Origin of the sequence: Bacillus sp. CBEL-1 (assembly GCF_004348885.1) — a bacterium.
Lineage (GTDB): Bacteria > Bacillota > Bacilli > Bacillales > Bacillaceae_H > Priestia > Priestia aryabhattai_A.
On record NZ_SBIM01000010.1, the window covers coordinates 1 to 57671 of the forward strand.

Consider the following 57671-nt stretch of genomic DNA (forward strand, 5'->3'; position numbering starts at 1 on the left):
GCTATATTACGTATTATAACCATGCCCGTATTCAAACAAAATTAAACAACCAGTCTCCTGTACAATACAGAAAACTGGTTGTTTAAAAGGTGTTTTGATTCCTGTCTCAAAAACAGGGGTCAGTCCCATTATCTGAAGGTTTTTTCTTGTACACTAGTAATAGCAGTAAATAAAAGGAGTGTGAAGAAAAGGTGAATCTAGCATTATTTATCATTATTGCCGCTCTAGTATTCTATATTCTTGCGTTAAATTCTAAGATTCGTATGCTCGAAAATCAAATTAAATCAATACCACTCACAAAAGGCCAACAAGAAGCACTTACAGCAAAAACCTCAGCTATGATCGAACAAGGAAAAACAAATGTAGAAATTATAAAAGCTATCAGGCAAGATTCAGGTTGGGGTTTGCTTCAAGCAAAACAGTATGTTGATACATTCAAAAGATGACCAAAGTCGAGTTATTTGGTCATCTTTTTTGCGTTTTGATAACGTTTTTCGTCAAATACAGACAGACAACCTTAATTAATGGTACAATGGCGATAAAACAGTGAATTTAACATCATTATGTCAACGGCAATAAAGATGATGATTATTTAAACAATCACTTACCTTTTTTGAACAATCGAATGAGAGAAAGTAGGCTGAACATATGATTGATTTTGATACAGGATCTCCACTAGTGAAAATTAAAGTAGTTGGTGTGGGAGGCGGTGGAAATAATACCGTTAACCGCATGATTGAACACGGTGTACAGGGCGTTGAGTTTATGGCTGTAAACACAGACGCTCAGGCTCTTAATCTATCAAAAGCAGAAAAGCGCATGCAAATTGGCGCTGCCCTAACGCGCGGACTCGGTGCTGGTGCAAATCCTGAAGTTGGACGCGCTGCTGCGGAAGAGAGCAAAGAAGAAATCCAAGATGCTCTTCAAGGTGCCGACATGGTGTTTGTAACAGCAGGCATGGGCGGCGGAACAGGAACAGGTGCAGCACCTGTTGTTGCGGAAATGGCTCGTGAGCTCGGTGCGCTAACAATCGGTGTCGTAACAAAACCGTTCCGTTTTGAAGGAACAAAACGGACGCGTCAAGCAACAGGCGGCGTTGACGAAATGATGAACGCGGTTGATACGCTGATCGTCATTCCAAACGATCGCTTATTAGAAATTGGTGATAAGCGTACGACAATGCTTGATGCCTTCCGCGAAGCTGATAACGTACTTCGTCAAGGTATTCAAGGCATTTCGGACTTAATTTCTATCCCAGGCTTTATTAACCTTGATTTCGCTGACGTAAAGACCATTATGTCTGACCAAGGTTATGCGCTGATGGGAATTGGGATTGCAAGCGGTCCTGATCGTGCTGCTGAAGCGGCAAAGAAAGCAATTTCTAGTCCACTGTTAGACCGTTCAATTGACGGAGCACAAGGAATTCTCATGAATATTACAAGCGGCTCTAACCTCAGCTTATTTGAAGTTCAGGAAGCTGCTGATATCGTGACGTCTGCTTCTGATCAAGAATTAAACATGATCTTCGGTTCCGTTATCAACGAAGACCTTCAAGATAAAGTAATGGTAACCGTTATCGCAACTGGTTTTTCAGAAAGCTAATTAAAAACACTTGGATGATACGTCCAAGTGTTTTTTCATCTTATCTATGCTATACGTTTGGCGTTAAATACTTCATTTTCAAGTAGTCAGCCGCTTTGTCTTCGCACACAGGTTTGCTAAAGATATAGCCTTGAATAAAAGAACATCCCCGATTCTTTAAGAACGAAAGCTGCGCATGCGTTTCCACACCTTCAGCTACAACTTTCATGTTCAGCCCTTGTGCGAGGTAGAGCAGACTTTTTGTAATCATTTGATGTTTCTCATTTTCAACAACAGATTGGATAAATGTCTTATCTATTTTTAGTACGTCGAACTCCAGCTTCTGCAAGTGAGATAGCGAGCTAAACCCTGTTCCAAAATCATCTAAAGCAAACGTTACGCCCTGCTTTCTTAAGGTTGTCATCATTTCTTTCACCTGATCTTCATGATGAATGATAGAGTTTTCCGTAATTTCTAGTTCGATAAGCGAGGGATCGATGTCATAGCGTTTTAAGAGCTCTGTGATAAATTCAATAAAGTGCGGTTTCAAAAGGCGCTTCGACGATACGTTAACCGACACTGGCACAACCGTCAGCCCCAACTGCTTCCATTCTTTCAGCTGTTGACATACTTTCTCTAGTACCCAATCACCAATCTTGACAATAAGGTCAGACTCCTCAGCGACTGGAATAAACTCTCCAGGTGATACAAATCCCCGCTCTGGGTGTTTCCAGCGAATCAGTGCCTCAAAACTATCAATCTCTCTCGTTTGCGCGTTAATCTTTGGCTGATATTGAAGAAACAGCTCATTGCGTTCAAACGAACTGCGCAGCTCTTTTTCTAAATGAAAGCTTGTATACATTTGACTATCCATACAAGGTGAATAGAGCTGCCATTCATTTTTCCCTAACTCTTTTGCTCGATGCAAGGCAAGGCTGGCATTTTTCAAAAGAGTTTTCGCATCTTCTCCATCACGTGGATAAATTGCAATCCCCATACTTGTTGTCGTATGCAAGTCAAGTTCATCCATTTTAACTTCCTTTTCTACCTGTTCAAAAAGCTGTTTGGCAATTGGTATACAATCTTCCAAGCAGTTTGCTGATTCAAAAAACAGTGCAAATTCATCTCCACCGATTCGCGCAAGAGACCCTTTCCCCTGTGTTTTTTGTTGAAGCCGAAGCGCTATCTTTTGCAGCATGCGGTCACCTATATCATGACCTAGGTTATCGTTTAAATGCTTAAAGCGATCAAGATCAAGATAAAAAACAGCAATAGAAGCCTCGTTGTTTTTAGCATGCGTAATTACTTCAGTTAATGTTTGTTCAAACTTACGGCGATTCGGTAAATTGGTTAAGTAATCATAGTGTGCTAGATATTCAATTTCGTCTATATAATGCTTTTTCTCCGTAACATCTTCTATAATTCCATCTAATCGAATGACGTTTCCCTTTTCATCGACATCAGGAACTATCTGATCTTTTAACCATTTAACATTTCCTTTTTTCGTAATAATACGGTAGTAATGACAGATAGGGTCACCCTTCATCAACTTTAATTGTGCTAACTCTACTTTTTCTAAATCATCAGGATGTACACGCTCTTTCCAAAACGATCGATTTTCAATAATCTTTTCTATTGATTCTTCATAGATATCGGCAATGCCATCAGAGCAAAACGTCACTTTGCTTTCACGCACATCTGCTGACCATATCCCAACTTCTAAATTAGCTTGCCTCACAGAAAACCTCTGTTTAACCTGCTTAAACTGTTTTTTTATATGATGTATTTCAGTTACATCATATAAAACACCAAGAAGCTGCACAACTTGATTTTGCTCATTCATGACGGGGTCTGCTTTTTCAAATACGATACGTAAATCACCATTTGGTTGTATTAAACGATATTTAATACTATAGCTATCACCCCTGTTAATAGCTTGTTTGACAGTTTGATTCATATATTCTTGATCATCCGGATGAACAAACTCCAGCACTTTATCATATGAAGGAAGAAAACCGCTATGTTCTTTAACTCCAAAAATTGAATGCATTTGTCTCGACCAGCAGAATCGATTTTCTAGCACATCATAATACCAGCTTCCGATATTCGCTAGCTTTTGTTCCATATCCAGCTGGTTTTGAAGCGTTATTAAATGCCACTGCTCTTCCGCCTGTTTTTTACAGATTGCATACACCGCTTGTAATTGTTCATGGATAAAGACTGGAATATAACTCACCATCATCCTCATATTCTTGCCACACTTTGTTTTTAACATTGCTGTAAATTGGACAACTTCACCGTTCAGTGCATATGCAAAATACTTTTCATGATCTAATCCGTACTTTGCAAGTTGAAAAAAAGAGATTCGTCCTTGCACTTCAGTACATACAAAAGCTGAAGCTTGTTCGTTATAAAAAAGTAAATCCCCTTTTTTATCCAACAAAAAAATAGCATATGAGCTAGCTTCTATGAGTGCTGTATTAAAAGTATGAACGTTCATCGCGCCTTGTCTACTAGAGGATACGATGTGATTTAAAAATGAATCATGCATCTAGTTCTCTTTTCTCCTCGCTCTATCAGTCTTATTTTTAATTGTAAAGGTTCAGTTTCATTTTGCAAGACTATCCTTACAAAACTGTCATTATTTTCTTAAGAATAGTATGTTCATTGAGAGCTAGAGAAAAGGGACCACTTAACATGTTTTTTGTTTATAGATAAAAATCGATGTAAGCCACGATAAGAGGTAGAGAAGTAACGCAGGTAAAAGAACAAACAGATAAAGGTCTGAAACATTAAAAGACATGATTGTGCGTGCAACGTTAATTACTTGTTCCTGTAGATTATGAACAAAGGTATTAGCAATAATCATATAGATAACAAACAGCCCAATAAAAGCTATTCCTAAATATTTGCTGTGAAAGATATACGAAACTGGAAAGGCAATGGAAACAAAGATCAAAACGACGCTGATACTAAACACTAATTGCCCCCACTGCATCCCTTCACCGTGAATAATCCGGTTTGAAATAGCAATGACCAAAAGTGTAATAATTGCAAACAGGAACGCACCAAGGTATTTAGCTGATACAATCTCTTTACGTGTGTACGGAAGTGAGTTTAGCAAAAGCCGCACAGCGGATTTCTCATCCTCTGAAAAAGCATTCATGATGAGTGCAATGCTAAAGATAATACCTACCCAAGTAGTCGACGTATCAATTAGTAAATAGATGAATAATATCGGTAGTAAAATAATAAATACATTTCTTTGTAATAAAAAGTCTTTACGAATAAGCTGTAGCATGTTCACGCTCCCCCTTTTTTGTATAGAACATAATGTCCTCAAGCGTCGGCTTTTCAATGAGCACTTCTGCACCGAAGATATCGTGTACGCGGTCCTTTTTGTTAGTGAGCGCTTCAAACCCATGATTAGACGTTTGAATGGCTAGAAATTCTTTTTTCGTGTCACGATCTAATAAATCAGCTGTCCCTTTTACGAGGGCGTATTCTTCAAAGATTTGATGGTGCTCTTTTGTAAACATATGCTGTCCGTTATGGATAAAGGTAATGTAGTCTGCGATTTTATCTAAATCTGTGGTGATATGCGTGGAGAAGAAGATTGTTTTCTCATGATTGAGCATGAGCTCTTGTAGAATCTCTAACAGCTCTCTTCGAAAAATGGGATCTAAGCCAGATGTTGGCTCATCCATCACAATTAAATCTGCATGATGAGACAATGCCATCGTTAAAGAAGCCTTCATCAGCATCCCTTTTGAAAATGTTTTGATTTTTTTACGTAAAGGCAATTCAAAGCGTTCCGCGTACTGTGTAAACAACGTATCATCCCAGTTTCTGTACATGGGCTTAATAATACGATGAAGTTCACGTAACGTAATGTTTTCGTAGTACATATTTTCATCGCATACAAATCCAATCCGTTGTTTGATCTCTTTCTCATGCTTGATGTAGTTCAAGCCAAATACAGAAATGCTCCCTCTATCAGGCTGTAATAAATTCATAATCATTTTAATAATCGTCGACTTTCCTACTCCGTTTCCACCAATTAATCCTGTCACAAAACCTTTGTTTACTGACAGAGATACATCCTTTAGCTGAAATCCGTTAAAGGACTTGGTTACATTATTCAATTCAATCACGCTATTCATTACCTTTCCTCCTCATATAAAATAATTAAAAGCTCTTGAAGTTCCTGCAGCTCAATTCCAATCCCCTTGCTGTTTTGAATGGCAGCTGCTAATTGTTCTTCGATAACTCTTCGCTTTCGCTCCCGAATCATCTCATGATTTTGTTCCGAAACAAATGAGCCTTTTCCCACAATTGAAAAGATAAACCCACCCTTTTCAAGTTCTTCATAAGCACGCTTGGTTGTAATGACGCTAACACCTAAATCCTTAGCAAGCTGACGCATCGATGGTAACGAGGTTCCCGGTTTTAATTCATCCGCTAAGATTTGCTTTTGAATCTGATGGTAAATTTGTTCATATATAGGCTCTTTTGACTGATTTGAAATTACAATATGCATATTCATACCTCTTTTAAATAATGTATATATACTTTATATACATTATATACACATTGTGTTCCTCATTTCAATATTTTCCATAGAAAAAAGCGGTAAGTTTTTCACTTACCGCTTCTGAATCTCTTATTTATGAATCCAAACCGCGCCAGCTGAATTATCTTTCGCTTCGCCAATTACATCGATTTTTAAACCGTGTTTTGGAAGGATGCGGCCTGCATCTTTAATACGCTCATCAATATAAGAGCGACCATCGTTAAAGCTTGTTACGCCTTTTGCTTCTTTAGAAGAGATTGTTCCATTTGTTGCATGTGTATATGTCCATGGAAGCGTTGAATCGAATGAGAACGCAGCGTCTGCAATTTGATAACGCGTTGTGTTTGCCGTTGTGCTAATTCCGTTTCCATTAAAGTATAGAACCTTTTTAGGATGTGAATCCACAACCCCTAAGAAACCTTCACCAGGGTGCTGTCCAACCCAGTTATCTAAGTAGCTATCATCAGCATACCACAATAGCATTCCAGTATTGTACTTCGCTCCGCGCGCAAATTGCAGCGCTTTGTCATTTCCAGCATAGTTTCTCCACTCAACGTAGTAGTAATTATCCTTGTACATTAAACCATCTGTTTGCTCGAATCCGTCTAGTGTAAACGTTGTTTGTCCTTCTGCATCATCTGTAAATATTACTTTACCATCTACAACAAGTGATGCGTTATCAAGGCCAAAACCTTCTAGCGCTAGTCCACCATCCGTTACGTATTCAAACTGAAGCTTGATTTTCTTACCTTTAAATTGACTTAAATCATAGCTTACATCTACCCATTTACCATTTGTTGTTTCAGCCGAATGATCAGCGTTATTTGCTTTATCACCAATTGTATCTAAAAGAACCTTAGATCCATCTGGCAAAATAGCATTTACATATAAGTAATCATATTCTGCTTCCACTTCATAGTTTGCTTTAAAATCAAATGACGCTTTTGTTGCATTTGTTAAATCTAACTCTTTTGTTGTCATTGCTGTGCGCAGGTCGTCACCTTTTTGACTGTAATAAAACTTCTTACCGAAATCAGTTTTCATCCCTTGCACGGCTTTTTGAGGAAGATTAATCTTCACAATACCTGGGTTTTTAGATTTCGTTACGCTTTGATCAATGATGCTTACAGCGCCAGTCTTGTTAATATCTTTTAAATCCATTTCTTTAATGTTTGCCCAGTTTCCTCCCATTACCTTTTGGAAGAACTCTTTGTTTTGCGGAGAGAAACTCGTTGGCTCTGTTCCAGCAATTTCTCCAGCCCAGCTTCCACCACTCATGATAGACCATACTCCAACCGGCTCACCTTGACCAGAGTATTGCGTATCGTACTCATCTGGAAGACCTAAGTCATGACCATACTCATGAGCGAAAACACCAACCGCTCCGTCTTCCGGCTGGATTGTGTAATCATAAGCAGAAATGTCAGTACCAGGTACTTTATAAGGCTGACCTAGCGTCCAACGGTGTGACCAAATTGCATCATTTCCTAACTTACCGCCACCTGCTTCTTGCCCTGTACCAGCGTGGATAATCATTAAGTGATCAACTAAACCATCCGGCTCGTTTAGGTTGCCGTCACCATCTAAATCATATTGATCAAATTGATCAAATTCCTTTAGATTAATGCCGCTTTTAACTGCTTCTTGAAGCGCTTCTTTTACAAGGTCACGAGGCCCTTTTGGTCCAAGGTTATCATGGCCACCTCTTGGATTATCAGCACCATATTCAGCAGCATTTCCTTTAACTGTTAACCACTCTGATACCGTTCCGTCCATTGTATAGCTTCCGCCAGATTGCTCTTCGTAATATTGCTTGAATGTTTGAACTTTGTTACCGTTAAACAACTTGAATTCTTTATCACCAAACATTAATTTTTCATAATGGTTCCGGTTAAAGTCATCAGCGTACATATAACCAGGCTCTTGAACCACGTTATTATGCTTAAAGTCCGCAAATTCAACTAACAGGACAAGCACTTTGTCTGTACGAACTTTACCGTTATATTTTGCATCTTTAGCAGGTTGAACTTTTACTCCGTCACCTTTTCCTTTTGTGACAGCGTTCATGTTCACGTTCTTTGCTTCTTTTACTTTTTCCACATTTTTCGCACGTGCTTGCTTTGCTTTAAGATCAATTTTATTTGGTTTTTGACCTTTCACACTCTCTTTGTGACTGTCTTTATTCTCTATGTATGCTTGGACAGCCTTCTTCACTTCTTGATTTGATGCTTTTTTCGAAATGATGCCTTGCTGCTGCAGCGCCTTCCCTAATCGTTCTTCTGGAACGATATTCATATCAAGCGGTGGACTTTCAAGCTGATCAGCTGTTTTCGCTGATGCACTTGTGGCGTTAAACAGCGGAAGTCCTCCACCGATTGCAACGGTCGTTGCTAGCAACGATGTTCCTAGTACTTTTTTCCATGTAACCAAAGATAATACCCCCCTCAAAATTATCACACTATTAGCAAAATTTATTTTAATCTGAAGTTTCTTGTCGGTCAATAGTTTTTGCTTTTGTAATAAAGCATTACACACCGCTAAAATCCTACATATTCCTCTATTTAGGTCGTCTTACAACTCGACATTATAGGCTAAAAAGAGGATAAAAAATGTAAAAAAACTATTAATATATAACTATAAGAATATTAAACAGACCTATTGAACTATAAGTTGTTTTGTTATGGGTATATATTATTATTTTAAAAAATTTCGTATTCCGGAGATTTTCATATAAAAGAGACTGAGACATAGCTAAATGATTTCCTCTCAAAGACGAAGCCTGACGCTTCTACAATCGCCAGGCTGTAAGAGCAATTTAATTCGTTCCATTACGCTACAAACACTCGCTTTTCAAACCAACAAAAAAACATCCGAGCTATCGCAAGTTAATTAACTTGCGATAGCTCGGATAAATGACTGAAATACTGATGTCCCAGCCTTTTTGTGTTTTATTGATAGTAGGCTGGTTTGTTTGGTATTGTTTCAGGCTGAGGAGTTGGATTTTTTTTGAGCTCAGGGTTTGTCGGAGTAGCCACTTCTTCACCAGCCTGCTTTACTTTATCACCGATTTCTTGCAGGTCTTCTTGTACAGCTTGCGCAGACTCTACTAGTTGAGAAGACTCTTCTTTAATAGACTGTACGGAACCATTTAGTTCATTGTTCACTTTCTCATATAAGCTCTTAAGATCTGACGTTACTTCTTTAATAACACCTGAAGCTACTTTAATGCGATGCTGCCATTCACCTTTTACCTCAGACGGGTTCTCTCGTAAACGCGTGACAAAATCTGTTGTCGAACTTTTAGCGCACTGTGCGCCGGATATAACCTTTGTTCGGGTACGCTTATCCACCAGTGCTACCACACCTCCAACCGCTGCTCCTACCGCAATACCTGTTAGAAGCTTGTTTCCCTTTTGAGAAGGATCTTGCCCTTGAATCGCCTGTGTTTCCTGAGTCGTTACCTGCTTCATCTTATCCACTCTCCCTTTTCAATCAAAGTAGTTGTTAGTGTAGATATTCCCCTTTTCTTTCCTCATAAACTGTGAAAAAACGCCCAACTTTTGTTAGGCGCTTTTCACTACTCTTTTTCCGGCCAAATTTTGGCTCCAGGCTCAAGTAACCACTCATGTTCCTTTTCCATAATGCGCGCATTCCACGGATTACCGTCAAGGTGACGAATCATCCAACAAAAGTACATTGCATACCCTGGAGCGGTCGCTTGAGGATGGTCTAGTTCTCCCGGGATGGTGATAAAGCTATTATGAACAACGCGATGAGCATCTTCACCAACCATTGCACAGCCAAACCCTTGAGGCTTATTAAAGCGATAGTAATAAACTTCCGGCTGGTCATGATGATGGGGAGGATAGCTCGACCACCTACCTGGATAAGAAATCACTTCACCAATAACCATATTTGAATACGGCGCGTTATTGTAATCAAATATGGTACGAATTACTCGCTGAGCTGTTCCGTCCCATACACCTTCTCCCGCTACTTCACTTTGACAATCTGAAGGTATATAAAGCTTAGAAGAAAACATACGATCATTGTCTGTTTTTTGAACAAGGAATTCACTTTTTCTAAGCGACGTAATTTTCACTTCATTATCGCATGCAACGTGAAGGCACCATGGATCTTCTTCAAACACGCTTTCACGCTCTATCTCTTGGACATTACCATCCCACTCAATGCGGATTTTCCCTTCTAATAAAAGTACTGCTGTTTCTTTCTTCGAATCTCGCAATACTTGCTCCGTACCTTCTCTTAAACTATAGATTCCGATATCAAGCATCATATTCTCATGCTTGCTTGCCATATTCGTTAATTCATTGTAGCCTTCTTTTAACTGTCCAAGCTTTTCAAACATTTCTTCCAGCTCCTTACGTTACCTACTTTATAGTCCACTTTTTTCTTTAATAAATTGACGTGCTTTTAACGCATATTCAAACGGATTAGCAATAGCGGGATCCTGTTCGGCTTCAACTACAAACCATCCCGCGTAATCAGACTTAGCAAGCTCTGCAAAGATTGGATCAAAGTTGATGCTCCCGTCTCCTGGTACAGTAAATGCTCCCTGACGAACCGCTTGTAAAAAACTCCATTTCTTCGCTTTCACAGCTTCGACTACGTCGCGTCGCACATCTTTTAAATGAACGTGCTTAATACGTGGCAGATACTTTTTTAAAACATACAGAGGATCTTCACCTGAAAACACTAGATGTCCCGTATCAAACAGCAAGTGGACCAAGTCAGAATCAGTTATCTCCATTAGTCGATCAATCTCAGATGTCGTTTGAATGCCGGTTCCCATATGATGGTGATACACGATATGCATGCCCTTTTCGTTGGCAAGCATCCCTAAGTGATTTAGGCCCAGGGCAAGTCGCTCCCACTCTTCTTCAGTAAACTGGGGCTTTTCATCAAAAAGCGGAGTATGCATAAGTCCTTGAATGCTACGTCCTTGCTCTGACACAACAATTACGCTTGCACCCATTGCGTGTAGAAAGTTACGATGATCAATAAAAGCACTCACCGTTTCCTCCAATGGCTTTGTCGTCAAATATGTGCTGAACCAAGCGCTTGCAATCTCTAATCTACGATGAGACAGCGCTTTTTTTAAAACCTTCACATCACGTGGGTACTTATTGCCCACTTCACTTCCTTTAAAGCCAGCAAGCGCCATTTCACTAATACACTGTTCAAACGTATTTTCTCCACCAAGTTCCGGCATATCATCATTCGTCCACGCAATTGGCGCAATACCAAGCTTAATTACACCTTGTTTAAACATAGCCCTTCTCCCCTTCAAGCTCTTATTCAGTTGTACCTAATACAATCTTGCTTTTGTTAAATGTGTTCTTTTCTCTTCAAACGCTTCTTGTACGCTTTTATTATCCGAAACTTCTGCCACTCCAACATGCCACCATGAGTCGTATCCATTTGTCATGGTCTTTGGCAGTACCTTAATATCAATAAGCGTAGACACTTCTTGTTTCTTCGCGTCTTCAAGAGCAAATCTAAGCTCTTCTAACGTGCGCGCTTCGTACGTTTTCACTCCGTATCCCGCTGCGCTTTGTGCAAAATTAATGCGGAGAATGTTACCATCTAGCTTATTCGACTGTTCGTTTCGGTAGCGAAACTCTGTACCAAAGCTTCCCATTCCATTGCTCATCTGCAAATTGTTGATGCAGCCAAACCCTGAATTATCAAACAATAAAACGTTTATTTTCTTTTTCTCCTGTAAGCTGGTCACCAGCTCTGAATGAAGCATTTGATAACTTCCATCTCCAACCATTGCATAAACTTCTCTATCTGGCTCAGCTAGCTTAGCTCCAAGTGCTCCTGCAATTTCGTAACCCATGCATGAATATCCGTATTCCATGTGATACGTATTGGGCGTGCGCGATGTCCACATCCGCTGAAGATCCCCCGGCAAGCTGCCTGCTGCGCCTACGATAATTGCATCTTCATCAAGTAGATGGTTTACTTGACCAATAACGCTTGTTTGCGTTAATGACGTTCTGAGCGCTTCTTTATACTCAGAAAGCACCTCATCAAGCTGTCCGCTTACTTCTGGAACAAATGCTTCCTCTTGGTAACGCACGTGATGTAAACGTTCAAGCTCTGCTTGCCACTTTTGCTTAGCCTCAACGATTTCCGTTCCGTAACCTGAGTGATATCCATGCTGGATTAATTCAGCTGTTAGCTCTCGAAGGGCTTCTTTCGCATCAGCCACTATCTTTACGGCATCCAACTTATTGGCATGAAATTCAGAGATATTCAAGGTTAAAAACTCGACGTCTGGATGCTGAAACAATTCTTTTGAACCCGTTGTAAAATCCGTAAACCTCGTTCCAATTCCAATGACTAGATCTGCTTCACGAGCAATTGAGTTCGCAGCGAGATTACCGGTTACACCTATCCCACCTAGGTTATAAAAGAAATCACTCTCAATAGCACTTTTACCAGCTTGTGTTTCACCAAAAGGAATATGGAATGCTTCTGAAAAAGCTTTTAATTCAGCTGTTGCTTCCGAATAACGAACTCCCCCACCGCAAATAATAATAGGCTTTTTCTTGCTTACAATAAGCTGAACGGCATCTCTCACACACTCTCTCGTAGGCAAACGCCTTTCCATTCTGTGCACGCGTTTTTTAAAGAAATAGCTAGGAAAATCAAAGGCTTCTCCTTGTACATCTTGCGGCAGCGAAATTGTCACGGCTCCTGTATCAGCTGGATTGGTCAATACGCGTATAGCGTTGATCATTGCCGTCATGAGCTGCTCCGGTCGATTAACGCGATCCCAATATTTACTCACTGCTCGAAAAGCATCATTTGTTGAAAGGGATAAGTCATGAGTTTGTTCGATTTGTTGAAGAACAGGATCAGGCTGACGAGTAGCAAACACATCACCTGGAAGCAATAAAATAGGAATGTTATTAGCAGTAGCAGTAGCAGCTGTTGTTACCATGTTGGCAGAACCAGGCCCTACTGAAGAAGTGCACGCCATGATTTGCTTTCTGTGCTTTTGTTTGGCAAATGCCATCGCTGCATTTGCCATACCTTGCTCGTTTCTTCCTTGATAGACTTCCAGTTCTCCCGCATGTTGTTCAAGAGCTTGCCCAATTCCTACCACGTTACCATGACCAAAAATCGTAAAGATTCCTTTGATAAACTTTGTTTCCTTTCCATCCACTTCGACGTACTGCTGGTTTAAGAACTTTACAAGAGCTTGTGCCGTTGTCATTCTTTCCGTCGTCATTTCTTTTTCCCCTTTCATAACAAAGGGAAGTCTTCAGAACAAGCTGTTCCTAATACTCCCCTCTTATTTTTTGTTTACAACTTACCAGCGTGCTGTTACCATTTTCTTTCTTGTATAGAACTCTACACCATCTGTTCCGTTCGCGTGCAAATCACCATAGAATGAATCCTTCCATCCTGAAAACGGGAAGAATGCCATCGGGGCTGGAACACCTACGTTTACCCCTAACATACCGGATTCAATTTTTTCACGAAACTCACGAACGCTCGAACCGCTGTCTGTATAGATGCACGCACCGTTTGCAAAGCGTGATTGGTTTGCAATATCAATGGCTTCTCCAAGATTGTTAACTCGAATAATTGATAGCACCGGAGCAAAGATTTCATCTTGCCAAATTTTCATTTCCTGCGTAACGTTATCAAAAATAGTTGGGCCAACGAAATATCCGTTCCCTTGAACCGCAGCGTCACTACGCCCATCACGAACAAGCTTAGCACCTTGCTCAATGCCTGATTCAATATAGCCAAGCGTGCGCTCTTTATGTCCTTCACGAATAACTGGACCTAAGAAAACATTTTCTTCGAGACCATTTCCAATCACAATGCGATTTGCTTCTTCAACTAGTCGATTGATCAATTCATCTGCTACGCCTTCTTGCACTGTAACAACAGATGCAGCCATGCAGCGCTCACCAGCAGACCCAAACGCGGCGCCTACAATTTGCTTTGTCGCTACGTCTAAATCAGCATCGTTTAACACGATTGAATGATTTTTTGCACCGGCTAAAGCCTGAACCCTTTTTAGATTTTCCGTTCCTTTTTTATACACGTATTCGGCTACTGGCTGTGAACCGACAAACGAAATTGCTTTCACGTGCTTATGTTCCAATAGTCCATTTACTACATCATGTGCACCGTTTACAATATTTAGCACGCCTTTTGGCAAACCAGCTTCTTCAAATAACTCTACTAAGCGTGCTGCTAAAAGCGGTGTACGCTCAGATGGTTTCAGCACAAACGTATTTCCGCAAGCGATGGCTAATGGGAACATCCAGCATGGCACCATCATCGGGAAGTTAAACGGCGTAATTCCGCCAATAACGCCGATTGGATAGCGATACATTCCTGATTCAATTCCTGTTGCGATATCAGGCAACTGCTTGCCCATCATAAGCGTAGGTGCACCTGCAGCAAACTCAACGCACTCAATTCCACGCTGAACTTCACCGTATGCTTCGTTATAAGACTTACCGTTTTCAAGCGTTACAAGCTTTGCTAGCTCATCCCAATGATTAACAAGAAGTTGCTGGTACTTAAACAAAATACGCGCACGCTTTGGCACGGCTACCTGTGACCAAGTTTGAAACGCTTCATTTGCGGTTTCTACTGCGCGATCTACATCTTCTTTTGTCGATAACGGAACGTTAGCAATCACTTCGCCTGTTGCAGGATTGTAAACAGGCTCCGTTCTCGAAGTAGAAGCTTCTACCCATTGTCCACCAATATAGTTTTTAACGTCTTTGACGGCTGTTTGTGTCATCGTGAAATCTCCCCTTTGTTATTAATAAGTTTCCTGTAAAATTTCTTCCGCTGAGCTCATAAACTCTTTAATTTCGGCAGCGGTTGGCATCGCGTCAGAGCAGCTATGACGTGAGATAACAATCGAAGCCGATGCACTTCCAAACCTCATGGCTTCTTTTACATTCATCCCAGTCATCAGGCCATAAATAAAAGCTGATGCATATGAATCGCCAGCACCAAAGGTTTTCAGCACCTTTGTTTTAAAAATGCCGCCGCGATAGGAGTTGCCATCTTTCGTATAGGCGATTGATCCTTCACCACCGTGCTTGATAATCACGATTTTGGCATTATAAGAAAACCATCTATTTGCCGTTACCTCATCACTAGAAGCTTCTAAGTTTAATAGCTTTTCCATCATGTCAAATTCTTCACGTGTACCGATAATCACATCGCATTTCTCTGCGGCCAAGTTATAGTAAGTTGACGTTTCTTCTTCTGAAGCCCACGTATACGGACGATAATCTATATCAAAAAACACTACTACTTCATGTTTTCGTGCATATTCTAACGCTAAGAAAACGGCTTCACGAGATGGACTTTGTGCGAGTGCTGTACCAGAAATTAAAAGTGCTTTTGATTGCTTGATGTATGCTTCTGATACGTTGTGGACATCAAGCTTTAAATCTGCAACATTATCACGATACATCAATATACTACAATCCGTCGGGCTTTTAATTTCGGTAAAAGCTAATCCTGTTACCGCTCCTGTACGATCAATTGCAACATGATTCGTATCGATATTGTTCTCTGTGAGATAGGATGTAATAAAACGCCCCATTTGATCATCAGAAACTTTACCGATGAATCCTGTGTTCAAACCAAGGCGAGATACGCCAATTGCAATGTTCGCTGGAGAACCTCCAACATATTTCGTAAACGTCTTTGTTTCTTCCATCGGACGCTGTGTTTCATTAGCATTTAAATCGATACACAATCGTCCAAGGGCAACAAAATCAAGGGGACGGTCTTGCTTAAACTGTAGTTTGTTCATTATCTATCCTCCTGCTTTTTATCAATTAGGTTAAGCGCTTAATCATTTTGCATGATAAAACGTAATTCATCCATTTGTTACGTATGATTCTTCTAGACGTACAGGTCTTCCTGATAACAGTGATTCTTTTGCTGCTTTCGCAATTCGTTCTGCTTGAAACCCATCATTTCCACTGCAAGTTACAGGTTGATCTGTTAAGCACGCTGTCGCGAATTCTTTTACTTCTTCAACATAGGCTTGCGTATAGCGCTCTAAGAAAAAGTATAATGGTTTTTCTTTTACCACGTGTTCACTTGTTGATACCTGAACCGTTGTCGGAATGCAGTTATCAGCTGTCGCTACCCCTTTATTTCCAAAAACTTCGAGTCGTTGATCATAGCCATATACTGCTTGTCGACTGTTATCAATGACACCAAGCGCTCCGTTTTCAAACTTTAGCGTTACAATCGCTGTGTCAATATCCCCTGCTTCTCCGATTGCCGGATCTACTAGTACCGTTCCATGAGCGGAAACCTCAACGACTTCGCTATCCATTATGTAGCGAGCCATATCAAAATCATGAATCATCATATCCATAAATAAGCCGCCAGATGCTCTCACATAATCTATGCTTGGAGGCTGTGGATCACGAGACGTTATCTTTAAGACGTGAGGCTGCCCAATTTCATTTGTTTTTACAAGCTCTCGTACCTTTTTAAAGTTTGGATCAAAGCGGCGATTAAACCCTACTTGAAGCTTCACTCCAGCTGCTTCTACTGCTTTTAACGCATCGTGTGTTTCTTCAACAGAGAAGCTAACCGGCTTTTCACAAAAAATATGTTTTTTTGCTTGAGCAGCTTCTTTAATAATAGCTGCGTGTGTATTGGTTGGTGAACAAATAAACACTGCATCAATTTCACCATCATTTAATAAATCCTGATAGTTCGTTGTTAAGACGTCAATTTCATTTGTTTTAGCCCAATCATGCAGGTGATCTACCACCACATCTGAAACCGCTTTAATTTTAATTTGTGGAATTAGCTTTAAGTTATCAACATGAAGCTTTCCAATTCTTCCTGCTCCTATTATCCCCACCGTTAAAATATGAGTCATTGTTTTATATCCTCCCATCCATACTGTTAACTCTAGTACGCATTGCTCAATTTAAAATTAAGTTAAGCGCTTTCTTAAATTCTATTATACATACATTCTAGTGAATCTCAATATTTTTTTAATTTTTAAATAACTTAATTTCTGAGAAAAACTAAATTATCTTTTTCTAACCTTATTATATAAACATTCAATTGTCCTTTATCAAAGTTAAAATGAATTTTAAAGAGTCCAAAAACCCCATAAATTTAATTGACTTTTCAGAAATGTAACCGTATACTTCTTTTTATGAATAGAGTTAAGCGCTTTCCTTTCTTAAAAACTTTGAAAGTGGTGGATGGACAAATGAATATGCTTGAAACGAAGAACTCATGGATTGACAGAATGGGCATTCCTTCTAATCTATTTTGGGGCTACATAGGTATCGTTATATTCATGATTGGAGATGGCCTTGAGCACGGATGGCTATCACCTTATCTAGTAGAACGTGGTTTATCAATGGAACAAGCTGGTTTTTTATTTTCCCTTTATGGTATTACTGTTGCCATTAGCGCATGGTTTTCAGGTGTCCTTGTTCAAATGTGGGGCCCGAGAAAGACAATGATTATTGGCGTTATTTCATTTATTATTGGTTCTATTGTTTTTATTGGCATAGCTATTCCAAGCTTGAACTATCCTTTAATTCTCTTATCTTATGGACTTCGCGGGTTAGGCTATCCACTTTTTGCTTATTCATTTTTAGTTTGGGTTTCTTATAACACGCCTCAGCAATCATTAGCTAGAGCTGTTGGCTGGTTTTGGTTTGTCTTTGAGCTTGGTCTTAGCGTTATCGGCGCTTTATACTCTAGCATAATGGTAAGCCGAATTGGAGAAGTTGCGACGCTATGGACTGCTTTAGTGTTCGTTGCGATTGGTGCTATTTTATCTATCGTCATTAACAAAGATCGATTTAACGGTAAAATTGTAAGCGATAACAAAACAAAAGAACTTCTAAAAGGTTTAACTATTATGGCTGAGAAGCCGAAAGTAGCGATTGGTGGCGTAGTAAAGATTATTAATTCCGCTGCAAAATTTGGCTTTGTGGTCTTTTTACCAACGTATATGGTTGGTTTTAACTTTACGATTACAGAATGGCTCCAAATATGGGGCACATTATTTTTTGTCAATATTGTCTTTAACCTCATCTTTGGTGTTATTGGCGATAAGTTCGGCTGGGTTAACACCGTAACGTGGTTCGGTGGCGTTGGATGCGGACTAGCTACACTTGCACTTTACTATACGCCCCAAATTTTTGGCCATAATTACTGGGCATTGATGCTAGTTGCCTGCTTCTATGGAGCGGCTTTAGCTGGGTACGTGCCGCTAACTGCTCTTGTCCCATCTCTTGCTCCTGATAATAAAGGAGCTGCAATGTCCGTATTGAACTTAGGGTCTGGTCTAGCTGCATTTGTTGGCCCAGCTATTGTGGCATTATTTATCGGTCCTGTCGGTGTCGGTGGCTTAATGTGGATCTTTGCCATCCTTTACTTTGTTGGCGCTTTCCTAACAAGATTTTTAGCATTACCTGAGCAAACCACGAGTTATCAACCTGCAGATCAACACCAAAGGCTGTCCGTATAACTCCATAAAAGGTGTAGAGAACGCCTCACATAATGTGAGGCGTCTTATTGTTACTTTGTGCTAGAGTAAGATTTAACATAAACCAGCTCACCCGTTTCAAATGATTCTTTACACGCATATCCCAATAGCGAAGCCTGCACGCCATCTTTAGCAGTGATAGTTGGCTTGTTCCCCGTTTGAATACAATGAATAAATTCTTCAACCTCTGACAAATATGCCTGTGCGAATCGTTCATTAAAATTGGATACGCACTCCTTCAAAGCACCTGCGTCGTTAAAAATGGTTACCGCGTTCTTTTCAGGAACAGTTCCAATTCGCAGACTTCCTTTTGTACCGATAATTTCTGTTTCAATATGATACCCGTGACGGCTATTTCTTCCTGCTGCAAAAAGACCCATCGTACCATTTGAAAACTTTACAAGAGCCGCTCCTGTTTCTGCATCATTTAACTCTGTGAATGCTGGAACTGAATATGCTCCTCCAATTGCCCACACCTGCTCGGCTTCAGCTCCAAGATACCATCTGGCAAGGTCAAAATCATGCACAGCCATGTCTAAGAATATACCGCCGCTATAGTTTTTTTGGGCAAATTTCAAAAATGATTCCAAGCCTTCCGTAGGATCGAACCCGTAGCAACGAACCATCACAGGTTCACCTATTGCCCCTTGTTCAATTTGTTTTTTGGCATATGCATATGAATCATCATACCTTCTCATGAAGCCCAGCATAAATACTTTGTCTTGGTGGCGATTAATAATTGTCTCAATCTTTTCCACCTCTTCTAAGTAAAGCCCTAATGGCTTTTCACTGAACACATGATACCCCGCTTCTAATGCTTGCTGAATTTGATCACAGTGGAAATTAGAAGGTGAAGCAATAAAAATGGCATCGAGCTCACTGTTCTGTAACATTTCTTCATAGGATGTATACGTATATGGAATATTCCACTTATCACTTAGTTCGGCTAACTGCTCCGTATTTAAGCCGCAAATTGCTTTTAATTCACAGTTTGGAATGCGAAAAGCTAAATTCTCAGCATGCTGAATTCCAAGCCTGCCTAACCCTACAATTCCTACCTTTACTTTGTTCACAGAATCTCTCCCCTTTTACTCCAATATGTTTTTAACAGACCCCCGCTCGATAAGTTCAGGAGTTAGCATAACCCTTTGTTTAATGGACTCACTTCCGTTAATAGTCTTTAAGAGCTGCGCAAACGTGTATTCAGCCATTTGCGTAATCGGTTGCTCAATGGTTGTTAATCCCGGATCAGCCATTTCAGCATAGATTGTATTGTCAAATCCAATAACCGACAAATCCCCAGGGATAGCTAATCCCTGTTTTCGAGCCTCATTCATAACCGCTACGGCAATTAAGTCCGTACAGGCAAAGACAGCGGTAGGTTTTTTAGGGCCTGATAAAAGTTCACGCGCTGCTCTTTTGGCATCCTCAATAACTGAACGACAGCTAATTACATCACTATCTTCTAAAAGAACCTGCTCTTCGTTTAATGCCTGTGTAAACCCATTTAAACGTGCTTTACTACTGCTACGATCTTGTTCCATAATAATTGCTATTTGACGGTGCCCTTTACTTGTTAAGTGATTTCCTGCTAAATAACCACCTCTTACATCATCTGTGGTCACAACATGAGTGGAAACTGACGGATGATCTACAGAAAACAGAACAAGTGGCAACTCCCTGCTTACAATTTTGTTTACTAACTTAAAATTATTTAGCTCAGTAGCAACCACAATGCCATCTACTTGCTTTTTTAACAAGAGCTCTACATATTCGTTTTCACGTTCTGGCTGATTATCCGTACTACAAAGAAACAATGTATATCCTGCAGATCGCGCACTATTTTCAAAAGCACGCGCTACCTCTGCAAAAAAGGGATTTGAAATATCTGGTACTAACACACCAATTGTATACGTTTTCTTTCCAGTCAAAGCTGCAGCTACGCTACTTGGTTGATAATCGAGCTCTTCCATGACCTTGTGAACTTTTTTTCTCGTCTTCTCACCGATACGACCTGTTTCGTTAATAACTTTTGATACAGTGGCGATAGAAACTCCAGCTTTTTTCGCTACATCATAAATTGTTGTTTTCATTCTAGTTCTTCTCCTCTTAATCTTCTCTTTTAATTATCTTATCATGAATGAGTTATTCATATCCTTTACAAGGCGCTTTCTACATGGATTCTTAACACGCCCGATTAAGAGTTTCTATCGCACATTAAGAGCTTAACACTGCTATTACTTTGAAATACTCTGTAAGAACTCTAGCTTTTCCTGAGCGTTTTCTTGTGTGATGATATCAATTCCACTATCAATGCGTTTTTCAATTTTTTCACCCTTAATCGTTTTTAACGCATTTTCTACACCTTGATATCCCATGTCGTATGGACTTTGCGCAATCGTACCAGCCATCTTACCAGCAATAATTGATTCAACAGCTTCAACCGTTCCATCCGTACCAATTACAGGAATATCTCCTTTGCCTTCAAGAGCACGTAAAGCGCCAAGTGCCATATCATCATTTGCAGAAAATACACCTTTTACATCTTTATTTTTTTGCATAATATTTTCCATAACCGACATCGCTTTCGTTTTATCACTATCAGCTGGCTGTTCAGCTACAATCTTCATACCTGCCTTTTCAAGTTCTTCTTTCGCTCCTTTAATACGAGCATCCATTGCTGAATTCCCAAGTGCTCCTGCAATTAAAGCAACGCTATCTCCTTTTTCTAGCATGGATGCAAGAAGTTTTCCGCCTTCTTGACCAGCCGTATAGTTATCTGTACCAATAAATGCCGTTTTTTCCTCAAAATCAGCATCTGTATCAATTAACAGTACTGGTAAATTACCTTGAGTTGCTTGCTTTAAGACAGGTACAACCGTTGAAGGCTGAGATGGTGATACTACAATTGCTCCCGGCATTTGATTGATAGAATCCTCAATCATATTTACCTGTTCAATAACTTGCGATTCAGAAGCTGGTCCAACTATATTTACATCCACACCTAGATCTTTTCCGGCTTCTTTTGCTCCTGCTTCAACGTACTTCCAATAAGGACTACTTAGCGTTTTTAACACGACCGTTACGCTTTCTTCTCCTCCTCCAGATGCTTTATCACCACTGCACCCTGCCGCAACTAGTAACCCAGCTGCCATTGTTAACATCCCTAACTTTCTGAATCCTTTTTTCATCATCATTTCCCCCTTTAGAATAGATAACCAAAATGTAAACGCTTAATTTTCATGAGCCTTTTTTACTTTTTCTCTGTCTAAGTACGTCTACATATACTGCTGCGATAATGACGACTCCAATAACCGCCATTTGAAAATCAGCTGAAACATTGAGTAAATTCAGTCCATTTCTTAATACGGCAATGATCATGGCTCCAATTAGCGTTCCCCATACAGTACCTACCCCTCCAAAGAAGCTTGCTCCTCCGATAATAACGGCTGCAATTGCATCTAATTCGTAAGATAAACCAGCGAGCGGGAACGCAGAATTGACGCGTCCAACCATAACAAGTCCAGCCAGCGCTGCCATAAAGCCGCTGATTGTATAAACTATAATGAGAACGCGATCTACATTAATTCCTGATAAGTGGGCTGCTTCTTTATTGCCCCCAATTGCATAAATATATCGGCCTGTTTGTGTTCTTGTTAAAAAGATGTGGAAGATAACGTACATCACAATGACAAGTAAAAAACTGATTGGAATCGGCCCAACAAACTCTCCACCTAAAAATTGAATCATGTAAGGAAAGCCTGCAATAGGAGCTGCAGCAGTAATAATTAACGCAATACCACGAGCAATATTCATCGTGCCAAGCGTTGAGATAAATGGATGAGGCAAGCGAAGTTTTGTAAGTAAAATTCCATTTAACCATCCAAAGAATATACCAACTAATAAACAAACAAGAATACCTAGAATTGGATTCAATCCCATAGTAACAGAGACAATACCCATGACCATAATTGAAACAGCTAGTATTGATCCAACAGATAAATCAATGCCTGCTGTTAAAATAGGTAAAAGCATTCCAAGTGCTAATAGAGCATTAATAGAGGACTGACGAGCGATATTCATAATATTATTTACAGTAAGGAATTTGTCAGATAGCATTGTAAGAATAACGCTTAATATAACAAGACCAATTAAGGCACCAAACTTACCTAAGTAGTGCTTAAGTGACTTCTTTTCGTTATGCATTGGCTTTTTTTGAATAATAACTTCACTCATTACGTTCAGCCTCCTGTCGCTGCTTTCATGATTATTTCTTGATTTGCTTCTTGAATCTCTAAATCAGCCGTAAATTTACCTTCATTCATTACAAGTACACGATCACACATTCCAAGAATTTCTGGTAAATCAGATGAAATCATAAGAACAATTGCACCCTTTTCTACAAGCTCATTCATTAAACGATATACCTCGACTTTGGCACCTACATCAATCCCTCGAGTCGGTTCATCAAAAATGAAAACCTTTGCTTGCGTGCAAAGCCATTTGGCAATAACGACTTTCTGCTGATTGCCACCGCTTAGCTTACGAGCATGAAGCTCAATATTATCAGGACGTACTCGAAGTTCTTTAATATAGTTGTCTGCTGTTTTCTTAATGGTGTTTAAATTGATAAGATTGTTTTTTTGCTTGAACATTTTTGTATTAGCTAAGGAGATGTTAAAATCTAGAGGTTGATCCAGCAGTAACCCTTCATTCTTTCGATCTTCGGTAATGAATGCAATGCCTGCATTGATGGCGTCTTTAGGTGATTTAATATGAACTTCTTTCTTATCGATATATACGCTTCCGCTTTCTTTTTGGTCAGCGCCAAAGATTGCTCTAGCCAACTCTGTTCTTCCTGCTCCAACCAATCCGGAAATGCCGACAATCTCACCGTATCTCAGGGTAAAGTTAAGCTTTTCTTTAAAACCTTTGACATGAAAATCTTTGATACGAAAACCTTCACCTCCAAGTACAAATGATTGCTTTGGATATTTTTCATCTAGAGTTCTTCCAACCATAAGCTCAATCCACTTATCCGTTGTTGTTGTGCGAACTGGTAGCGTATCAATTTGAAAACCATCTCGTAAAATAGTAATTCGGTCTCCCATTCGCTTAATTTCATCCAGCCTATGAGAAATAAAAACAATTGCAATACCTTTTTTCGTAAGGCCTTCTACTGTTGAATATAACTGTTCAACTTCTGTAGAACTTAGGCTGGCAGTTGGCTCATCCATAATGATTAACTTCGCATCCAAGGTAAGCGCTTTAGCAATTTCTACTAATTGTTGCTGACCAATCCCTAATTCACTGAGCTGCTTATCTGCAAGATCTGGGCTTTGTCCTAGCATGGTCAAGTAGCGCTTTGCTTCTTCTCTCATTTGTTTATGATTTAAAAGAGAAGCCTTTCCACGTTGCTTTAATTCCCTGCCAAGGAAGATATTTTCATAGACTTTCAGCTGTGGAATAACGTTAAGCTCTTGATAAATTGTTGCGATTCCAAGCTTCATAGAATCTACCGGATTGTTAATCTGCACAAGCTTTCCTTCCCAATAAATCTCTCCGTCATCCTTTTCGTAAGCCCCTGTTAAAATTTTAATGAGAGTTGATTTTCCAGCTCCGTTTTCTCCTAACAGAACGTGTACTTCTCCAGCTTTAACATTTAAATCAATGCCTTTTAGAACATGGTTATTGGAAAAACTCTTTTTAATTCCTTTCATTATAAGCAACGCTTGATTGTCACCTATCATGTAAAGACCCCTTTCATCTCCTAATTAAAGAAAGCGCTTTCCTAATTGATTTGAATTATAAATAGTTTTATGGAGATTAGCAACAACTTTTTTCAGAAAATTTTCTCTTTTTATAATTATAGGCATGCTTTCTTCTAAGCAAATCTATATTCTAAGATATTAATTATCTCTCCCATATTCTCCAAGTAGTTATGTATTAAAAACTTTCTCTTGCGTATCTATTGAAAACAAAAAAGACTATTCATTGTATGAAATAATAGTTTGTGAAAAAAAAGATATAAAAAAGCCACATGAAATTTTTTCATGTGGCTCTTCCTCACACAACCGTTAACGCCAGCGAAGGATTGCTTGGATACAGAACTTGAGATAAAATCTTGTACCCTTTTTCTTGCTCAAATACCGTACGTGCTTCTTGTTCTGATTCAAACTCAAACATTCTCATTTCATTTCGACTAGAATAGATGGTCACAACCCACATCCTTCGAACCCCTCCGTTTTCATGAAATTATTGTTCTCTATGAACAGCTTTGATAGTTACCGCTTACGCTAACTGGTGCGCAACTTGGTAGTTATGCTTTGTATATACGTACCCCTCTAAAATCATCCTTGCTGTACGCATCACCTTAATGCCTTGCATTTGTCCGGCAATGAAATCTACTTTTGTTTCCATGATACCTGCAGGATGAGCCAAGCGAATGACAGGGCTATGAATATCAACGAGTTTTGAAACAATTGTTCCCTCCAGAAATGCTGAAGCTGTTGTACAAATCGCACCGGTTATAGCTAATGCTTGATGTGGTTTTTGCATAGACATCATACGAATAGCCACATCCATTTCTTCACTTTTCCGTTCCCTTCCTGAGCTGTCCTTATAATTTCTCGGAGGAGCAATAATTGTCATTTTAGGAACAGCTGGTGATTTTATTGTTGCCTCTTCTTTCTTAGCGAATCCGCAAATTTCAGCTGCTTGTGAGCGGATTTCTTCTAAATAATAAAGAGTGTCTTCCGAATATTCAGCAGGTAACTCATAGCCTGTAAGGCCGATATCTTCTGCTTTTACAAATACAAGAGGGTTAGCTACATCGACAATTGATGCTGGTATAAGTCCCTTGGATGTTTTAATCATATCAATAGCATTTCCGGTTGGAAAAAGCTTTCCTGTTACGGCTCCTTCAGCTTGGGTAAATGAAAGATAAATAGGTGAGCCAGTACCTGGAACACCAGGGATTTCATAGGTTCCTTCCGTCTTCACTTGTCCATCTTCTACTTCCACTTCGGCTTTAATAATTTTTTGTGTATTGGTATTAAGTATCGTTACGGTAGTGATTGGTTCTTTTGGTGTCACAAATCCTTGTGCAATTGCATATGGTCCAACAGCTGATGAGATGTTCCCACAGTTTCCTTTAAAATCAACGAGTTGATGATCGACACTAATTTGAGCAAACGTATACTCTACATCTACTCCTTCAATTTCTGATTGCTTAATAATTGCCGCTTTACTAGTTAACGAGTTTGCTCCACCTAATCCATCAATCTGCCTTTGATCAGGACTTCCCATAATATCTAGTAAAAAATCTTTCCAAAGTGCTTGATCACTTGGCATATGGTCCATGTTTAGAAAGATTCCTTTGCTTGTGCCTCCACGCATAATCGTTACAGGAATTCTCATTCATCACACCTTCTTTTATATTCTAATTATTCTTAATTTTCCTATCTCTTTCTTCAAAAATATAGTATGATAAATCTGTTCATAAGTACAATAGATAATTTATTTCAAAAATAAGAAAAAAAACTTATAACTTAGTTTGGGGTGTCAACTATGGATGAAAAAGATTGGATTGCTTTAAAAATACTATTTGAGGAGCGAAATATTAGCCGAGCTTCTGAACGATTATATATTTCTCAGCCAGCTTTAACCTATCGCTTGAAGAATTTAGAGAAAGACTTTGGAACAAGTTTGTTTTTTAAAACGAAAAAAGGAATTGAATTCACATCTGAAGGTATTTACCTTGCTGAGTATGCACAGGATATGCTGGCTGAGCTTCAAAAAACAAAAGATTATATGCTAAATATGAAACAAGAAGTGCGTGGAACGCTACGCTTAGGTGTCTCTAGCAACTTTGCACAATATCGCCTGCCAAAGTTACTGAAGAAGTTTTCGCTTCAATATCCTCACGTTCAATTTAACGTCAATACCGGCTGGAGCACAGATATTATGAACCTTCTTGATACATCTGCTGTTCAGCTTGGTATTTTAAGAGGAAACTATGATTGGTACGGCGTAAAGTCTCTACTAACAAAGGAACGGTTATGTCTAATTTCAAAAACAGAGTTAACGATTGACGAATTGCCCAGCCGCCCATTTATCAACTATAAAACTGACAGCTCATTAAAAAACTTAATTAATGACTGGTGGCATGATCAGTTTGCTGAGCCTCCTCGTGTGACGATGGAAACAGACCGTCAAGAGACGTGCAAAGAAATGGTAAAGAATGATTTGGGTTTTTCTATTTTACCTGAAATTTGTTTACAACCTTCAGATAATCTTTTTGTCTATGGACTCTCTTATAAAAACGATGAGCCCGTGCTACGAAATACGTGGCTTATGTATCACCAAGATGTTTTAAACCTATCAACTGTTAAGCACTTCATCGACTTTTTAAATAGAGAAACTGCGAACATTTCACCATTTAACTTATAACTTCTGCGTGAGGTTATAAGTTTTTTTTTTGACTTTTTGATAAAAATATATATTTCACTTATCTCCTACCGTGTAATATTCTTAAAACATAGAATTTTTAAACGACTAACAACCACGCAAATTCTTACTGTTTCACAACTCTTATTTGAAAGCGGTTTCTATTAAAAAAAGAGGAGGGGATTACGATTCTTACATTCTTAGGAATCTCAATGGTTATTGTTTTTACGTACTTAATTATGACAAAAAAGTTATCACCTATTAACGCGCTCACAATTGTTCCAATTGTATTCGCCATTATAGGTGGATTTGGATCTAAACTTGGGGAAATGATGCTAGAAGGTTTAAAAGTAGTTGCACCTTCAGCCGCTCTACTGCTGTTTGCTATTTTATTTTTTGGTATTTTAATAGATGCAGGCTTGTTTGATCCGCTTATTAAAAAGATGCTGCAAATTGTAAAAGGAGATCCTGTTAAAATTGCGATTGGAACAGCTATTTTAGCTTCTACTGTTGCGTTAGATGGAGACGGGACAACAACGCATATGATTACCATTTCAGCTATGCTACCACTTTATTTACGCTTGGGGATGAATCCGCTAATTCTTGCTATTATTTCACTTCTATCTTTAAGCATTATGAGCGGTATGACACCTTGGGGAGGCCCTGCTACTCGCGCAATTGCTTCACTTGGATTAGATGCTAACGAATTCTTTATCCCATTGCTTCCAACAATGCTTGGTGGTTTATTAACCGTCATTGGTGTTGCTTACGCTCTCGGTAGAAAAGAACGACAGCGTCTGGGAGTTATTGATATTGAATATAAGAAAAATCATGCGGGGGAACTGCCTGAATTAGCAGCTGCTTATGAAGTAGCTCAAACAGAAAGTTTAAAACGCCCCAAATTAATTTGGATCAACTTATTGTTAACGATTGTCGTAATGGTTGTGCTTATTATGGGCGTTATGCCTGTACCTGTTCTCTTCTTAATTGGATTTGTCCTAGCATCCATGATTAACTATCCAAACATCGAACAACAAAAAGAACGCCTACTGGCTCATTCGGGAAATGCGCTTACCGTTGTGACGCTTGTGTTTGCTGCAGGAATTTTCACTGGCATTTTCTCAGGTACCAAAATGGTAGACGCAATCGCTAACTCACTCGTTGCGATTATCCCAGATTCTTTAGGCTCTTTCTTTCCAGTCGTCGTTGCGTTAACAAGCATGCCGTTTACTTTCGTGCTTTCAAACGACGCTTATTACTTTGGCGTGTTACCAATTTTAGCTGAAGCCGGTGCGGCTTATGGCGTAGACCCTGTTGAAATTGCAAGAGCTTCTATTCTTGGGCAGCCTGTTCACTTTTTAAGTCCATTAGTTGCTTCTACACTGCTTCTTGTTGGAATGGTAAAAACGGATATTGGAGAACTGCAGCGCTACGGATTTAAATGGGCCATTATTTGTTCATTATCCATTACCATTATCGCAATTCTAACAGGTGCCATTACCGTTTTATAACGATAAAAGAGCTGTGAAACGAAGTTCACAGCTCTTTTTTATGTTGAGGTATTGTCTTAATTACATCGACAATTGTTTTTGCGATGGTCATAACCGTAAACAATCTCGTGTCATTTAGAAACTGCGTAGCAGGAAATGGATCCACGTAATTGACCATTCCTTTTATATGATAGTCGCCAATTTCAGGGAGCACTTTTGCTAGCGCTTGCCCTGGCACTAGCGGCCCTTCTTTTATTATTACGTCACCCACTTGGCTTTGTTCCCCAAGGCACGCATCGATGCTAATAATGAAAGGCTTTATGAATCGCTTATTCACGTCTTTAATCATCTCTTTTAAATTAAAAGCATGAACCGGTTGCTCTAGCGTACCATATACTTCAAAAGGTATGTCTCTTTCTACTAGCATAGTCCCTACCAACGGACCCAAAGAATCTCCTACGTAGCGATCGGACCCAATACAAAGAAAGACAATATCCCGGTTCTCACGCTGCGCTTTTTGAATAATGCCTAGCAGCTGTGCCGAAGCATATTCCACTTCTCTTTCTTTTTGGCTGCTTTTTGCTTTTACAATCCAAGCCGTTGTTGCAGATTCTTTCTTTTCCTCTTCCGTTCGCTTGAAAAAACTGCCCATCTCCCTCGCCTCACTTTTGTCAGTCCTCTTTCTATTTATTATAGCAAGATTTTGTTACCTCAACAGCTACCGAGCTACTTTTCCCTATTATTCATAAGGAGTGACACTCATCAACCCAATAACTAGTAAGAAGAGAAGAAGCAAAATAAGTGCTAAAGAATCAATGATGATGGGCAAACGAGCGGTCTTTTTAGCAAAAAAATACGAGATGCCATAAAATAAAAATGGAAGATTAGTGGATAGATAAACGACCATCGTACATCCTAACAGAAATAGTAAACCTATTATGTACCCACACCACTTAATACAGTTCACGTTCCTCAACGAATACCCCCAAAGCTCAACGATTCCCTAAGCTGGTGGTTCTTTAAAAACGTATCGATTGCTGCAGGACGATCTAGTAAATAGCCCTGTACTACCTTAATATCTAATGTAAGCGCGATTGCCAAGTCCTTTTCACATTCGATTCCTTCTAAAATGAGAGTAGTGTTTCCTTCATTATATTGCGATAAGCACTTCACCATTTCTTGCTTTTCTTTTGAATGTGCTAACCCTTTTGAAAAATAGCCATCTAGCTTAATAATGTCTGGACGATGCTCCACAACGTGTTGAAGACTTCCCATCCCTGTACCTACATCATCTATAGCAATTTGAAATCCACATTGACGTAAATAGCTCAGCCCTTCTTTAAACAATGGAGATGACCAAATATTGTGCTCAAACGTACTTTCATTTAGTTCGAATACCACGCGCTTGAAGCTGTTTGGATACATAACTAACAAATGCTGAATAAAAAAGTGAAACTGTTTATCTATTACGGTAGATGGAAAAAGATTCACAAATAGCTTTTTACCTTGTAAAATTTCAAATGGAAAACAATCAATTGCTCCTTCAATCGCCATCATGTCAAGTTCCGCCAACTTTTCATCTTCATGTGCTTGTAAAAATAAATCGATAATAGGTGCATGAGAAGATTGTAGTCTTAACAGTGCTTCAAACCCAACTTTACTCCATTTATTCACACAATAAATCGGCTGATAAACAAACGTAAATTCCTCTTTGTCAAACTGTTTTGAAAAATAAGCTTCCATATTGCTCCCTTATTCCTTTCCATAATCATTGCATTTCGTGCGCTGCTGGTCTATCTGTGCGCAATCAACTCTTCAAACAAAACTTGTTTAGTCAACTATCATTTTATAAATCGGCAAAACACTTGATTATTTTAACACAAAAAACCGCCCACTTTTTGGTAGTGAGCGATTTTTTATCATTTTTATATTTTATTCTTTCAAGGTGACTCTTTCTTTACTTCCCATCCATGCTTGCACCCATGTTAATAATTGCTGGTCTTGATTTCTTCCTGCGATAACGGATAAACCAACAGGAAGCTGATTAACATAACCAGCTGGAATCGTAAGCTGTGGTAACCCTGCTAAACCAGCTAAGCATGTCATCTGCAGCGTATGTAGCCTTCGATTTTGAAGTTCTGGACCGACTGCATTCTTTACAGGGGCTACTCCTGGAGCTGTTGGTAGTACTAAGATTGTTTTCTCATCTAAAAGATGAGTAAGCTCTTTGGTAATCGTTTCACGAACTTGTTTAGCATCTGACATCTCTTCGTCTTTTAGTGTACTAGCCCATTCAAAACGTTCGGCTACATCAGGACCAAATGTAGGGTTAAATCGTTTAATCCATTCTCCGTGAGCGCGCCAAACTTCAATTCCCTGCAGCATACGAAATGCTTCCATGCACTCACTTAGCTTATAAGAAAGCTGTATGTTCTCGTAGCCAACAGGATGATCTTGTAATAATGCCTTCACGTTCTTACCTGCTTCTTCATCTGCTAGTTCAAACAAGTTGCTTACTCCAACAATGTTCTCAAAAGAAGGTTCATGAGCTTGAGACACAAATAAAGCGGATGCAACATCAACCATCGTGTTTATATCTTTTGCCATAAATCCAATCGTATCAAAGCTAGGTGCTAACGGTATTAATCCTTCAACCGATAGTCTCCCGTGCGTCGGCCTAAATCCGTAAATACCGCAATAGCTCGCTGGAATTCGTATTGAACCACCTGTATCCGTTCCAACTGCAAAATCGACGAGACCAGCAGCTACTGCCACCGCTGAACCGCTTGATGACCCCCCTGGAATTCGGTTGTGATTAATTGGATGAAGAGGCGTTCCATAATGAAAATTTTCACCATTTAATCCATACATTAGTTCATCCGTATGCGTTACGCCCGTCAGCTTAGCACCTGAAGCTAGCAAACTTGTAACGACTTCAGCATGATTACTTGCTGGTTCATGAGTACGTAACCAATAAGGATTTCCCGCACTAGCCGTATGTCCTTTTACATCAAAAACATCTTTTAAAGCAAATGTTTTTCCACTTAACAATCCGGCGTTCATCGGCTCTACGATTATTTCTTTATTAAGAAATGCATTCCATTTATCGTTCATCATCACCGCTCCCTTTTCGCTTATGTCTCCTTTAAGCGTAATAACTTGCAGGATGATTGGTCAACGAATGTGTAATAACTTCTAACAAACGTTTAAAGACTGTAAAGATAATAATTTAAAATTGCTCTTTCTGTTTTAAACAGGGTAAAGTAATAGTAGTTTTTGATTTTATACGCAAAGGAATAGAATACTATGTCACAACACACCATTTTGTATGCGTTTATTGTTCTTGCCATTGTTTTAACGAGAGGCATTCCGTTAGCCGGCCGGCAAATGCACGGTCTTAACCAAGGCCTCACACATATAGGACGTTATTTTTCCAATTTAAATACGCTTTTGCATGAGGATGGACATGCTCTTATGGGGATGATTTTCGGAAAAGGTGTAAAGCGAATTGAGCTATACACAAACACAGAAGGAGTAGCAATTACGTCCACCTATGCTGGTGCTCGCGGCTGGCTTCCCCGCGTTATCATTGCACTGGCCGGTTACCCTTTCAGTTCAGCTATGACTTATTTATTCTTCTACCTGCTTGTACAACATCGCTACGACCTACTGTTTTATGGATTAGGAGGCATTTTGTTATTTAACCTTCTTTTCTTAGTAAGAAACCGTTACGGAATACTTTGGCTTGTTTCTATCCTTGCCATTTTAGGAGGCGTTTACTACCTAAACTCACCCACTCTCATTATGTATAGCATGATGTTTGTTGGAGCTATTTTGTTGGTTGAGTCTGTTTTATCAGCAGCTGTTATTTTTGTATTAAGTGTCAAGCAACCTTATCATGCTGGTGATGCAACCAGCTTAAAAGAACTCACGATGGTTTCAAGTCGAATTTGGGGACTTTTATTTTTCGTTCAAGCTTTGTACATAGCTTATTTAAGCGTTACGCTATTACACTAGAGCAGCACCGATACTTGGTGCTGCTCTTACTATTAATACAAAGGAAAAAAACCTCCCTCTTTTCCTTTTTAGACTTTCTGTCAACTCCCCCTGTCGAACGCTTGTCAAAGAACGACGTTAAAAATCTAGTTATTTTGACATACACACAAGAAAAAGATGTCGAAAATAGTAGGTTCATACAGAGAATTAGAGATAGATACTTCCTCCTATTTTGTCTATATCTGGTATAATAATAGTTATTAAAAACTATTATAGTTTAGAGTTTTTTATGAAAGGACGTGATTACCTACACAAATATATTAGGCCATTCTACTCCTAGAAATGGAGTGAACGTGATCCATAAACATTCGTTTCCTATACTCCTCACTTTATACACTTACGTTCATTCTCGTACTATTTTTACGCAAGGTATCATCTAGATATTGAAAAAGCAAGCGCTATCTTTTTTGAATCATTTGCAGTTGTCAACACGTGTAAACGACCAAAAAATAAAAGGGGGATGGTCAGTTGGCAAAGAAAAAAACAAAGGTAAGTGTCTTATTTTTAGCGATAATTTTAGTAATGGGAACTCTTTTCTTCAGCGCAAATAAAACAGAAGCTGCAGGAAGTACAACTCACTTCATTGTCATCAACAAAGCAAACAATCAATTAGCTTATTATAAGAACAATAAGCTCGTTCGTACCTTTTCAGTTGCGACTGGGCGTACGAATTCACTTACACCTGAGGGTAAGTTTCGTATTGTTAATAAGATTGTAAATCGTCCTTATTATACGGGTAAAATACCGGGAGGAGATCCGCGAAATCCATTGGGTAATCGCTGGATGGGGATTAACGCTCGCGGTACAAACGGTACAACGTATGCTATTCACGGTAACAATAATCCTAGTTCCATTGGAAAGTACATAAGCAGCGGATGCGTTCGTATGTACGATAACGAAGTGGAATGGTTATTTAGTCAAGTAACAGTAGGAACTCCAGTTGTGATTACCAATTCTTCAAAATCATTTGACGCGATTGCGGCCGCTAATGGATACAAAGTATCTAACAGCAGCCAGCCTTCTCAACCGACAGTTAGTGGTCTTAAAAAAGGAAGTCGCGGTAATGAAGTTCGCTCTCTTCAGCAAAAGCTCACTTCTCTTGGTTATGATACAAAAGGGGTAGATGGAGTATTTGGTAACAATACAGATACGGCTTTAAGAAGATTCCAAAAAGATCGCGGTTTATCTGTAAACGGCGTGGTTGACTCAGCTACTCAAAAAGCGCTAAATGGAGCAAAACCAGGTGTCAAACCGCCAGCAACAAGCACTGGTTTAAAGAAAGGAAGCCGTGGTAACGAAGTGCGTGCTCTTCAACAAAAGCTTACCTCTCTTGGCTTTAGTACAAAAGGAATTGACGGCATTTTTGGTAACAATACGGATGCTGCTTTGCGTCAGTTTCAAAAAGCTCGCGGACTATCTGTCACTGGAGTCGTTGATGCGGCTACACAAAAAGCACTAAACGGAACAACAGCTAGCAAGCCTTCTTCACCCAGCAAAGGCCCTAGTTTAACATCAGGGCCAACTTTAAAGCTTGGTAGCAAAGGAGATGCTGTAAAAGCTCTACAACAAAAACTTACTTCTCTTGGCTTTAATACAAACGGCGTAGATGGCATGTTTGGTTCTAATACAAGCGCTGCTGTTAAAAAGTTTCAAAGCGCAAACGGCTTAGCTGCTGATGGCATTGTTGGTCCAAACACATATAAAGCTCTTTCTTCTAAATAATACGATTAATTAAAGCAGAGTCTTTACAGGCTCTGCTTTTTCATGGTCTCTATGTATAAACCTTTATTGTGACTAGCATAATACAAGTGAATGTGAAAGTTTACAAGCGCTACTCACCTCACGTAACAAAGAGATTGTTTATCGCCTGCAAAACCTTAACATACTCTTATTTTCAATAGTGAAAAAAGACACAAGGATTTACGAAACAAGTCGAAACTGTCTATGATTGAGTTCTTTTTCTAACGCTTAATTTTAACAATTTCTTTGAATGTCTGCACCGAACGCTGGCGAACTTTCAAAAAGGAGAAGAAACAATGGAGAATTTACGAAAAAGCTTAGGTTTAAACACGATGCTTGTCATTATTTCTTTAAGTATTCCACTCATTTTAATGCAAATTTATGTATCACCCTTAATCGGTTGGACACTGCTTATCTTTAGTCCTATCGGAACGATTATCGGGGCAGTAAATCTGTTTAAGCACCATATCTATACAAGCCAATAACAACCTCTTAAAAAAAGAAGGTTGTTATTTTTATGTTAGCAAACGTTTATGAATCCAAATCGCTGCTTGGACTCCTTCCCCCATGGCTACTGCTGCTTGCTCAGAATGAGCAACTAAATCTCCAGCTGCCCATACGTTTTCCACATTTGTCTCTTTGGTTCGATGATTCGTTAACACATGGTTATTCTCTGTCGTATACACACCCAGCTGTTCTGCTAGATGACTTCGCACCTTATTGCCACCCAACGCTAGAAAACAATGATTGGCATGAATTATTTCACCGCTTTGCAATTCTATCCCTTTAAACTGACTTTTCCCTTCAACCAACACTTTTTTAATTTGTTCATTTTTATACGTTAACTTTTGCTCCTGGAGTTTTCGCTTTGTCTTAGTAGGCAAGACCTTCATTTCTTCGTCAACATAGACAATATCTTTTGTCCAATGAGTCAATGTACAAGCAAGGCTAGCTCCCGCTTCGCCTCTACCAATTATAATGACTCGACTGTCTTTTACTTCATAGCCATCGCAGTCCGGACAAATATACACGCTAATGCCAAGGCAACCAATCAGCTCTGGAAAGCTTGGCAAGTGATCTTTAATACCTGTTGCTAATAAAACCGTTTTACATTGATAACGCTCATCAGCCTTTGTGGTTAAAGCAATAGCTTGTTCGTGCTTAGCTGCCGATATTACGCGGTCAGTTACAAACTGTACGTTGTAGCGCATAGCTTGCTTCTTCCCGCGGTCTCTTAGTTCTTCTCCACTTACACCTTCTGGCCACCCCAATAAATTATGATACCTGTTACATAGATTTGAACGACCGTCATTGGAATCAATCACTAAAGTTTTGTGGCAGTATCTCCCAAGCTGAATCGCTGCTTGGAGACCAGCAATTCCGCCTCCAATAATAATGCAATCATAATAGTTTTCCAATGCTATTTGCCCACCTTAAAAGTTTTTTTACCAGTAGTAATATGTACGTTTTCAGCACAAATTATGAACGCACGAAAAAAGCAGCCTTAATCAGCTGCTTTTAATGAATGAAAATTCCTCCATGACTTTCCACCACGTGCTTCACCACATAATATAAACCACGCTCAAACTCTTTGTTCATTTTTGTTTGGAGTAACTTTTTCACGCAGTACTCTCTTTCTTCACCTTTTGTACGCTGAATAGCTGCCCATTCCTTACCCTCTCTATTTACTCCCTCTTCTAAAACGTATGCTTGAATCGCTAAGAAAAGAGAATTCGCTATGGCTTGGAACGTACGCTGACGATCGGTCGCTGAATGATAAGATGTAGACCACCCTGAAGGCTCGGTCACAAATCCATAGTAAAGCTCAGTCGCTAGCTGACTCGTCAACTCTTCAGGAAATACTTTATCGTCTTGTTGCAGAAGGTGCGAATACAAATGACTAATAGCCTTCGTTATGATTGGAGGAGCCAATATACTAAGATAAATGGGGTTAAGCTCTGCACCAACTTGTTTTGGAGTGCTGCTCACCTGGTTGATGCAAACCATTTTTGACAGCTGATGATCGTCTTCATCACTTCGATTTAAATAGGAGGCGATATCTACACGTACAGCCGTGAGGTAATAAGAAAGCTGGGTAGCAACAGCTTGTTCTTCTCGCTGAATACACGCTTGAATTGCTGCAGATAAACAATGCTTTTTCGCTCGTTCTTCAGCGTATCTTTCACCTTGCAAACGTTCAGCATGAGTAAAAATCATCTGCAGCTTATATCCATATCCATATGAAATTAGCTGTTTTAACTTATCAATCTTTATTTCACGTGAAGCATCATGAGTATATATAATATGATCCGCTTCTTTCACTTGATCATGAAGACTGGTTCCTCTTCTACTATCTTGAATTACAATAAGCTGTTCTTTTACTGAAGGAATAGTGGCATGGATAGACGTAATAAGAGGATAGCAGCTCGCTCCATCTGCTTTTTCCGCTTCTGTCGTCAAGCGATGTAAGGCCGTAAAGTAATGAGCCCGACTTTCCGTTGAAATGAATGCAAACTTAGGCCAGTCATCAATTCCATATGACCAAGTAAAATCACATTTTTCTTTAAATGACCTTTCAATACACGTTAAGAGCGTTTCAATTAGCTGCCGGTACTCCGTTTTTTGTAAAAACAGCTGTTCAAAATCCTCTGTTACTTCCGTACTTTCTTCTAAAACGGTATTTGTGAGACTTTTAATGGATTCAACATACTGAAAGATTCGCTTTGTGCTCTTTGCAGTGGAAGATTGTTCTGTAAAATAGCGAGGACTATAAGGAACCTCTCCAAATAAAGCTTCAAAGTGTAACTCAGGATTCCCATGCACAAGTGCAACTGCAAGATCATAGTCCGTTCCTCCACTCGCATAAACCAAAGCACTTTCAATTACCGTCTTTTCAAGGGTTTCATATACTTGCTGGCGTGACAGAAATGACACTTTTGCTTCATAAGCGGCGCTATGCGTCATTTCATAAACCGTATCGTAACTTGCTTTCCGAAAACGAATTGGAAATTTTTCACGCGCAGGGTGAATACCAAAAATCGCACGAACGATGGATGTTTTCCCACTTTCCGCTTCCCCGATTAGTGAAATGTGATAAGCATCCGTACTTTTGTTCACTGTTGAAGTATCTGGTTCGTCCACTTCATCATAAAATGCGTTCACCACGCGCTGATCATAGCGTGCTTTTGCTCGCCCTTTTACGGTGCTTGTCCAATACTCTTCTATACGTAACAGTTCATTCAGTTCTTCAACAAGCACATCTACTTCCTCTTGTTCAGCACATAGATAACGTTTCACAACCGGGTATTTGTTTCCGCTTTTATCTGTTTGAAAAGGATGCTGAAACAACACACACCATCCTTTTCGGCTAACGGATGGAAAAGCTTTTGCTCGAAAAAACTTCATTCTATCTCCCCCACTCTCTATCGCAAGACCTTATAGTTGAAATGTATGGGACGATGGAAGTATGTATGTCTGTAATTTTCGGGATGAAGGCAGGATTTTTATAACAAAGAGCGAACCTTTGATAAAGAGGTGATGAGAGCATGTTGACAAAAATTATAAAAGGCAGCATACCGGTGAATAAAAAGGGGTCATTTTCCTATGCTCAACAGCATTGGGCAGCACTTGCCCATGTCGATGGTTTTATTGGACAGCTAGGGGGATGGAATGTTGAAGATGAAACAGATACGTGCATTATTGCATTATGGAAAGATGAAGACTCTTATCAAGAGTTTATGAAATATACGCACGACTCTATTTTCTACAGCAGCAACCAGGATCAAACCTATACGGCGCTTGATGTATCCATTTCAAACCCTTCACAGTTTATCGGCGGTCGCTACAATTATTATCGAAGCAGCGCAATGGAAACACGTTACTTAATGAAGACTGAAATTGAAGTGGACTTTTATGATCAAAAAGATGTAGAAATATTAGTACAAAGTTTAGTAAATCCTTCATACAGGTGCTTATCTCATATCGTTGCTCCATTAAAGCATAATGAGATAACCATTTTTACGCTTTACAGCGCAGCGTGCCCAACAAAGACGGTTGATACGCTCGTGCACCCTAACGTTTTGCAAGCCCGCCAGTACATATATAAACTAGAACAAAATTGGAACGTTCTATCTCGTTAAAGACTAAAAGCTATGGCAGATGCCATAGCTTTTTTATGGTGTTATCATACAGACTTGCTGATTACGGATTGTAATGACTCGACTAGTCAGATGATTAAACAAACCATTTTCAACTACTCCCGGCATCATATTAAGCGTTACTTCTAACTCATGAGGGCGTTTAATTTCTTGAAAGTGACAGTCAATTATATAGTTTCCATTATCCGTAATAAAAGGCGTATGGTCTTCTAACAATCGAAGACGTGGCACACATCCAAGGTCTCTTATGTGCTTAGCTGTCATTTCCCACCCAAAACGAACCACTTCAACCGGTAAAGGAAACGCCCCAAGCGTTTGAACTAGTTTCGTTGAATCTGCCACGACAATAAATTGCTCAGATGCTTTGGCAATCATCTTTTCACGTAGAAGCGCCCCACCTCCACCCTTTATAAGTGAAAACTGATTGTCTACTTCGTCTGCTCCGTCAATGGCAAGGTTAAGCTTATTAACATCTGCCAGCGTCACGAGAGGAATGCCAACTTGGCGGGCAAGCTTTTCCGTTTCTTTCGAAGTGGGTACTCCTTGTATGCGAAGGCCGTTTTTCACTCGTTCACCAAGCTTTAAAATTGTGTAATAAACGGTTGAGCCTGTTCCTAGACCAACAATCATATCGTCTTTTACAAACTCAGCAGCTTTTTCACCGACGGCTTGTTTTTCAACCATAAACGTACCTCCCCTTTATAATATTCCTGAAAATAAGCGTGCGAAGGACTCTTTTGATCGCTCCATAAGACCTCGCTTATAGAAAGCAACGGGCTTAATGAGCTCGCTGTCTTCCATATCTTCTTCAAAGTGTTTGATTAAATCTTGAATAGCTTTTGAATTCATTAAAAAAGCATTTACTTCAAAGTTTAAGTGAAAGCTTCTCATATCCATATTAGCTGTTCCCACAGAAGCAAAATCATCATCAATAATGACAATTTTTTGGTGCATAAAGCCTTTTTGATAAGAATAAATCTCAATTCCAGAACGAATTAGTTCTCCAAAGTAAGACCTTGTTGCGTACTGAGTCAGAAAACCATCATTGATTTCTGGTACCATAATCCGAACGTCAATCCCTTTTTTAGCAGCGACTTGAAGAGCCATTCGAATCGTTTCATTTGGAACTAAGTAAGGAGTTGAAATCCAAATTGATTTTGTGGCACATGCAATCATAGCATAATAGTATTCGCTCATATTCTCATGAGTATCAGGACCAGTCGCAATGATCTGTGTAAAACCATCTCCTACGACAGGAACGGTCTTTGTGTAGCGCTCTTCAATAATTAAATTTTCTCCGGAAACGTACTCCCAGTCAAATAAAAAAACTGCATGGAGAGTTTGTACGGATTCTCCTACTAGTTTTAAATGCGTATCGCGCCAAAATCCAATTTCTTTGTTTTTCCCCAAGTATTCCATGCCGATGTTTAAGCCGCCGACATAACCAACTTCACCATCAATGACAATGATTTTTCGATGATTGCGGAAGTTAAATTTTTGATTAAAAAAGCCGGCTTGAATTGGCGAAAAGGCATAGACTTTAACGCCGTTGTCTCTTAACTCTTTAACATCTGCTCCTGATAGTGAAATGCTTCCAACGGTATCATAGGTGAAGCGAACTTCGACGCCTTCTTTAGCTTTTTCAATTAGTAAGCTCATAATTTCTTTTCCAAGCTTATCAGAGTGAATCATGTAATACTCCATATGTATAAAGTGTTTTGCACTTTTTAAACTGGCGGTTATTTCAGAGAAGGTTTCCTGTCCGTTTTTTAACACTCTTGCTTTCGTACCGTTATTTACCTTTGTAAATGAAACCCGTTCCGAATACTCGGCAAATGAACGTTGATGAGGGCTTAGAGAAGACAAGTCTATCTTTGCTTCTTTTTCCTTTTCCGTCATGCGCTTCAGTGTTTCACGATTGTTCATTCTCTTTGATTTAAATAAGTAGCCTTTAAGGTAAAGCTGACCTGAATATAAATAAAAGATGTACCCCACAACAGGAAAGAAAAAGAGAACATACATCCAAAGTAGCGTACTATGAGGCGTCCGATTTTCAAGCATTAAGGAATAGATGCTGACGAAGATTAGCACCGCATATAAAGTAACTAGCGCGATTTTCCATTCTTTCGATAAATCTGTAAAGAAAAAAAGATAGGAAGATACGAGCATAAGAAATAAAAAGATAAAGTCGACTCTTCTTTTTTTCATTGTGTATTCTCCAAACTATTGATTAGTTACTCTTGTATTCCCTTTTCTGCATACGTTTAACCCTTGTAAAATCAGCATTTCCATCTGAGCATAAAAATAGTCTTACCGAGCGGTGATTTCCATGGTGATACTCTTTCATATTGGTATGATGTCCATTTCAAATTGCTCCCTTTCCGCATGGAGAGCGCTGAGTCTCCTCGTATACTGCGGGGTCTCATCTGTCTCGCTAGTCCTGCTAGAGGCTCGCATTCTTCATTCCAATCACGGGCTTTTTTATCGGGAACATTTTGATGAGGGCTGCTCTTTTCTCTAATACTTTAAAAACACTCTCTACTTGGCATATAAGGATGACACTAGATAAATATTCTGTTTTCTTACTGGTAAATAAAAGGGGGTTATTTCCTAAGTTATAGTATTATTAATTAATAGATATAGACTTTTGATTAGACTAAGGAGAGTGGACTATTAAATGTTGTGGGCTAAACCTAAATGTATATATTGTGAAAAAGAAATTAAAGAAGACGACGTTACTTATGTAAAAATGCAATATCCGAAGCGAAAAGGTTTTGCCGAAATTAAAGCATATTTAAGAAATGAAGGTACATTTATTTGTGAAGAGTGCTTTTCTAATAAATTGAAATAACCGTTATTCAACTAACTAAAACGTTGTCACACCCTACTAGATAGGTTGAAGCTTAATTCTTTTCTGTGTTAAGTAAAGTGCTTCTCTCTGCTTAGCGTGATTTCCATTTCAAATTGCTCCCTTTCTGAAGGGATCGCATTCTTCATTCCAATCAAGGGCTTCTTTATTGAGAAAACTTTTAATAAGGATTATTTGATGAAATTTCCTATACTGAGCTCGTCAGGAATCTTCTTTTTCACTAGAAAGTTAAGTTGAAACATGTGTTAAAATGGGAATTATTCCATTGGAGAAAGTGGGTGAATATAGAATGGATCGATATGATCGTGCCTTTGGAGTGTATGGCATTTGCATACAAGATGAAGAGATTCTCGTAATTCGCAAAAATCGCGGACCTTATATTCATCGTTTTGATTTACCTGGTGGTCAGCTTGAGCATGGCGAGACGCTGGTGGATGCGATGCAGCGAGAATTCTTAGAAGAAACTGGCTTTAAGGTTAGTATTACGAAGCAAGCAGGTGCAGCTGACTTCCAGTACCCATGCATTTGGAAAGAGTTTACTCACGTTCACCATATTGCGGTATTTTATTACGTCATGATTAAAGGTGGAGAATTGCTACATATGCCGAGTCAATTTGAAGGACAAGATGCAGCTGAAGCACTGTGGATGCCCATTAAAAAACTGGATAAAAACAATGCTTCTCCTCTCGTCTTAAAAGCGATTGAAGCTCATTCACTTTCAGTTTGGCCCCATGACTCAGAAGTCTATAATAGCTGGGAGTTAAAGAAAACGTTTGAACAGTAATTGAATAAGGGTATGATAGTGATATTATTTGAATTGGTTATTTGGAGGTAATGAAGTGTCAAAAGCAAAAAAGTTTCAATTTTGGACGATTCAGCTTGTGCTAATTGCATTGTTCATTTACATTTGCACGAAAATTTCATTTGTATTTGAACCAATTGTTGTCTTTTTCACAACGCTCTTTTTCCCTATTTTAGTATCAGGATTTTTATATTTCTTATTTAGTCCTATTGTCTTTTTTCTTGAGAAAAAGAAAGTTCCTAAAACGGTTGGAATTCTCGTATTATATGCCATTTTCATCGGCATCATCTCGTTTGCGGTTGGAACATTGGGACCAGCTCTTTCGAAAGAAGCCAATCAGTTTGCGGACAAGCTCCCAACTTATGTAGATAAGAGTCAAGAAGCGATTAATAATTTATCAGAAACAAAAGGTTTTCAGTGGATTGTTGAGCAGGAATATGTATCAATTGAAAAAATTGAAGACTCTCTTGCAAACTTTTCATCTACGCTTACTACTGGTGTCACAAGCAGCTTATCAACAATTTTTAGCGTTCTGACTAACATCACGCTTACAATCGTCACTGTGCCTTTTATTTTATTTTATATGTTAAAAGACGGACATAGCTTACCTAAGTATATCGTTAAGCTCTTTCCACCGTCTTATCGTGACGAAGGTCTAAAGATTTTAGAGGAAACGAAAGAAACTGTTGCGACTTATATCCAAGGCCAAATGCTTGTTGCCTTGTTTGTTGGCGTATGTGCTTCCATCGGTTACTTAATTATTGGGCTACCATTTGCACTTGTACTTGGCTTAATTGGTGCCGTAACAAATATCATTCCATACTTAGGACCATTTTTTGGAGCTGCTCCAGCCGTTATTATTGGAATCTTAGACTCTCCTACAAAGGCTTTTTTAGTTATTATTGTAATGGTTATTGTTCAGCAGCTAGAAGGAAACGTTATTTCTCCTCTTATCATGGGAAGAAAGCTTAATATCCACCCGCTGACCATTATCTTACTACTCTTAGTAGCTGGAAACTTAGCAGGAATTTTAGGAATGATTTTAGCCGTGCCGTTCTATGCGGTTGTTAAGACATTGGTGCTTAATATCGTTCGCTTAATCAAGTTACGATCAAGGTCCAAAACAGATCAACAGGCCTACAGCTAGAATAAAAAAACAGGACGCGCGTCCTGTTTTTTTATTTGACTAAATTCGTTAAGTCATGAATCACGCGATTAGGCGTTAATTCACGATGCTCAGGTACTTGATGATGGCGGTTTACCCACACGGTTGAAAATCCGTAATTCTTTGCTCCAGCAATATCCCACGGATTTGATGATAGGAAAAGCACTTCGTCACGCTCTACTTCTAGCTTATTAGCTGCGTAGTGATAACTAGCCATCGCTGGCTTGAACTGTTTGATTTCATCAACAGAAATGACATCATCAAACAAAGGTGCTAACCTATGATGAGCTACAAGCGGATTAATCATGTGCTTAGGTCCGTTTGTAAAAATGGCAAGCAGATAGCCTTTTTCTTTTAAATACGCCAGTACTTGTTTCACTTCAGAATAAAGGTTTAGTCTGGAATAGGCATGAAGTAACGCTTCTTCACTTCCAGGCGTTATCCCTTCATCAACAACATCCACCGCGTAGCGTAATGATTTTTTTGTTAGTTCATAAAAATCAACATAGCGCCCCATAATTTGACTTTGCATAGCGTATTCGATTTGTTTTTGACGCCACAGCTGACTTATTTTTGTTCCTTTATCAGGATAGTATTCTTCACAGGTTTCAATGACGGTATGTACATCAAATAATGTTCCGTATGCATCAAATAAAATGGCTTTAAACTTCATTAACTGACCTCCTCCATTATTCATTGTACCCCCTCTTTAAAAAACATAACGGCGTTTCCATAAAAAAAACTGCATCTCTAACTATTAAACTTTGTCTAAAAGTTAGAGATGCAGTTCAAGTTTGTGCACTTTTTTATTGATTATAATCCCATGCAATGGTCCATTCTCCCTCAGTTTTGACTGCAAACACGCATTGATTAATGGAAAAATTTCCGTATTTCCCTTTATAAATTTGAATCACTTTCATTTGATAAACATCCGTCCACTCTTCACCATCAGCCGTGATTTTCCACGTATCTAGCTTTTCTACTTCGGTAATGTCATAGGAAAATGTTTCGACACCGAAATGATTTAAAAAGACGTGTGCCCGATCTTGAATATAAGCTCCCTTCTCAAAACGAACTTTCATAGCGGGATGAAAGTACTCCCATGAATCAGAGAAGTTCCCTTTCTGCTCAAGATCATAGAATTCCTTAACAACATGCTTAGCATGATATGTAGAAGAAAAAAACGTAAATTGAAATCCCCAAGCTCCTAATGTTAGTAAGGATAACAGTCCTCCAATAATGAGCACTAGTTTTATGAATCGCCTTCGTTTGTTATACAAAAGCTCTGCTCCTTCGCCAGTTGTAGTTTAATTTTCTACTATAAAGCTTATTCATCTAAACAAGCATTTAGCACATTGAATAAACGCAGAGTAAGACGGGACTTCGTTTGATCACTGCTTTTTCTGCTTAGTGGAACTTCCATTTCAATCATGGATTTTTTTATCTGGCACCTTTTGATGAGGACTTTTCTCTCTTTGAGTAATGTAAATACCACTACCCTGCTCGGGATGATTTTTGTTCGAATTCACTTGTTTCCACCATAGCTCATTGAATAAAAAATAGTCATCGCTAACAATCATCACAGTCTAAAATAAAAAAAGACCACCTATAAGGGGTCTTTTCTATACAATCTGAAATGCCATTTGCATGGCTGCCAGAAATCCAATAAATACGAGAAACGTCACAAGACCTTCTTTCCAGTCGGGCCTGTCTCCTCGAACAAATTTTGCGATGTCGTATGAAAGCATCGCTGCTAAGAATATGGATAGAACGATATAGAATGGCTCCATCTGCCTCCCCCTTTTCCACTTTGTTTTTAGCGCCCGTTAGTCGCCTACACTTTTATAGATTAGCTGTTTTAGATAGGTGTTGTAAAGGATAGGGTTTTGCATGACTTTTTTTCCTACTGCGGGCATACACTACTTAAAAGCATGAAAGGATGACGCAGGATGGCTACATTTAATCCTGAAGAGTTTAGCGTTACGTACCGACAAGGAGCAACTCCTACCCAACCTCTTTTAAAAAGGCGCTATACGCTGACTTATGTCTCTGAAACGGATTCCTTGTATTTAATTATCGGATCTTCATTTGCTAAAGACGTTCTCAATGAACAGCGAAACGAGCTGTTTGGAGAGTGGATTCATTACAAAGATGCAACCGCTCTTTACTTGTATGTTTTTATTGGCGATCATCGTACTGATAAATCAATTCAAGCCATTCGTTACGCGATTTTCAACAAAGAGATGCCAGTGCTCTTAACTGCTTTGCGATATGGAGACCATTTCTTTTTTAAACAAGTGCACAATTTAGATCAAGCTCCAATCTACGTTCATTATCATTCGAATTATTCCGAGTTTCATACGATTCGCTACATGCAAACCCCATCAATCTATGAAACGATAAAAAGGTAGCGTCTGCTACCTTTTTAGCTATGCTTCCACACACCGTTTCGGCGAGAGTCACCGACACCAGTTACTTTCCCACTATCAAAATCCTGCATAAGAAGTTGAACTCCTCCATAGTAGACGTCGCTTGTTTTGCTTTGTACATCAAAAGCGCTCATTCTCTCGATGACTTCTTCAGGCGTAGTTGGCTCAATGTAAAGAGTTTCCTGATCAAAGATAAACCGAGGCGTTTCCACCGCTTTTTCCAATTCTTCCCCTCCTTGAAAATGGCGGGCTAATACTTGGTTTAATACCTGTGGAATACGCGTTCCTCCTGGCGTTCCTACCCCCATTATCCACTCGCCTTCCTTACGAATAATTAAAGGAGCTGTAAACGTTCGCGCTCTTTTTCCAGGCTCAGGATTATTCACGCCGATTGAACCATAGGTATCCGCATTATTGTTAAGAAAAAATCCATCCACCTGCTTACCGAGCCCGAAAAAGTTGCTTAGCGTATTGGTTGTAGATACGGTTGTACCTTCCTTATCAATGACGACAAAATGCGTTGTACTTTCATGCTCTTGGTCAGAACTCTCCACTGCTCGTTCTTCCGAGTTTTCTAATAAGCTTTCAATATACTCATTGCTAAGGAAACGCTCTACATCTTGCGGGTAAAAAGCAGGATCACTAACCTCTTTTACTCTAGCAGCATACGCTATTTCTTTGATTTTCTTAATAGCCCCATAATCTACGTCTTGCTCGTCTATGTTAACGTTTTCTTTTTCCATCATTTTTAACATTTGAATAACAGTAATACCTGAAAATGGAGGTGGAGCGGCAATGATTTCATTTCCTTTGTATGTTGAAATAACCGGCTGCCTTTCTTCTACTTCATAATTTTGCAGGTCTTCTAACGTTATGTTTGTTTCTTCTTCTAGACGTTTAGCAATGTCCTTTTGATAAAAACCTGCGGCCCCGTTTTGTTTGATGTACGTTAACTGCTCGGCAAGTTCAGGTTGCTTTAGCCCTTCTCCTGCTTTTATGGCTTCTCCCTTTGGAAAGAAGTTCGGTAAATTGCCAGTGTCCATTCGTCCACTTGCGTAATATAACCGACTCGCTAAGAGGTCATCTACTTTAAAACCTTCCTCGGCATACTCAATAGCAGGCTCAATTAACTTTGTCATAGACGTTGTTCCATACTTTTTACTCACATATTCCATTCCTGCCACAAAGCCAGGAACTCCTGTTTTCCCTCTTAAAGAGCTTGGTGCTACTTCGCGATAATCAATGAATGTTGGCTCTTCACCTTCTTTAGCAACCAGCATACCACCACCGCCACCGATTCCTGAGCCATACGGTTCGACAACACCCAGCGCGTAAGATACAGCAATTGCTGCATCTACAGCGTTGCCTCCTTCTTTTAATACGTTCATACCTACATCAACAGCAATGGGGTTGGAAGAGCTAACTCCATAAGATGAGTCACCATTGCTAAATAAAGGCGTGTTATTTTCATCGTTATTACGAACAAACCATACTGAACCCGCAATTAATACACATAAAGAAACTCCTCCTATAAGAGCTCTCCTTTTATTCCACATGCTGTTCACTTCTTTCTTTGTTGTATGTAGTATAAAAAAGGCATCGTGTATGACGATGCCTTTTTTATCATGCTAACCGGCGATGATTTACTTACTTGTTTAAAGATAATGAAGGCTGCTCAGCTGTTGTTTGTTGTTCAGTCTGCTCCATCATCTTTAAGTTTTTCTCAATTTTTTGCTCTTCAATTGTTGATAAAGTTGTTGGATGCTTTAAAGCTCCTAACGTAACAACAACTCCTGCTACAATAACAACTGGAGCTACTACTCCTACAATACGTTTAACGACCATGACTATTCCTCCTCAATTATTCTGTACTTTTATCCCACAAACCATGCCTTCTTTTATCTGCACTCCCCGAAATCGTATGCTCATTCCTGTCTTGAATAAGAGCTTGTACGCCTCCGTAAAACATTGGGTTATCGTTTTCTTTGACGTCATAACCATACGTTTTAAGGCGATCCTTCACATTATTTTCTGGCTCTTTCTCAGGGTAAAGTTTGTCAGAATCAAAGATGACGCGGCTTGACTGCACTGCTTTATCAATTGATTGACCACCATCAAAATAGTTGCCTAGTACCTGCGTTAATACTTGTGGAATTCGATTTCCTCCAGGTGTACCGATTCCCATTACCCACTCGTCGTCGTCACCGCGGATAATAGTAGGCGCTGTAAAGGTACGTGGTCGTTTACCTTCTTCGATTTTATTGATGCCTTCACCGAAAGTACCAAGCGTGTTATTTAAAAAGAAGCCTTCAACGTTTTTTCCACTTCCGAAGAAGTTACTTAGCGTATTAGTTGTAGAAACAACCGTTCCTTCTTTATCAATTACAACAAAATGTGTTGTACTTTCGTGTTCTTCCACATCGCTAACTTTCGTTTTTTTCGTGCGTGTTTCATTAATTTTATTGCCTAACAAATGAACGTAACGATCATCAATCCAGTCTTCAGGAGCCTGTTTAATAAAAGATGGATCAGCCACTTTATCTAATCGATCTTGATAAGTTACTTTGGAAATCTCACCTAAATAGTGATTAAATAAGCTTGGTTTCTCACCTTTTAGTTCCCAAATCTTTTCTTCATCTGCTAGCTTTAGCATTTGAATAAGCGTTACGCCTGAAAACGGTGGCGGAGCACTTATAATGCGATTACCTTTATAGTTGGTTTCTAAAGGCTTTCGCTCAATTGCTTCATAATCGCGCAAGTCTTTTTTGGAAATCTCCGTCTCATCAGCAAGCTCATCACCAATATCCCCACGATAAAAAGCAGAAGCACCTTCTTCTTTAATCGCTGTAAGGGTCTTAGCTAAATCTTTTTGCTTCAAAATTTCCCCTGCTTTAATGGCTTCTTCATTCGGATAAAACTGCTCAAGCTCATCTTCATCTAAGTTTTTTTGATAGGAAATTAACCTGTCATGAAGATCTTGATCTACTTTAAAGCCATCTCTGGCATAGGAAATGGCTGGGTTCATTAGTTCACCCATTGGTTTTGTTGCATAGTTCTGATGAATATATTCCATTCCCGCTACAAATCCTGGAACTCCTTCTTGCTCATCTTTATCTGAATTCGGAGCGACTTCGCGATAATCAATAAACGTAGAATCTCCATCGGCTGGATCAATCAGCATGCCACCGCCTCCACCGACACCAGAGCCATATGGCTCGACAACGCCTAGTGCATAGGAGATTGCAATCGCTGCATCAACAGCAGTACCACCGTTTTTCAGTACATCCATCCCCACTTTTGTTGCATAAGGGTCGGACGTACTAACGGCATATTCTTTTTTAGGAAACAAAAATTGATACGCTACGACGCTAATAATGAGAGAGAAGATGATAACAGCTACAAAAAGCAATTTTCGTTTTTTCATCATCTTTCATCTCCTTTAGCTGAATTATTGTTGTGTGTATACCTCTTCTTTGTTGTTAACAGGAGCGTCTTCACTTTGATTTTGGCGTTCCTGTGATCGTTTCATTACGTGTGAGTGATCAAGCTTAATTTGGAATTTCTTATCTTCTTTTTCTAAACGACCTTCATTTGATGCATACTTTGTTAAGTCGTTGTAGATTCGCTTCATACGCCATGGGTTATCCGTTGGCGTTGGAGTACCTTCTTTAATCACCATTGGAATGACGTCTACCGTAGCTTGACCTTCTTTGTTTAGGTTATACTGAACCATTGCTGTATTTTTCGTGCTTGACCATCCTTGGTCAAAAACAAAGTTTCCTAGACTATAGAAGATAATTGAGCCGTTATAAACATCAAATGATTGTAAAACGTGTGGGTGATGTCCAATAATGATATCTGCACCTGCATCAACCATCGCTTTTGCTAATCCTTGTTGACGTTCACTCGGTTCTACGTCGTACTCTGCACCCCAGTGCGCATTTACAACAACTAAATCTGCATTTTCTTTTGCTTCTTGAATCGTTTCAAAGATAACATCTGGATCTGCATCCAAGATTCCAGGGTTGTTTTTGCCTGCTTTCATTCCGGCAACATATACGTCTGTGAACCCAACAGAGGCAATCTTTACACCATCTACTTCTTTATATGAAACATGCTTTGCTTCTTCTTTATTGCGCCCCGCACCAACATAGTTCATACGATTTTTTTCAAAAGATGCAAGCGTATCTTCAAGACCTTTTGTCCCGTAGTCCATCGCATGGTTATTGGCTAGGTTTAATACATCAAAGCCTGCATTTTTTACAGCTTTTAAATCTTCTTCTTCACTGTATAAGTGAATGCTTTTATCAATTTTCTCATAAGAACTTTCTTTATTTGTTAAAACTGGGGACTCGTAGTTTCCACTTACATAGTCAGACTCATCAAAGAAAGGCTGAACATTGCGAAATACAAAGTCTTCTCCGTGACGGCTTGTCACTTCTTTAATATGTCGACCCATCATAATATCTCCAACCATTGTTAAGGTGATATCATCACTGGACTCTTTTTTTGCAAGATTAGGATCTTGAAGCGCATCCGAACGCTGAACCCAGCCTGCTAGTGCCAAAACAAGGATTAAAATAGGTGTAAGGATAAGTGCTTGCTTTCCGCTGCTTGGCTTTGTTTTTTTAATAAACATTAATACTTTCTCTTGAAAGTTAAGCTGTTTTTTCTTCACTGACGTTGGCCCTCCTTTCTTCTATCTTTTTATTAAAACAGGTAATAAATTTGCATTACACCAAATGTGATTCCACTTAGTAATACTGTTGTCCCAACTGTTAATGGTACACCTTGTTTTTGCATAGAGTTAGCGATTAATCCTGGTACAATAACCCCGATACCGCGTAGCTCGAATATTTCAAATGGTAGGACTGGATAGAAATAATCAAAAATAACTTTAATTGCAATTCCTGTAATCAACATTGCGGTGAACTTACGACGTCCATATAAAATAACTACTTTTGAAATACCATAAACAACAATTACATAGGTTAGTAAACTAATAACGAATACAACCACAATCATCATTGGCTGATCAAAAATCAGTGCCAAGTAACCTGGAACAATTAATCCAGCAGGCAATACACCTGTTTTTTCTGTGAAAATTAAGCTGAGCGTTATACCCAATACAAGGGCAATATATAAATCTGATCCGAACATGAAATGGCCTCCTAGATTAAACTGCTTTTTTCATCGTTTTCATTTCAATAATCGCTTCTACAAGCGGCTCTGCTGAACCGTGAATATTTCCGACACCATAGACAATGCGATCTTTTAAGTATGGTTTCATGCGCTCAAGGATTTCCTCTGTTGATGCACCTTCCATATCCCAGAACTCTTTCGTTGGTAACGTTCCTTTTGCATAAGCATCCGCTATAGGTGAGGTTGTCTGACCAATAGCAATCATCACGTCTGCTTCTATATAAGGCATTACATCAACTGCGAATTGTTCTGTACGATCCACACGGTCAGGGCGGCAGTTCATGATGACAATCGGAAGCTTAGGACTGTAGTTCATAGAATCTACGCGCTCCCAAATACGAAGTGTTGATGAAGCGTCATTGGCTGCAAATCCGTTTACTAAGAACGCTGGATTGCTTGTATCTCCAAACTTCGTAATTCTCATTGCACCTGGGTCTGGCTGAGCGTTTAGCATTCCTCTCATTGCCGTTTCTTCATCAATACCTAGTGCTTCAGCAACAGCTAAACCGATTGAAGCATTATCCGGGAATACCATGTAATCAAACTTACGTAAATACTCTTCAGAAATACGATCATTATCAGCAACGATTACTTTTGTATTTCGCTCTGCTGCAACCTTTTTGTAATACTCTAAATAAGGACCTTCAATTGTAACAAGGTGTCCATCATAAGGAATTGTTGCTAGGAAAGCTTGGGCAACTTCATCTAAAGTTGGGCCCATTACATCCATGTGATCCTCTAGTACGTTTACAATAACGCCCACTTTGGCTTGAATAAGCTGATTTTGAAATGTAATTTGATAATCTGGCTGAACGGCCATACATTCACATATAAGTGCTTCGGCTCCCATATCAGCAACTTCATTTACAACGCGTCGTTGCTCACCAATATTTGGCCCTTCTTTACGACGGATAATCGGTTCTTCTTCTGAAGTGTGCCAATAAATCATTCGTGCTTGGGTACCAGTTGTTTTCCCAACTGTTTTATAACCTGCTTCTTTTACAATTCCTGTTATTAGACGCGTAACAGTTGATTTCCCTCGAATACCGTTAACATTTACTCGAACTGGAATTGAACGTAGTTTACGCAAATGTCTACGATACTCCCAAATGCCATAGCCTAGTAAAAATAAGCAGCATAGGACTATTAAGATCATCTCTTATCCTTCTCCTTCCAAAATAGCGCTGACCGCTGAAACTGTTAGCGTTCATCTGCGATTTCGTTTCTCTTCTCTTTGTCTAATTTCATTTTTACTTTTGGGCTCGAGCACCAAATTCAACAGGTCTAAACCTACCACTCGTACGAAGAAACGGTCAATAGCTCAAACGATACATGTTTTTTGTATTGGTTATGAAAGGTCAAGGAACTTTCATAACCCTGTTGTTTCTAAGCATTTCCTCTATACTTTGTGACCATTCGCCTAATAAAAGCCCTTTAATCCTTTATCTTTTTTTTATATTTTTTACACATCTACATTACGAAGATGCAATATCTTTAACACATGAAACATTCCTGTAACGTAAAACCCATAAAAAGATTAAAACTGAACTTAATTTTACTTTTTGCTTCATATCTTTCTAAAGAAACTGTTAAAATACTGACTTTTCACTAAAATGAACATATTCCTATAGTCATTAAAGAAAAAGTAAAATATATAATGTAATAGACTCATAAAGAGAGTAGTCAGAAAGGGTACACTAACTACCAAATTCACATACATAGACAAACTTTATAACCAGTTCTTTTTTAGGAAGATAGATGTTCTTTTTTAGGATTGGGCTTTAAATATTTTGGGTATAAAGCTCGTAGACAAATATAAATTCAATAAAAAGGGTGAATACTTAATGGTCGATACCGCGCTTTATTTTTCTTTTACTGCTTTATACATCGCTTTGTTAGGCTGGGGCTTATTTCTTTATAGGAATCGTATAAATCAATCTTTTGCATACTTTTTATTAGTCGTGACGCTGGGACTCATTTATGATAACGGTCTATTAGCAACAGGCATATTTATCGGCGAAGGATCAACTCTTGAGACGCTAAACTTATGGAGGTTTCTAGGTCATGCTTTCTTCACTCCCACTCTTGTGCTTTTTGCTTTGGGTATTGGGAGGCATGCGGAACTGCAATGGGCCAAGAAAAGCGTTACTCTTTATAGCTTTCTCCTTATTACCATTGCCTTAATTCTGTATGAACTCACAGAAATTACGCACCAAACCCTTCAACCAGTAGTAGAATACGGCGTGCTTCGTTATACACTAGTTGGTGGGAGCAGTGGACCACCAATTATGGTGTTAATCGTTACGTTTATTTTACTGCTAGTGAGCATCTCACTTTTTCGTCATACTAAATGGAGCGTGATGATGCTTGGCGTTATTTTAATGATTCTAGGAAGTGCTATGCCGCTTCCAATCGAGAGCGGTGCCGTAACGAATACATTTGAACTTATTTTTATGACAGCATTATTTATGACCATGTCAAAATTCCTTCCAAAAGAAGCAGGATAAGCCTTGCTTCTTTTTTTATAGTTTGATATAGTTTTACCTACCGAACGTTAGGTAGATTAAAAGGGAGGTTATAAAGTATGGAGCATCCATCAACCGTTGACAGAATAAAAGCTGTCGCAATGACAGCTTTCGGCGAGAAAGGCTACACTGACACTTCTTTAGCCCATATCGCTGAGCAAGTAGGCATAAAAAAACCTTCGTTATACGCACATTTCAAAAATAAAGATGAGCTTTTTTTAGCTACGGTCGATGACCTAGTAGCTGTTTTTACTCAAAAGATGCAGAAGATTTTTGATGAACAGAAAGATGCACCCGCTCCTGATCAGTTAAAGCAATTTTTATTTCAGCTCTGCTTTGCGCTACAAGAAGATAGCTTTGGGCAAATGTATAGGCGCTTAATTATGTTTCCTCCTTTTCATTTGCAAACCTTTGTAAAAGAACGCTTTTTAGCAAGTGAAGAGTTATCTGATCGATTATTAACCTCCATCTTTGAACAAGGTATTACAGAGGGAACGATGCGAAACGAGAAAATTGACCGCTACATTAACAGTTTTTATTGCTTAACGGATGGGCTATTTGTTCAACGCTTTTACTACGACCAAGAGCGCTATTCTACCAAAATAGAAGATGCTTGGAGCATTTTTTGGTTAGGTATTAAAAAGGAATAAAAGAATAATAAAGGAGTTTTATTCATGGCTTGGATTTATTTAATTATTGCAGGTTTGTTTGAGATTGTGTGGGCGATGGGGTTGAAGTATTCAGAAGGTTTCACGCAGTTTTGGCCTTCTGTTGCAACATTAATCGCGATTGTCATCAGCTTTTTCTTCTTTTCAAAAGCACTAAAAGACATTGCAGTTGGGACTTCTTATGCCATTTTCACAGGTATTGGCGCAGCTGGAACAGCTGTCATTGGAATGGTTGCCTTAAACGAAGATGCAAGCTTAACAAGAATTTTTTTCTTGGTATTGATGCTTGTTGGTATTGTTGGCATTAAACTGGTATCAAGCGAAGACGATGTAAAGGAGGAAGGCTAATATGGCTTGGATTGCTTTAATTGGAGCAGGAATATGTGAAGTTGGTTTTGTTATCTTTTTAAAACTGTCAGATGGTTTTAAGCGCCTGCTTCCTTCTATTGGGTTTAGCGTATTTAGCCTTGCGAGCTTTTATTTACTTTCATTAGCTCTACGCGAAATCCCAATTGGTACTGCGTATAGCATTTGGACTGGTGTTGGGGCGGTAGGAAGCGTATTGTTAGGGATGTTTCTTTTTAATGAAAAGAAAGATTGGAAGCGTCTTTTATTTATCTCCTTTATCGTCATTGGCGTAATTGGATTAAAATTCACATCTTAACAACATAATCCATGCTATAATGAACTTGTATCTATTCTTTGACTAGGAGACGATGACCATGAACCTTGGTTTTGGAGAAATTGCGCTAATTGTCTTTGTTGCTTTGCTTTTATTCGGTCCGAAAAAGCTGCCTGAGCTTGGAAAAGCAGCAGGAAAAACGCTGCGAGAGTTTAAGCTTGCTACCAAAGGAATGATGGAAGACGATGAAGATGATAAGACAAAGAAAACACAAAAGCAAGTATGACCCTACTTCTTAGTCATAACACATAAACAAAGCAGATGTCCATGTAGACATCTGCTTTTTATTTACTACTTTTGCTGCTCTTCTTTTAAGACAGTTTCCCAAAAGCCTGGTGTATACTCAACACTAAATTTTTTTGCTGCTTGTACAATTTTAACATTCAGCTCTTGCTTAATGTCTTCGCGTTCTGTTGTGCACGCTGTTTGAGCTGCTTTCTTCACTTTCGGGGATAGTCTTTGCAGAAGTTCTTCAACAGCTTTTTCATCATCTTTTTTCACTCGTTCAATTAATTTATAAAGAGTTGTCATTCATCATCACTTCTTTCTTAAGTCACTTGAAAGATTTTCTACAGCTTCTTCTAGCTGCTTAATATTTGCTTCAAGCCTCACTAATAAGTAAAACGAAACCACGATAGGAAAGCCAACTTGATTAATAACGGATAACCATTCAACCATGTGCATCCCTTCCTTCTAATTGTTGTTTTAAGTGCATAAGTGAGCGTCGATACTTAAAAGAAACGGCCTGAGGAGAAACATGAAAGAAAGAAGCAATTTCACCATTGGTCCATCCTTCAACAATGCGAAGATGCAAAATAAGCTGCTGCTTCCAAGGCAAGGATACGAATGCTTTATAAAGCTCTTCATCTTCAATTTGATGGCTTAAAAATGATCTATTCCACCAGTCTCGATCTGCTACACCAAGCATTTCGCCGTACGTTCGCTGCTCTTCCATTACAATCGGCTGATCCAAGCTTTTTACATACTGTGTCTTCTGGTAAAGCTGCACTTTATCCCGTACAAAGTGCTTACATAACATTGAAATGTAAGACAAAAAGCGAATTTCACTATAAAATTCTTTGAACACTTCATCCACTAACGAAGCGTAGTGCTCACTCTTGTGGCGAAACGTCATTTGTAATAAATCGTAGTGATGATCATTTTTTAAAAAGTTCTTTAATAAAGGAGAAGAAAGTGCTGCTCTATTTTTTCGGTAAAATGCAGAAAAAGATGTTTCTAAATATGGGGGGATAAGATGATGTACAGATTCATTAACCATATAAATAACCTCCTATTTTTTTAAATATAGTAAATAAAAAGGGGAAAGCTGAGAAAAAAACAACAAAAACAAGAACATTTGTTCTTGTTTTATATTAAAGGATAAGTATGTTAAAAGTCAAACTGTGGTTTTCAAGCATGTTATTACCAATAAATTAATCCTATATATGAAAATATGGATAAAAAGATTCCGACGTTAAAACATCTATTATTAATGGAAAAGTGACATTTTGGACTGGCTTCTTCTTTTTGTGTTTAGTTTCGCTTCTCTGTTAGGAGATACTTACTTTAAAAATTAGTCCCTACCATTTCTAATCGAGCTTACGTATTTCTTAGTGGGGAGCGTTTATTTCAAAAATCAAAAAGAAGCAGAGGTAATCCTTCTGCTTCTTTGTTGATATGTATTAGTTATCGTTTGGAAAAACGAGGCCGAGCTGACTGCGAACCTTGTCCATCACATGCATTGTTTCATATGAATTTTCAAATGAGTTTACAGTTGATTCTGTTTGCCCACTCTTTAACAGGTCGACAAATTCTTTTATCTCATAATACATCGACGGATGATTCTGTTCGACTGTAAGTTCTTCTACTTCACCATTGTTGTAGCGAATTTCTACTTTTTCGGCACTATTGATTTTATCAATAATCATGCTGCCTTTTTCACCTTGAATTTCGCTTGGAAGGTGTGAGTTTGTGATTTTAGAGTACATCACGACAGCGTCTTTATCATCATATGATAGGGCTACAGCACCTTCTCCATCAACACCTGACTCCAGCATAACACCAGTTGCCTTAACTTCTTTTGGAGCACCGAATAATGTGATCAGCGGATATAAGCAGTATACGCCCAAATCCATAAGAGAACCGTTAGCGAATTTAGGATTAAAGGCGTTTAGTACAATGCCTTCCTTATATTTATCGTAGCGAGAAGAGTATTGACAGTAGCTCGCAAAATAACGACGAACCGGCCCAATTTTATGTAGATTTTCTGCAATGACTTTAAAGTTTGGCATAAGCGTAGATTTCATTGCTTCCATTAATAAAACATTGTTGTTTTTTGCAGCTTGAATCATTTGCGTTACTTCCGTGGCATTGGCTGCAAGTGGCTTTTCACATAGAACATGCTTTCCATTTTTCATGAATAAGATTGCTTGTTCAGCGTGATACGCATTAGGTGACGCAATATAAACTGCATCGAGTTGATCGCTTGTAGCCATTTCTTCTAGGTTAGTAAACGTTGTTGTTACGTTATATTTAGAAGCAAATTCCTGTGCGCGCTCTTCTGTTCTTGAGTACACAGCGGTTAATTTGAAGTCTTCTACGTGACTTGCTGCTTCTAATAATGATTCTGTAATCCAGTTTGTTCCGATAACGCCAAAACGAATCATTTGATTCACTCCTTTTTTTACATATACGTCTTATTGTAGCCTGGTTCAAATTAAAA

Annotated in this window: 58 protein-coding genes; 18 read left to right on the top strand and 40 right to left on the bottom strand. The window is 39.0% G+C overall.

The genetic code is table 11. The features are described 5' to 3' along the window. The 3 genes from EPL02_RS07650 to ftsZ all read left to right on the top strand — a co-directional run. Positions 1-86, top strand: an 86-nt coding sequence (locus EPL02_RS07650) for an IS3 family transposase (RefSeq protein WP_131887123.1), incomplete at its 5' end; no start/stop codon positions are given. Between the two features lie 105 nt (positions 87-191). After that, on the top strand, positions 192-446 hold the full coding sequence (locus tag EPL02_RS07655) for a hypothetical protein (protein ID WP_131887394.1): 255 nt from the start codon (positions 192-194) through the stop codon (positions 444-446). 202 nt (positions 447-648) lie between these two features. Further along, on the top strand, positions 649-1602 hold the full coding sequence (gene ftsZ / locus EPL02_RS07660; protein ID WP_094912427.1) for a cell division protein FtsZ: 954 nt from the start codon (positions 649-651) through the stop codon (positions 1600-1602). Between the two features lie 49 nt (positions 1603-1651). Here the strand turns inward: ftsZ and EPL02_RS07665 are convergent, their stop codons facing one another. From EPL02_RS07665 to iolG, 12 genes are all read right to left on the bottom strand, one after another. After that, positions 1652-4132: an EAL domain-containing protein gene (locus EPL02_RS07665; protein ID WP_286175309.1), complete on the bottom strand. Its 2481-nt coding sequence runs from the start codon at positions 4130-4132 to the stop codon at positions 1652-1654. Between the two features lie 141 nt (positions 4133-4273). Further along, complete coding sequence (locus EPL02_RS07670; protein ID WP_131887395.1) at positions 4274-4882, bottom strand: ABC-2 transporter permease; 609 nt, start codon at positions 4880-4882, stop codon at positions 4274-4276. After that, positions 4863-5744: an ABC transporter ATP-binding protein gene (locus EPL02_RS07675; RefSeq protein WP_131887396.1), complete on the bottom strand. Its 882-nt coding sequence runs from the start codon at positions 5742-5744 to the stop codon at positions 4863-4865. Before EPL02_RS07675 ends, EPL02_RS07670 begins: the two co-directional genes overlap by 20 nt. After that, positions 5744-6121 carry a GntR family transcriptional regulator gene (locus EPL02_RS07680; protein WP_094912421.1) on the bottom strand — a complete coding sequence of 126 codons (378 nt, stop codon included), beginning with the start codon at positions 6119-6121 and terminating at the stop codon, positions 5744-5746. Before EPL02_RS07680 ends, EPL02_RS07675 begins: the two co-directional genes overlap by 1 nt. A 123-nt stretch (positions 6122-6244) precedes the next feature. Further along, the gene (locus EPL02_RS07685; protein ID WP_131887397.1) at positions 6245-8584 is read right to left on the bottom strand and encodes an immune inhibitor A domain-containing protein; all 2340 of its coding nucleotides are present in this window, start codon (positions 8582-8584) and stop codon (positions 6245-6247) included. A gap of 518 nt (positions 8585-9102) precedes the next feature. Next, the gene (locus EPL02_RS07690) at positions 9103-9624 is read right to left on the bottom strand and encodes a YtxH domain-containing protein (protein WP_131887398.1); all 522 of its coding nucleotides are present in this window, start codon (positions 9622-9624) and stop codon (positions 9103-9105) included. Between the two features lie 107 nt (positions 9625-9731). Further along, the gene (locus EPL02_RS07695; RefSeq protein WP_131887399.1) at positions 9732-10523 is read right to left on the bottom strand and encodes a 5-deoxy-glucuronate isomerase; all 792 of its coding nucleotides are present in this window, start codon (positions 10521-10523) and stop codon (positions 9732-9734) included. Between the two features lie 27 nt (positions 10524-10550). Next, positions 10551-11447: a myo-inosose-2 dehydratase gene (gene iolE, locus EPL02_RS07700; RefSeq protein ID WP_094912416.1), complete on the bottom strand. Its 897-nt coding sequence runs from the start codon at positions 11445-11447 to the stop codon at positions 10551-10553. 36 nt (positions 11448-11483) lie between these two features. Further along, complete coding sequence (gene iolD / locus EPL02_RS07705; RefSeq protein WP_131887400.1) at positions 11484-13418, bottom strand: 3D-(3,5/4)-trihydroxycyclohexane-1,2-dione acylhydrolase (decyclizing); 1935 nt, start codon at positions 13416-13418, stop codon at positions 11484-11486. Positions 13419-13499: 81 nt separating this feature from the next. Continuing rightward, on the bottom strand, positions 13500-14957 hold the full coding sequence (locus tag EPL02_RS07710; protein ID WP_094912413.1) for a CoA-acylating methylmalonate-semialdehyde dehydrogenase: 1458 nt from the start codon (positions 14955-14957) through the stop codon (positions 13500-13502). Positions 14958-14978: 21 nt separating this feature from the next. Then, entirely contained in the window at positions 14979-15989 is a 1011-nt protein-coding gene (gene iolC, locus EPL02_RS07715) for a 5-dehydro-2-deoxygluconokinase (protein ID WP_094912412.1), read from the bottom strand. A 66-nt stretch (positions 15990-16055) separates the two neighbouring features. Then, positions 16056-17081: an inositol 2-dehydrogenase gene (gene iolG, locus EPL02_RS07720; protein ID WP_094912410.1), complete on the bottom strand. Its 1026-nt coding sequence runs from the start codon at positions 17079-17081 to the stop codon at positions 16056-16058. A 342-nt stretch (positions 17082-17423) separates the two neighbouring features. Between iolG and EPL02_RS07725 the strand changes: the two genes are divergently transcribed. Further along, a complete protein-coding gene (locus EPL02_RS07725) occupies positions 17424-18698 on the top strand; it encodes an MFS transporter (protein ID WP_131887401.1) in 1275 nt (424 codons plus the stop codon). A gap of 50 nt (positions 18699-18748) precedes the next feature. On the opposite strand, the gene EPL02_RS07730 is transcribed toward EPL02_RS07725, so the two are convergent. From EPL02_RS07730 to EPL02_RS07755, 7 genes are all read right to left on the bottom strand, one after another. Beyond that, complete coding sequence (locus EPL02_RS07730; protein WP_131887402.1) at positions 18749-19789, bottom strand: Gfo/Idh/MocA family oxidoreductase; 1041 nt, start codon at positions 19787-19789, stop codon at positions 18749-18751. 15 nt (positions 19790-19804) lie between these two features. Then, positions 19805-20809, bottom strand: a complete 1005-nt coding sequence (locus EPL02_RS07735) for a LacI family DNA-binding transcriptional regulator (protein WP_131887403.1) — start codon at positions 20807-20809, stop codon at positions 19805-19807. A 144-nt stretch (positions 20810-20953) separates the two neighbouring features. Further along, positions 20954-21907 carry a sugar ABC transporter substrate-binding protein gene (locus tag EPL02_RS07740; RefSeq protein WP_094912404.1) on the bottom strand — a complete coding sequence of 318 codons (954 nt, stop codon included), beginning with the start codon at positions 21905-21907 and terminating at the stop codon, positions 20954-20956. A 49-nt stretch (positions 21908-21956) separates the two neighbouring features. Next, positions 21957-22952 carry an ABC transporter permease gene (locus EPL02_RS07745; RefSeq protein ID WP_094912403.1) on the bottom strand — a complete coding sequence of 332 codons (996 nt, stop codon included), beginning with the start codon at positions 22950-22952 and terminating at the stop codon, positions 21957-21959. 5 nt (positions 22953-22957) lie between these two features. Beyond that, positions 22958-24466, bottom strand: a complete 1509-nt coding sequence (locus tag EPL02_RS07750; protein WP_094912402.1) for a sugar ABC transporter ATP-binding protein — start codon at positions 24464-24466, stop codon at positions 22958-22960. A 316-nt stretch (positions 24467-24782) separates the two neighbouring features. After that, complete coding sequence (locus EPL02_RS20830; protein ID WP_165932530.1) at positions 24783-24944, bottom strand: hypothetical protein; 162 nt, start codon at positions 24942-24944, stop codon at positions 24783-24785. Between the two features lie 63 nt (positions 24945-25007). Next, on the bottom strand, positions 25008-26135 hold the full coding sequence (locus EPL02_RS07755; protein WP_094912401.1) for a 2-methylaconitate cis-trans isomerase PrpF family protein: 1128 nt from the start codon (positions 26133-26135) through the stop codon (positions 25008-25010). A gap of 150 nt (positions 26136-26285) precedes the next feature. Here EPL02_RS07755 and EPL02_RS07760 point away from each other — a divergent pair, with 150 nt between their 5' ends. Together EPL02_RS07760 and EPL02_RS07765 are read left to right on the top strand one after the other, a co-directional pair. Then, on the top strand, positions 26286-27167 hold the full coding sequence (locus tag EPL02_RS07760; protein WP_131887404.1) for a LysR family transcriptional regulator: 882 nt from the start codon (positions 26286-26288) through the stop codon (positions 27165-27167). A 185-nt stretch (positions 27168-27352) separates the two neighbouring features. Continuing rightward, a complete protein-coding gene (locus tag EPL02_RS07765; protein ID WP_094912398.1) occupies positions 27353-28675 on the top strand; it encodes a CitMHS family transporter in 1323 nt (440 codons plus the stop codon). A gap of 25 nt (positions 28676-28700) precedes the next feature. On the opposite strand, the gene yyaC is transcribed toward EPL02_RS07765, so the two are convergent. From yyaC to EPL02_RS07785, 4 genes are all read right to left on the bottom strand, one after another. Then, on the bottom strand, positions 28701-29306 hold the full coding sequence (yyaC, locus tag EPL02_RS07770; protein WP_094912396.1) for a spore protease YyaC: 606 nt from the start codon (positions 29304-29306) through the stop codon (positions 28701-28703). Positions 29307-29393: 87 nt separating this feature from the next. After that, on the bottom strand, positions 29394-29630 hold the full coding sequence (locus tag EPL02_RS07775) for a hypothetical protein (RefSeq protein ID WP_131887405.1): 237 nt from the start codon (positions 29628-29630) through the stop codon (positions 29394-29396). Then, the gene (locus EPL02_RS07780) at positions 29627-30397 is read right to left on the bottom strand and encodes an EAL domain-containing protein (protein ID WP_131887406.1); all 771 of its coding nucleotides are present in this window, start codon (positions 30395-30397) and stop codon (positions 29627-29629) included. Before EPL02_RS07780 ends, EPL02_RS07775 begins: the two co-directional genes overlap by 4 nt. 189 nt (positions 30398-30586) lie before the next feature. Then, positions 30587-31768, bottom strand: coding sequence for an amidase (locus EPL02_RS07785; RefSeq protein ID WP_131887407.1), 1182 nt, complete (start codon positions 31766-31768; stop codon positions 30587-30589). Positions 31769-31960: 192 nt separating this feature from the next. On the opposite strand from EPL02_RS07785, the gene EPL02_RS07790 reads away from it, so the two are divergent. The 3 genes from EPL02_RS07790 (at position 31961) to EPL02_RS07805 (ending at position 34935) form a co-directional block, all read left to right on the top strand. Then, a complete protein-coding gene (locus EPL02_RS07790) occupies positions 31961-32671 on the top strand; it encodes a M50 family metallopeptidase (RefSeq protein ID WP_131887408.1) in 711 nt (236 codons plus the stop codon). A 507-nt stretch (positions 32672-33178) separates the two neighbouring features. After that, positions 33179-34432: a L,D-transpeptidase family protein gene (locus EPL02_RS20835; protein ID WP_094912388.1), complete on the top strand. Its 1254-nt coding sequence runs from the start codon at positions 33179-33181 to the stop codon at positions 34430-34432. Between the two features lie 314 nt (positions 34433-34746). After that, positions 34747-34935: a hypothetical protein gene (locus EPL02_RS07805; RefSeq protein ID WP_094912387.1), complete on the top strand. Its 189-nt coding sequence runs from the start codon at positions 34747-34749 to the stop codon at positions 34933-34935. Positions 34936-34965: 30 nt separating this feature from the next. Here the strand turns inward: EPL02_RS07805 and EPL02_RS07810 are convergent, their stop codons facing one another. Continuing rightward, entirely contained in the window at positions 34966-35868 is a 903-nt protein-coding gene (locus EPL02_RS07810) for an NAD(P)/FAD-dependent oxidoreductase (RefSeq protein ID WP_131887409.1), read from the bottom strand. A 100-nt stretch (positions 35869-35968) separates the two neighbouring features. After that, the gene (locus EPL02_RS07815) at positions 35969-37855 is read right to left on the bottom strand and encodes a hypothetical protein (RefSeq protein ID WP_131887410.1); all 1887 of its coding nucleotides are present in this window, start codon (positions 37853-37855) and stop codon (positions 35969-35971) included. 140 nt (positions 37856-37995) lie between these two features. Here EPL02_RS07815 and EPL02_RS07820 point away from each other — a divergent pair, with 140 nt between their 5' ends. After that, positions 37996-38589, top strand: a complete 594-nt coding sequence (locus EPL02_RS07820) for a YdbC family protein (RefSeq protein ID WP_094912384.1) — start codon at positions 37996-37998, stop codon at positions 38587-38589. A 33-nt stretch (positions 38590-38622) separates the two neighbouring features. Here EPL02_RS07820 and rpiA read toward each other — a convergent pair whose 3' ends face one another. Together rpiA and cls are read right to left on the bottom strand one after the other, a co-directional pair. After that, positions 38623-39291 (bottom strand): ribose-5-phosphate isomerase RpiA, encoded by a 669-nt coding sequence (gene rpiA / locus EPL02_RS07825; RefSeq protein ID WP_131887411.1) that lies wholly within the window; start codon positions 39289-39291, stop codon positions 38623-38625. Between the two features lie 15 nt (positions 39292-39306). Beyond that, a complete protein-coding gene (cls, locus tag EPL02_RS07830; protein WP_094912382.1) occupies positions 39307-40815 on the bottom strand; it encodes a cardiolipin synthase in 1509 nt (502 codons plus the stop codon). A 950-nt stretch (positions 40816-41765) separates the two neighbouring features. Here cls and EPL02_RS07840 point away from each other — a divergent pair. Beyond that, positions 41766-42260: an NUDIX hydrolase gene (locus EPL02_RS07840; RefSeq protein WP_094912379.1), complete on the top strand. Its 495-nt coding sequence runs from the start codon at positions 41766-41768 to the stop codon at positions 42258-42260. Between the two features lie 55 nt (positions 42261-42315). After that, positions 42316-43425 carry an AI-2E family transporter gene (locus EPL02_RS07845; protein ID WP_094912377.1) on the top strand — a complete coding sequence of 370 codons (1110 nt, stop codon included), beginning with the start codon at positions 42316-42318 and terminating at the stop codon, positions 43423-43425. A 31-nt stretch (positions 43426-43456) separates the two neighbouring features. On the opposite strand, the gene EPL02_RS07850 is transcribed toward EPL02_RS07845, so the two are convergent. From EPL02_RS07850 to EPL02_RS20840, 3 genes are all read right to left on the bottom strand, one after another. Beyond that, positions 43457-44140: a haloacid dehalogenase type II gene (locus EPL02_RS07850; RefSeq protein WP_286175317.1), complete on the bottom strand. Its 684-nt coding sequence runs from the start codon at positions 44138-44140 to the stop codon at positions 43457-43459. A gap of 109 nt (positions 44141-44249) precedes the next feature. Then, positions 44250-44723: a hypothetical protein gene (locus EPL02_RS07855; RefSeq protein WP_131887412.1), complete on the bottom strand. Its 474-nt coding sequence runs from the start codon at positions 44721-44723 to the stop codon at positions 44250-44252. A gap of 342 nt (positions 44724-45065) precedes the next feature. After that, complete coding sequence (locus tag EPL02_RS20840; protein ID WP_165932531.1) at positions 45066-45233, bottom strand: hypothetical protein; 168 nt, start codon at positions 45231-45233, stop codon at positions 45066-45068. A 159-nt stretch (positions 45234-45392) separates the two neighbouring features. Between EPL02_RS20840 and EPL02_RS07860 the strand changes: the two genes are divergently transcribed. Next, positions 45393-45854: a staygreen family protein gene (locus EPL02_RS07860; RefSeq protein ID WP_094912372.1), complete on the top strand. Its 462-nt coding sequence runs from the start codon at positions 45393-45395 to the stop codon at positions 45852-45854. A gap of 14 nt (positions 45855-45868) precedes the next feature. Here the strand turns inward: EPL02_RS07860 and EPL02_RS07865 are convergent, their stop codons facing one another. The 6 genes from EPL02_RS07865 to pgsB all read right to left on the bottom strand — a co-directional run bounded on the left by EPL02_RS07865 (position 45869) and on the right by pgsB (position 52230). Then, positions 45869-47428, bottom strand: coding sequence for a gamma-glutamyltransferase family protein (locus EPL02_RS07865; RefSeq protein ID WP_205687704.1), 1560 nt, complete (start codon positions 47426-47428; stop codon positions 45869-45871). Positions 47429-47519: 91 nt separating this feature from the next. Next, a complete protein-coding gene (locus tag EPL02_RS07870; protein WP_094912369.1) occupies positions 47520-47717 on the bottom strand; it encodes a CapE family protein in 198 nt (65 codons plus the stop codon). A gap of 16 nt (positions 47718-47733) precedes the next feature. Then, on the bottom strand, positions 47734-49299 hold the full coding sequence (locus EPL02_RS07875; RefSeq protein ID WP_131887413.1) for a gamma-glutamyltransferase family protein: 1566 nt from the start codon (positions 49297-49299) through the stop codon (positions 47734-47736). Positions 49300-49320: 21 nt separating this feature from the next. Next, positions 49321-50550, bottom strand: coding sequence for a CapA family protein (locus EPL02_RS07880; protein ID WP_094912367.1), 1230 nt, complete (start codon positions 50548-50550; stop codon positions 49321-49323). Between the two features lie 32 nt (positions 50551-50582). Continuing rightward, the gene (gene pgsC, locus EPL02_RS07885; RefSeq protein WP_094912366.1) at positions 50583-51032 is read right to left on the bottom strand and encodes a poly-gamma-glutamate biosynthesis protein PgsC; all 450 of its coding nucleotides are present in this window, start codon (positions 51030-51032) and stop codon (positions 50583-50585) included. Positions 51033-51048: 16 nt separating this feature from the next. After that, positions 51049-52230, bottom strand: coding sequence for a poly-gamma-glutamate synthase PgsB (pgsB, locus tag EPL02_RS07890; protein WP_094912365.1), 1182 nt, complete (start codon positions 52228-52230; stop codon positions 51049-51051). A 688-nt stretch (positions 52231-52918) separates the two neighbouring features. On the opposite strand from pgsB, the gene EPL02_RS07895 reads away from it, so the two are divergent. From EPL02_RS07895 to EPL02_RS07915, 5 genes are all read left to right on the top strand, one after another. Then, on the top strand, positions 52919-53581 hold the full coding sequence (locus EPL02_RS07895) for a hypothetical protein (protein WP_131887414.1): 663 nt from the start codon (positions 52919-52921) through the stop codon (positions 53579-53581). A gap of 77 nt (positions 53582-53658) precedes the next feature. Then, the gene (locus EPL02_RS07900) at positions 53659-54249 is read left to right on the top strand and encodes a TetR/AcrR family transcriptional regulator (RefSeq protein ID WP_094912364.1); all 591 of its coding nucleotides are present in this window, start codon (positions 53659-53661) and stop codon (positions 54247-54249) included. 24 nt (positions 54250-54273) lie between these two features. Next, positions 54274-54615 (top strand): DMT family transporter, encoded by a 342-nt coding sequence (locus EPL02_RS07905; protein WP_131887415.1) that lies wholly within the window; start codon positions 54274-54276, stop codon positions 54613-54615. Between the two features lies 1 nt (position 54616). Continuing rightward, the gene (locus tag EPL02_RS07910; protein WP_094912361.1) at positions 54617-54931 is read left to right on the top strand and encodes a DMT family transporter; all 315 of its coding nucleotides are present in this window, start codon (positions 54617-54619) and stop codon (positions 54929-54931) included. A gap of 58 nt (positions 54932-54989) precedes the next feature. Continuing rightward, a complete protein-coding gene (locus EPL02_RS07915) occupies positions 54990-55175 on the top strand; it encodes a twin-arginine translocase TatA/TatE family subunit (protein ID WP_025908239.1) in 186 nt (61 codons plus the stop codon). 65 nt (positions 55176-55240) lie between these two features. Here EPL02_RS07915 and EPL02_RS07920 read toward each other — a convergent pair whose 3' ends face one another. The 4 genes from EPL02_RS07920 to EPL02_RS07935 form a co-directional block, all read right to left on the bottom strand. After that, the gene (locus EPL02_RS07920) at positions 55241-55480 is read right to left on the bottom strand and encodes a helix-turn-helix domain-containing protein (RefSeq protein ID WP_094912359.1); all 240 of its coding nucleotides are present in this window, start codon (positions 55478-55480) and stop codon (positions 55241-55243) included. Positions 55481-55486: 6 nt separating this feature from the next. Beyond that, positions 55487-55627 carry a YvrJ family protein gene (locus EPL02_RS07925; protein ID WP_311859050.1) on the bottom strand — a complete coding sequence of 47 codons (141 nt, stop codon included), beginning with the start codon at positions 55625-55627 and terminating at the stop codon, positions 55487-55489. After that, positions 55620-56228: a sigma-70 family RNA polymerase sigma factor gene (locus EPL02_RS07930; protein ID WP_094912356.1), complete on the bottom strand. Its 609-nt coding sequence runs from the start codon at positions 56226-56228 to the stop codon at positions 55620-55622. Before EPL02_RS07930 ends, EPL02_RS07925 begins: the two co-directional genes overlap by 8 nt. Positions 56229-56631: 403 nt before the next feature. Further along, positions 56632-57615: a Gfo/Idh/MocA family protein gene (locus tag EPL02_RS07935; RefSeq protein WP_131887416.1), complete on the bottom strand. Its 984-nt coding sequence runs from the start codon at positions 57613-57615 to the stop codon at positions 56632-56634. Positions 57616-57671 lie beyond the last annotated feature (56 nt).

Excerpts from the sequence above, each read along its gene's own strand:
- EPL02_RS07750 (WP_094912402.1), bottom strand. The coding sequence starts at position 24,466 with ATGATAGGTGACAATCAAGCGTTGCTTATAATGAAAGGAATTAAAAAG.
- EPL02_RS07805 (WP_094912387.1), top strand. The coding sequence starts at position 34,747 with ATGGAGAATTTACGAAAAAGCTTAGGTTTAAACACGATGCTTGTCATT.
- EPL02_RS07930 (WP_094912356.1), bottom strand. The coding sequence starts at position 56,228 with ATGGTTAATGAATCTGTACATCATCTTATCCCCCCATATTTAGAAACA.
- iolG (WP_094912410.1), bottom strand. The coding sequence starts at position 17,081 with ATGACTCATATTTTAACGGTGGGGATAATAGGAGCAGGAAGAATTGGA.
- EPL02_RS07675 (WP_131887396.1), bottom strand. The coding sequence starts at position 5,744 with ATGAATAGCGTGATTGAATTGAATAATGTAACCAAGTCCTTTAACGGA.
- EPL02_RS07670 (WP_131887395.1), bottom strand. The coding sequence starts at position 4,882 with ATGCTACAGCTTATTCGTAAAGACTTTTTATTACAAAGAAATGTATTT.
- pgsB (WP_094912365.1), bottom strand. The coding sequence starts at position 52,230 with ATGATCTTAATAGTCCTATGCTGCTTATTTTTACTAGGCTATGGCATT.
- EPL02_RS20840 (WP_165932531.1), bottom strand. The coding sequence starts at position 45,233 with ATGGAGCCATTCTATATCGTTCTATCCATATTCTTAGCAGCGATGCTT.
- EPL02_RS07850 (WP_286175317.1), bottom strand. The coding sequence starts at position 44,140 with ATGAATAATGGAGGAGGTCAGTTAATGAAGTTTAAAGCCATTTTATTT.
- EPL02_RS07815 (WP_131887410.1), bottom strand. The coding sequence starts at position 37,855 with ATGAAGTTTTTTCGAGCAAAAGCTTTTCCATCCGTTAGCCGAAAAGGA.
- EPL02_RS07745 (WP_094912403.1), bottom strand. The coding sequence starts at position 22,952 with ATGAGTGAAGTTATTATTCAAAAAAAGCCAATGCATAACGAAAAGAAG.
- EPL02_RS07935 (WP_131887416.1), bottom strand. The coding sequence starts at position 57,615 with ATGATTCGTTTTGGCGTTATCGGAACAAACTGGATTACAGAATCATTA.
- EPL02_RS07710 (WP_094912413.1), bottom strand. The coding sequence starts at position 14,957 with ATGACACAAACAGCCGTCAAAGACGTTAAAAACTATATTGGTGGACAA.
- EPL02_RS07790 (WP_131887408.1), top strand. The coding sequence starts at position 31,961 with ATGTCACAACACACCATTTTGTATGCGTTTATTGTTCTTGCCATTGTT.
- EPL02_RS07680 (WP_094912421.1), bottom strand. The coding sequence starts at position 6,121 with ATGCATATTGTAATTTCAAATCAGTCAAAAGAGCCTATATATGAACAA.
- pgsC (WP_094912366.1), bottom strand. The coding sequence starts at position 51,032 with ATGTTCGGATCAGATTTATATATTGCCCTTGTATTGGGTATAACGCTC.
- EPL02_RS07780 (WP_131887406.1), bottom strand. The coding sequence starts at position 30,397 with ATGGAAGCTTATTTTTCAAAACAGTTTGACAAAGAGGAATTTACGTTT.
- EPL02_RS07735 (WP_131887403.1), bottom strand. The coding sequence starts at position 20,809 with ATGAAAACAACAATTTATGATGTAGCGAAAAAAGCTGGAGTTTCTATC.
- EPL02_RS07900 (WP_094912364.1), top strand. The coding sequence starts at position 53,659 with ATGGAGCATCCATCAACCGTTGACAGAATAAAAGCTGTCGCAATGACA.
- cls (WP_094912382.1), bottom strand. The coding sequence starts at position 40,815 with ATGAAAAAAAGAAGAGTCGACTTTATCTTTTTATTTCTTATGCTCGTA.
- EPL02_RS07870 (WP_094912369.1), bottom strand. The coding sequence starts at position 47,717 with ATGGTCGTTAAACGTATTGTAGGAGTAGTAGCTCCAGTTGTTATTGTA.
- EPL02_RS20830 (WP_165932530.1), bottom strand. The coding sequence starts at position 24,944 with ATGTGGGTTGTGACCATCTATTCTAGTCGAAATGAAATGAGAATGTTT.
- EPL02_RS07905 (WP_131887415.1), top strand. The coding sequence starts at position 54,274 with ATGGCTTGGATTTATTTAATTATTGCAGGTTTGTTTGAGATTGTGTGG.
- EPL02_RS07865 (WP_205687704.1), bottom strand. The coding sequence starts at position 47,428 with ATGTGGAATAAAAGGAGAGCTCTTATAGGAGGAGTTTCTTTATGTGTA.
- EPL02_RS07740 (WP_094912404.1), bottom strand. The coding sequence starts at position 21,907 with ATGAAAAAAGGATTCAGAAAGTTAGGGATGTTAACAATGGCAGCTGGG.
- EPL02_RS07915 (WP_025908239.1), top strand. The coding sequence starts at position 54,990 with ATGAACCTTGGTTTTGGAGAAATTGCGCTAATTGTCTTTGTTGCTTTG.
- rpiA (WP_131887411.1), bottom strand. The coding sequence starts at position 39,291 with ATGGTTGAAAAACAAGCCGTCGGTGAAAAAGCTGCTGAGTTTGTAAAA.
- EPL02_RS07725 (WP_131887401.1), top strand. The coding sequence starts at position 17,424 with ATGAATATGCTTGAAACGAAGAACTCATGGATTGACAGAATGGGCATT.
- EPL02_RS07785 (WP_131887407.1), bottom strand. The coding sequence starts at position 31,768 with ATGAACGATAAATGGAATGCATTTCTTAATAAAGAAATAATCGTAGAG.
- iolD (WP_131887400.1), bottom strand. The coding sequence starts at position 13,418 with ATGACGACGGAAAGAATGACAACGGCACAAGCTCTTGTAAAGTTCTTA.
- EPL02_RS07920 (WP_094912359.1), bottom strand. The coding sequence starts at position 55,480 with ATGACAACTCTTTATAAATTAATTGAACGAGTGAAAAAAGATGATGAA.
- EPL02_RS07760 (WP_131887404.1), top strand. The coding sequence starts at position 26,286 with ATGGATGAAAAAGATTGGATTGCTTTAAAAATACTATTTGAGGAGCGA.
- EPL02_RS07910 (WP_094912361.1), top strand. The coding sequence starts at position 54,617 with ATGGCTTGGATTGCTTTAATTGGAGCAGGAATATGTGAAGTTGGTTTT.
- EPL02_RS07840 (WP_094912379.1), top strand. The coding sequence starts at position 41,766 with ATGGATCGATATGATCGTGCCTTTGGAGTGTATGGCATTTGCATACAA.
- EPL02_RS07665 (WP_286175309.1), bottom strand. The coding sequence starts at position 4,132 with ATGCATGATTCATTTTTAAATCACATCGTATCCTCTAGTAGACAAGGC.
- EPL02_RS07875 (WP_131887413.1), bottom strand. The coding sequence starts at position 49,299 with ATGATGAAAAAACGAAAATTGCTTTTTGTAGCTGTTATCATCTTCTCT.
- EPL02_RS07690 (WP_131887398.1), bottom strand. The coding sequence starts at position 9,624 with ATGAAGCAGGTAACGACTCAGGAAACACAGGCGATTCAAGGGCAAGAT.
- EPL02_RS07820 (WP_094912384.1), top strand. The coding sequence starts at position 37,996 with ATGTTGACAAAAATTATAAAAGGCAGCATACCGGTGAATAAAAAGGGG.
- ftsZ (WP_094912427.1), top strand. The coding sequence starts at position 649 with ATGATTGATTTTGATACAGGATCTCCACTAGTGAAAATTAAAGTAGTT.
- iolC (WP_094912412.1), bottom strand. The coding sequence starts at position 15,989 with ATGAACAAACTACAGTTTAAGCAAGACCGTCCCCTTGATTTTGTTGCC.
- EPL02_RS07860 (WP_094912372.1), top strand. The coding sequence starts at position 45,393 with ATGGCTACATTTAATCCTGAAGAGTTTAGCGTTACGTACCGACAAGGA.
- yyaC (WP_094912396.1), bottom strand. The coding sequence starts at position 29,306 with ATGGGCAGTTTTTTCAAGCGAACGGAAGAGGAAAAGAAAGAATCTGCA.
- EPL02_RS07695 (WP_131887399.1), bottom strand. The coding sequence starts at position 10,523 with ATGTTTGAAAAGCTTGGACAGTTAAAAGAAGGCTACAATGAATTAACG.
- EPL02_RS07925 (WP_311859050.1), bottom strand. The coding sequence starts at position 55,627 with ATGGTTGAATGGTTATCCGTTATTAATCAAGTTGGCTTTCCTATCGTG.
- iolE (WP_094912416.1), bottom strand. The coding sequence starts at position 11,447 with ATGTTTAAACAAGGTGTAATTAAGCTTGGTATTGCGCCAATTGCGTGG.
- EPL02_RS07755 (WP_094912401.1), bottom strand. The coding sequence starts at position 26,135 with ATGAGAATTCCTGTAACGATTATGCGTGGAGGCACAAGCAAAGGAATC.
- EPL02_RS07895 (WP_131887414.1), top strand. The coding sequence starts at position 52,919 with ATGGTCGATACCGCGCTTTATTTTTCTTTTACTGCTTTATACATCGCT.